The 57,671-nt window shown below is 63.8% G+C and carries 47 protein-coding genes and 1 tRNA gene (2 of these 48 cut by a window edge); 37 read left to right on the top strand and 11 right to left on the bottom strand.

Going from position 1 to position 57,671, the window contains the following annotated elements; translation table 11 throughout:
- The 6 genes from NG898_RS20230 to NG898_RS20255 all read left to right on the top strand — a co-directional run.
- Nucleotides 1-51, top strand: the end of a protein-coding gene (locus NG898_RS20230) for an ATP-binding protein (protein WP_252694091.1). It extends 1,338 nt beyond the left edge of the window; only the last 51 of its 1,389 coding nucleotides appear in the window; its start codon lies beyond the left edge, outside the window; it ends in the stop codon at nucleotides 49-51.
- A gap of 38 nt (nucleotides 52-89) precedes the next feature.
- Complete coding sequence (locus tag NG898_RS20235) at nucleotides 90-458, top strand: response regulator (protein ID WP_092970777.1); 369 nt, start codon at nucleotides 90-92, stop codon at nucleotides 456-458.
- The gene (locus NG898_RS20240; protein ID WP_252694092.1) at nucleotides 451-1,062 is read left to right on the top strand and encodes a chemotaxis protein CheC; all 612 of its coding nucleotides are present in this window, start codon (nucleotides 451-453) and stop codon (nucleotides 1,060-1,062) included. The genes NG898_RS20235 and NG898_RS20240 overlap by 8 nt, the downstream gene beginning before the upstream one ends.
- A 38-nt stretch (nucleotides 1,063-1,100) precedes the next feature.
- The gene (gene nosR, locus NG898_RS20245; RefSeq protein WP_252694093.1) at nucleotides 1,101-2,522 is read left to right on the top strand and encodes a response regulator c-di-GMP phosphodiesterase, NosR family; all 1,422 of its coding nucleotides are present in this window, start codon (nucleotides 1,101-1,103) and stop codon (nucleotides 2,520-2,522) included.
- Between the two features lie 23 nt (nucleotides 2,523-2,545).
- The gene (locus tag NG898_RS20250) at nucleotides 2,546-3,664 is read left to right on the top strand and encodes a substrate-binding domain-containing protein (protein WP_420803709.1); all 1,119 of its coding nucleotides are present in this window, start codon (nucleotides 2,546-2,548) and stop codon (nucleotides 3,662-3,664) included.
- An 81-nt stretch (nucleotides 3,665-3,745) separates the two neighbouring features.
- A complete protein-coding gene (locus NG898_RS20255; protein WP_252694094.1) occupies nucleotides 3,746-5,395 on the top strand; it encodes an ATP-binding protein in 1,650 nt (549 codons plus the stop codon).
- Between the two features lie 178 nt (nucleotides 5,396-5,573).
- Here NG898_RS20255 and NG898_RS20260 read toward each other — a convergent pair.
- Nucleotides 5,574-5,658: transfer RNA gene (locus NG898_RS20260), tRNA-Leu, on the bottom strand.
- A 179-nt stretch (nucleotides 5,659-5,837) separates the two neighbouring features.
- On the opposite strand from NG898_RS20260, the gene blaOXA reads away from it, so the two are divergent.
- Nucleotides 5,838-6,665 carry an OXA-22 family class D beta-lactamase gene (blaOXA, locus tag NG898_RS20265; protein ID WP_252694095.1) on the top strand — a complete coding sequence of 276 codons (828 nt, stop codon included), beginning with the start codon at nucleotides 5,838-5,840 and terminating at the stop codon, nucleotides 6,663-6,665.
- A gap of 9 nt (nucleotides 6,666-6,674) precedes the next feature.
- Here blaOXA and NG898_RS20270 read toward each other — a convergent pair whose 3' ends face one another.
- Nucleotides 6,675-7,400: an ArsR/SmtB family transcription factor gene (locus NG898_RS20270; RefSeq protein WP_252694096.1), complete on the bottom strand. Its 726-nt coding sequence runs from the start codon at nucleotides 7,398-7,400 to the stop codon at nucleotides 6,675-6,677.
- 135 nt (nucleotides 7,401-7,535) lie between these two features.
- Between NG898_RS20270 and NG898_RS20275 the strand changes: the two genes are divergently transcribed.
- From NG898_RS20275 to mctP, 4 genes are all read left to right on the top strand, one after another.
- Complete coding sequence (locus tag NG898_RS20275; RefSeq protein WP_420803710.1) at nucleotides 7,536-8,912, top strand: MFS transporter; 1,377 nt, start codon at nucleotides 7,536-7,538, stop codon at nucleotides 8,910-8,912.
- Between the two features lie 833 nt (nucleotides 8,913-9,745).
- Nucleotides 9,746-12,847 carry an autotransporter family protein gene (locus tag NG898_RS20280; protein ID WP_252694098.1) on the top strand — a complete coding sequence of 1,034 codons (3,102 nt, stop codon included), beginning with the start codon at nucleotides 9,746-9,748 and terminating at the stop codon, nucleotides 12,845-12,847.
- Nucleotides 12,848-13,285: 438 nt separating this feature from the next.
- On the top strand, nucleotides 13,286-13,465 hold the full coding sequence (locus NG898_RS20285) for a DUF3311 domain-containing protein (protein ID WP_024978098.1): 180 nt from the start codon (nucleotides 13,286-13,288) through the stop codon (nucleotides 13,463-13,465).
- Nucleotides 13,465-14,973: a monocarboxylate uptake permease MctP gene (gene mctP / locus NG898_RS20290; protein WP_252694099.1), complete on the top strand. Its 1,509-nt coding sequence runs from the start codon at nucleotides 13,465-13,467 to the stop codon at nucleotides 14,971-14,973. Before NG898_RS20285 ends, mctP begins: the two co-directional genes overlap by 1 nt.
- A gap of 103 nt (nucleotides 14,974-15,076) precedes the next feature.
- Here the strand turns inward: mctP and NG898_RS20295 are convergent, their stop codons facing one another.
- A complete protein-coding gene (locus NG898_RS20295; RefSeq protein ID WP_252694100.1) occupies nucleotides 15,077-16,198 on the bottom strand; it encodes a sensor histidine kinase in 1,122 nt (373 codons plus the stop codon).
- Nucleotides 16,199-16,465: 267 nt separating this feature from the next.
- On the opposite strand from NG898_RS20295, the gene NG898_RS20300 reads away from it, so the two are divergent.
- A complete protein-coding gene (locus NG898_RS20300) occupies nucleotides 16,466-18,856 on the top strand; it encodes a hybrid sensor histidine kinase/response regulator (RefSeq protein WP_252694101.1) in 2,391 nt (796 codons plus the stop codon).
- Between the two features lie 697 nt (nucleotides 18,857-19,553).
- Complete coding sequence (locus NG898_RS20305) at nucleotides 19,554-19,907, top strand: hypothetical protein (RefSeq protein WP_252694102.1); 354 nt, start codon at nucleotides 19,554-19,556, stop codon at nucleotides 19,905-19,907.
- Nucleotides 19,908-20,001: 94 nt separating this feature from the next.
- Here NG898_RS20305 and NG898_RS20310 read toward each other — a convergent pair whose 3' ends face one another.
- Nucleotides 20,002-20,592 (bottom strand): flavodoxin family protein, encoded by a 591-nt coding sequence (locus tag NG898_RS20310; RefSeq protein WP_252694103.1) that lies wholly within the window; start codon nucleotides 20,590-20,592, stop codon nucleotides 20,002-20,004.
- A 118-nt stretch (nucleotides 20,593-20,710) separates the two neighbouring features.
- Between NG898_RS20310 and NG898_RS20315 the strand changes: the two genes are divergently transcribed.
- Entirely contained in the window at nucleotides 20,711-21,616 is a 906-nt protein-coding gene (locus NG898_RS20315) for a LysR family transcriptional regulator (RefSeq protein WP_252694104.1), read from the top strand.
- 109 nt (nucleotides 21,617-21,725) lie between these two features.
- Here NG898_RS20315 and NG898_RS20320 read toward each other — a convergent pair whose 3' ends face one another.
- Both NG898_RS20320 and NG898_RS20325 read right to left on the bottom strand, forming a co-directional pair.
- Complete coding sequence (locus NG898_RS20320) at nucleotides 21,726-22,415, bottom strand: DUF2076 domain-containing protein (protein WP_252694106.1); 690 nt, start codon at nucleotides 22,413-22,415, stop codon at nucleotides 21,726-21,728.
- Nucleotides 22,416-22,525: 110 nt separating this feature from the next.
- Nucleotides 22,526-23,497, bottom strand: a complete 972-nt coding sequence (locus tag NG898_RS20325) for a GlxA family transcriptional regulator (RefSeq protein WP_252694110.1) — start codon at nucleotides 23,495-23,497, stop codon at nucleotides 22,526-22,528.
- Between the two features lie 97 nt (nucleotides 23,498-23,594).
- Between NG898_RS20325 and NG898_RS20330 the strand changes: the two genes are divergently transcribed.
- From NG898_RS20330 to NG898_RS20380, 11 genes are all read left to right on the top strand, one after another.
- Nucleotides 23,595-24,047, top strand: coding sequence for a tautomerase family protein (locus tag NG898_RS20330; protein WP_252694111.1), 453 nt, complete (start codon nucleotides 23,595-23,597; stop codon nucleotides 24,045-24,047).
- A 27-nt stretch (nucleotides 24,048-24,074) separates the two neighbouring features.
- On the top strand, nucleotides 24,075-24,890 hold the full coding sequence (locus NG898_RS20335) for a dienelactone hydrolase family protein (RefSeq protein WP_252694112.1): 816 nt from the start codon (nucleotides 24,075-24,077) through the stop codon (nucleotides 24,888-24,890).
- 136 nt (nucleotides 24,891-25,026) lie between these two features.
- Complete coding sequence (locus NG898_RS20340; RefSeq protein WP_252694113.1) at nucleotides 25,027-27,390, top strand: bifunctional salicylyl-CoA 5-hydroxylase/oxidoreductase; 2,364 nt, start codon at nucleotides 25,027-25,029, stop codon at nucleotides 27,388-27,390.
- 1 nt (nucleotide 27,391) lies between these two features.
- The gene (locus tag NG898_RS20345) at nucleotides 27,392-28,174 is read left to right on the top strand and encodes an SDR family NAD(P)-dependent oxidoreductase (RefSeq protein WP_252694114.1); all 783 of its coding nucleotides are present in this window, start codon (nucleotides 27,392-27,394) and stop codon (nucleotides 28,172-28,174) included.
- A complete protein-coding gene (locus NG898_RS20350) occupies nucleotides 28,171-28,746 on the top strand; it encodes a MarR family winged helix-turn-helix transcriptional regulator (RefSeq protein ID WP_252694115.1) in 576 nt (191 codons plus the stop codon). The genes NG898_RS20345 and NG898_RS20350 overlap by 4 nt, the downstream gene beginning before the upstream one ends.
- Nucleotides 28,747-28,763: 17 nt before the next feature.
- The gene (locus NG898_RS20355; protein ID WP_252694116.1) at nucleotides 28,764-29,624 is read left to right on the top strand and encodes an enoyl-CoA hydratase family protein; all 861 of its coding nucleotides are present in this window, start codon (nucleotides 28,764-28,766) and stop codon (nucleotides 29,622-29,624) included.
- Nucleotide 29,625: 1 nt separating this feature from the next.
- Nucleotides 29,626-30,801 (top strand): acyl-CoA dehydrogenase family protein, encoded by a 1,176-nt coding sequence (locus tag NG898_RS20360; RefSeq protein WP_252694117.1) that lies wholly within the window; start codon nucleotides 29,626-29,628, stop codon nucleotides 30,799-30,801.
- Nucleotides 30,802-30,844: 43 nt separating this feature from the next.
- Nucleotides 30,845-32,461 (top strand): AMP-binding protein, encoded by a 1,617-nt coding sequence (locus NG898_RS20365; protein WP_252694118.1) that lies wholly within the window; start codon nucleotides 30,845-30,847, stop codon nucleotides 32,459-32,461.
- Nucleotides 32,458-32,883 carry an acyl-CoA thioesterase gene (locus NG898_RS20370; protein WP_252694119.1) on the top strand — a complete coding sequence of 142 codons (426 nt, stop codon included), beginning with the start codon at nucleotides 32,458-32,460 and terminating at the stop codon, nucleotides 32,881-32,883. The genes NG898_RS20365 and NG898_RS20370 overlap by 4 nt, the downstream gene beginning before the upstream one ends.
- Before the next feature lie 27 nt (nucleotides 32,884-32,910).
- Nucleotides 32,911-33,303, top strand: a complete 393-nt coding sequence (locus NG898_RS20375; protein ID WP_027679568.1) for a RidA family protein — start codon at nucleotides 32,911-32,913, stop codon at nucleotides 33,301-33,303.
- Between the two features lie 8 nt (nucleotides 33,304-33,311).
- The gene (locus NG898_RS20380) at nucleotides 33,312-33,497 is read left to right on the top strand and encodes a hypothetical protein (RefSeq protein ID WP_252694120.1); all 186 of its coding nucleotides are present in this window, start codon (nucleotides 33,312-33,314) and stop codon (nucleotides 33,495-33,497) included.
- Here NG898_RS20380 and NG898_RS20385 read toward each other — a convergent pair.
- Both NG898_RS20385 and NG898_RS20390 read right to left on the bottom strand, forming a co-directional pair.
- A complete protein-coding gene (locus tag NG898_RS20385) occupies nucleotides 33,486-35,291 on the bottom strand; it encodes a methyl-accepting chemotaxis protein (protein ID WP_252694121.1) in 1,806 nt (601 codons plus the stop codon). The two genes, NG898_RS20380 and NG898_RS20385, sit on opposite strands and share 12 nt — an antisense overlap.
- Nucleotides 35,292-35,444: 153 nt before the next feature.
- Entirely contained in the window at nucleotides 35,445-36,359 is a 915-nt protein-coding gene (locus tag NG898_RS20390; RefSeq protein ID WP_252694123.1) for an amino acid ABC transporter substrate-binding protein, read from the bottom strand.
- 434 nt (nucleotides 36,360-36,793) lie between these two features.
- On the opposite strand from NG898_RS20390, the gene NG898_RS20395 reads away from it, so the two are divergent.
- The 4 genes from NG898_RS20395 (at nucleotide 36,794) to NG898_RS20405 (ending at nucleotide 44,273) form a co-directional block, all read left to right on the top strand.
- A complete protein-coding gene (locus tag NG898_RS20395; RefSeq protein WP_252694124.1) occupies nucleotides 36,794-38,071 on the top strand; it encodes a dicarboxylate/amino acid:cation symporter in 1,278 nt (425 codons plus the stop codon).
- Between the two features lie 16 nt (nucleotides 38,072-38,087).
- Nucleotides 38,088-39,578 (top strand): cysteate racemase, encoded by a 1,491-nt coding sequence (gene cuyB, locus NG898_RS20400; protein ID WP_252694125.1) that lies wholly within the window; start codon nucleotides 38,088-38,090, stop codon nucleotides 39,576-39,578.
- A gap of 48 nt (nucleotides 39,579-39,626) precedes the next feature.
- A complete protein-coding gene (locus NG898_RS26255; RefSeq protein ID WP_392397901.1) occupies nucleotides 39,627-39,893 on the top strand; it encodes a LysR family transcriptional regulator in 267 nt (88 codons plus the stop codon).
- A gap of 144 nt (nucleotides 39,894-40,037) precedes the next feature.
- The gene (locus NG898_RS20405) at nucleotides 40,038-44,273 is read left to right on the top strand and encodes a hypothetical protein (protein ID WP_252694126.1); all 4,236 of its coding nucleotides are present in this window, start codon (nucleotides 40,038-40,040) and stop codon (nucleotides 44,271-44,273) included.
- A gap of 150 nt (nucleotides 44,274-44,423) precedes the next feature.
- On the opposite strand, the gene NG898_RS20410 is transcribed toward NG898_RS20405, so the two are convergent.
- Nucleotides 44,424-45,587: a GlxA family transcriptional regulator gene (locus tag NG898_RS20410; RefSeq protein WP_252694128.1), complete on the bottom strand. Its 1,164-nt coding sequence runs from the start codon at nucleotides 45,585-45,587 to the stop codon at nucleotides 44,424-44,426.
- Nucleotides 45,588-45,882: 295 nt separating this feature from the next.
- Between NG898_RS20410 and NG898_RS20415 the strand changes: the two genes are divergently transcribed.
- The 7 genes from NG898_RS20415 (at nucleotide 45,883) to NG898_RS20445 (ending at nucleotide 54,343) form a co-directional block, all read left to right on the top strand.
- Nucleotides 45,883-47,268: an L-serine ammonia-lyase gene (locus tag NG898_RS20415; RefSeq protein ID WP_252694130.1), complete on the top strand. Its 1,386-nt coding sequence runs from the start codon at nucleotides 45,883-45,885 to the stop codon at nucleotides 47,266-47,268.
- Nucleotides 47,269-47,286: 18 nt separating this feature from the next.
- Nucleotides 47,287-48,531: a sarcosine oxidase subunit beta family protein gene (locus NG898_RS20420; RefSeq protein WP_092976916.1), complete on the top strand. Its 1,245-nt coding sequence runs from the start codon at nucleotides 47,287-47,289 to the stop codon at nucleotides 48,529-48,531.
- Nucleotides 48,532-48,555: 24 nt separating this feature from the next.
- Complete coding sequence (locus NG898_RS20425; RefSeq protein ID WP_092976919.1) at nucleotides 48,556-48,879, top strand: sarcosine oxidase subunit delta; 324 nt, start codon at nucleotides 48,556-48,558, stop codon at nucleotides 48,877-48,879.
- Nucleotides 48,876-51,962, top strand: coding sequence for a 2Fe-2S iron-sulfur cluster-binding protein (locus tag NG898_RS20430; protein ID WP_252694131.1), 3,087 nt, complete (start codon nucleotides 48,876-48,878; stop codon nucleotides 51,960-51,962). The genes NG898_RS20425 and NG898_RS20430 overlap by 4 nt, the downstream gene beginning before the upstream one ends.
- Nucleotides 51,952-52,584: a sarcosine oxidase subunit gamma gene (locus NG898_RS20435; protein ID WP_252694132.1), complete on the top strand. Its 633-nt coding sequence runs from the start codon at nucleotides 51,952-51,954 to the stop codon at nucleotides 52,582-52,584. Before NG898_RS20430 ends, NG898_RS20435 begins: the two co-directional genes overlap by 11 nt.
- The gene (locus NG898_RS20440) at nucleotides 52,581-53,027 is read left to right on the top strand and encodes a dihydroneopterin aldolase (protein ID WP_252694134.1); all 447 of its coding nucleotides are present in this window, start codon (nucleotides 52,581-52,583) and stop codon (nucleotides 53,025-53,027) included. Before NG898_RS20435 ends, NG898_RS20440 begins: the two co-directional genes overlap by 4 nt.
- A gap of 155 nt (nucleotides 53,028-53,182) precedes the next feature.
- Nucleotides 53,183-54,343 carry a porin gene (locus tag NG898_RS20445; RefSeq protein ID WP_289813070.1) on the top strand — a complete coding sequence of 387 codons (1,161 nt, stop codon included), beginning with the start codon at nucleotides 53,183-53,185 and terminating at the stop codon, nucleotides 54,341-54,343.
- A 59-nt stretch (nucleotides 54,344-54,402) separates the two neighbouring features.
- Here NG898_RS20445 and NG898_RS20450 read toward each other — a convergent pair whose 3' ends face one another.
- Entirely contained in the window at nucleotides 54,403-55,833 is a 1,431-nt protein-coding gene (locus NG898_RS20450) for an MFS transporter (RefSeq protein ID WP_252694135.1), read from the bottom strand.
- A 281-nt stretch (nucleotides 55,834-56,114) separates the two neighbouring features.
- Here NG898_RS20450 and fdhA point away from each other — a divergent pair, with 281 nt between their 5' ends.
- The gene (gene fdhA / locus NG898_RS20455; RefSeq protein ID WP_252694136.1) at nucleotides 56,115-57,311 is read left to right on the top strand and encodes a formaldehyde dehydrogenase, glutathione-independent; all 1,197 of its coding nucleotides are present in this window, start codon (nucleotides 56,115-56,117) and stop codon (nucleotides 57,309-57,311) included.
- Nucleotides 57,312-57,399: 88 nt separating this feature from the next.
- Here the strand turns inward: fdhA and NG898_RS20460 are convergent, their stop codons facing one another.
- Nucleotides 57,400-57,671 carry the 3' portion of a GlxA family transcriptional regulator gene (locus NG898_RS20460; protein ID WP_092976939.1) on the bottom strand. Its footprint extends 760 nt past the window's final position, so the window shows 272 of its 1,032 coding nt (coding positions 761-1,032); its start codon lies beyond the right edge, outside the window; its stop codon occupies nucleotides 57,400-57,402.

The raw sequence follows: 57,671 nt of genomic DNA on the forward strand, positions 1-57,671 counted from the left end.
GCTCCGCCCGTCGAACAACAACCGCTGGCCGCTACCGCGCTGGCTATATAACGCAAGCCTCACGCTTTACGCCTGAAGGGGGAAACATCATGGCGCTACCCGTGCTCGTTGCCGACGATTCATCGTTGGCGCGCAAGCTTCTGATCAATGCATTGCCTGATGACTGGGACGTCGAGGTTACACAGGCATCCAACGGTGCGCAGGCGCTGGAGCTGTTTCGTGCCGGTAAGGGCACGGTGGTTTTTCTTGATCTGACCATGCCGGACATGGACGGCTTCCAGGTGCTCGAACACATTCGCAAGGCCGGCGACGACGCCTTCGTCATCGTGGTGTCCGCCGACATTCAGTCTGGCGCCGTCGAGCGCGTCAAGGATCTCGGCGCCATCGGCTTCATTCCAAAGCCCGTATCGGCCGAGCGCATTGTTCCGATCCTGCGGGGGTACGGGCTCTATGAATGACCTGACACTGAACGAAGACCAGCGCGACGCTCTGCAGGAAATCGCCAATATCGGGATGGGCAAGGCGGGCGCGGCGCTGGCGGAGCTGCTGGGCGCGTTTGTGACGCTCTCGGTGCCGGGCATCAAGCTCGTCAACGCGGCCCAATTGAAGGCAGAGCTGCTAAGCCGCGACATGGCGGGCGACGCACCGTCACCGGTGCGGCAGGCGTTTCAGTCCGACATTTCGGGCGAGGCGATCGTGCTGTTCGGCAAGGACGGCCGCGAAGAACTCGAAGAGCTGATGGGCTACGGCGATGCGGACGTAAACAGCGAAAGCGAAGCCCTGTCCGACATCGCCAACTTGCTCGTGGGTGCTTGTGTACGCAGCGTCTTCGAGCAGCTCGGCCGCAATCTGTCGTTCTCGCGGCCAAGCTTCGTTCCGGCTGCGGTGCTGCAGCAAGCCTTGTCGGGCGAACAGTTCAATCGTTGGGATGTGGCGCTGTTCCTGGAAGTGCGCTTCACCCTCGAGCGCGGCGGCTTTGTGGCCCAGTTGGTGATGCTGCTACCTGAAACCGCTATCCGAAAAATGAAGCACGCGCTGGAGCAATTCCTGCAGGCGCTCTGAGACGCGCCCCGCCAGCCACCGAACCGAGACGACCAGCCATGCTTGTTTACGACGAAGACACCGCGCGAGCGAGCGCACCCGACACCGAGGCCGCCGCGCAGCCTGAGAGCGCACCGGCTTCCGCAACGCCTATGGAAGCCACGCCGTTGATCTTGCTGGTCGACGATGAACCAGGCGTGCTCTCGTCGCTGCGCAGGCTACTGAGGCCCACGGGCTACCGCGTGATCACCGCCGAGGGCGGTGCGGCCGCGCTCGACATGCTGTCGGTATATCCGGTGGATCTGGTCATTTCCGACATGCGCATGCCCGGCATGAACGGCGCCGAATTCCTGGCACGTGCTCGTGAGCGTTATCCGGACATCATGCGGATCCTGCTGACCGGCTACTCCGAAGTCGATTCGGCTGTGCGTGCCATCAACGAGGGCGGCGTCTATCGCTACCTCAACAAGCCGTGGGATGACCAGGACCTGTTGCTCACCGTCAAGCACGCGCTCGAGCAGCGCACGCTCGCATGCGAGGCGCGCCGCCTGAGCGAGTTGACGCAGCGGCAGAACGAAACGCTGCAGCAATTGAATGCCGGGCTGGAAACCCAGGTGCTGGCGCGCACCGAAGAAATTCGCCAGACCGTGATGTTCCTGGAAGGAGCTCAGCGGGACCAGAAAGCGAACTTCACGAATATGGTCAAGGTATGCGCCAGCATGATCGAGATGCGCTGTGGTGCCATGGCGCGCCAGTCGCTGCGCGTGGCCGATCTGGCGCGCCGCATTGCCATTGAATGCGGGTTGACGGGGCTGCAGGTGCAGGACATCTTCCACGCCGGCCTGCTGCACGGCATTGGCAAGTTGTCGCTGCCCGATGCCCTGCTGAATACGTCGCTCGACAGGCTTTCGGCTGAACAGGCACAGCAGTTCTATCAGCATCCGCTGCGTGCTCAGATGGTGCTCACACCCGTGCCGCAGCTGGAGAACGTCGCGCAAATCATCCGGCACCAGTACGAACGCTTCAATGGCCGTGGTACGCCCGACCGATTGGCCGGAGCCTCCATCCCGATCGGTGCACGCATCGTGGCGGTCGCGCGCGATTTCGAGGGGCTTCTGGCAGGCGAGATCATCAAGGACCACGTATCGGGCGATCAAGCCCTGGAGATGGTCAAGGCGCAATCGGGCCTGCGCTATGACCCCGATGTGGTCGTGCGCTTCGTGGCCGTGCTCAGACAGCAGGGCGAGGTGATGCCTGTGCGGCAGATCTCTGCAGCCGAGCTGCGCGAGGGTATGCGGTTGGCCGACGATCTGCTGACACGGCGCGGTGTGTTGCTCATTACACGGGACAGCATTGTCAGTGCGCACCAGGTCTTGCAGATCAGACGCTTCGAAACCCATGAGGATGTGCCGTTCGCAATTCTTGTCTACGCGCCCGTGCCCGAAGTGACGAATGCGGCAGAGACGCCGCCAACAGCGTGAAGCATGACCTTCGGGAGGCGGCGATGGTTGCAGGCACTGGCAAGCGAATGCTGGCGTACCTGCTGTGCGCAATCGGGTTGGGAGCGTCGCCAGGTCAGGCGGTGGCCTCCGGGGGCCCCGCTGACGACGCGCGCATGCAGCAGATCGTCGCGCGCGCCAGCGAACACGGGGCCCCGTGGGATGGTCCCCAGGCAGGTCCTCGTGCGCAGGTCGGCATCACGCTGGCCGTCGTAAGTGAAGACTTGCGCAACGGCGGCATTCTTGGTGTTGCAAAAGGCATCAAGGAGGCCACTGGCGCCATCGGCTGGAAAATCCGCGTCTATGACGCCGGCGGGACGCCCGAGGGCCGCAAGCGTGCGATGGCATCGGCCTTGGCGCTGCAACCGGACGGCGTCGTGCTCGTTGGCGGCGATGCGCGCGAGATGCAGGCAGCGCTGTTGCCCTTCGTGCGGCAGGGCAGGCCCGTGGTCGGCTGGCACGTTGCGGCTACGGCCGGCACCATCGCGGACAGCCCGATCGCCATCAATGTTTCCACCGACCCGATGGCCGTCGCCCGCCTCACGGCCATGGCGGCTGTCGTGGAATCTGCCGGCCACGCCAACGTGGTCATCTTTACCGACTCCAATTTCCAGATCGCCAGCGCAAAGGCTGCGGCGATGGCTGAGGTGATCAGCGCGTGCAAGGGCTGCCGCTTGCTGGCTGTCGAGGACGTACCTATCTCGGGCAGTGCGCAGGCCATGCCCGCCGTCATGCGACGTCTGCTGGAGCGGTATGGCCGCGTGTGGACGCATGCGCTGGCCATCAACGACATCTACTTCGATTACGCCGCCGCCGAGCTGACCCGCGCCGGCAAGCCCGACGGCATCCACATGCTGTCTGCCGGCGACGGCAGCGCCGCGGCGTTCCTGCGCATCCAGGCTGGAGCGTTTCAGACGAGCACGGTGGCCGAGCCGTTGAACCTGCAAGGCTGGCAACTGGTGGACGAGGTAAATCGGCTGCTGGCCCATCATGTGGTCACCGGGTATGTGGCCCCCGTGCACCTTGTGACGGTCAAGAACGTCGCTTTCGATGGCGGACCACTCGGGCAATACGACCCGGACAACGGCTACCGGGCCGTGTATCGCCGGATATGGGGCCGTTGAATGTTCAGCGCAGCCGCTGCTATCCGCTGTGCGCGCACGCCGCGGTACGGTCTGTGGCCCAGATCGCTCGGGCGTCAATTCATGTTGGCCGTCGCCATGCTGGCGCTGCTGATCTCGGCAGGCGGCATCACTGCGGTCTATGCGCTGCGCACCTCGGCGGAAGCCACGCGCAGGCTCGCCAGCGAGCAGCTCATGCAATTGCGCGAGGCGCAGGAACTCGTTCAGCGCACGTTGTTGATTGAGCGCGAATCGGCGCAGTTGGAAAAGACCTCGTCGGTGGAAGCCCTGCGCCGGCACTATGCCGAGATCTTGCGCAACCTGGAGGCGTTCGAGCAGTTGTCCGAGCGGCTTGCTGCAACCGACGACGACATTGAAGTGCTCGATCTGCATCAGTCGACCCAGCTGTTTCGCAACGTCGTCAATATCGTCGCCCAGTGGTGGGAAAGCGAGCTGCAACATGCCGGAACTGCCGGTGCGGCTGCACAGGCGCCGGCATCCGAACGCAGCCTTGCCGGGCGCCGGTCCTTGGATGCGCTTTACATGCAGGCCGGCGCCATGGTGGTTTCGGCACAGCAGGTGTCGGAGCAGCACACGCGGGCGTTTCAGCAGGCAATGCAGGCGTTGGCGGTTGTTTCCGAGCGCAATCAGCGCTGGGTGACAGCGCTGCTCGCCGCCAGCGTGGTATTTGCCTGCCTGGCGGCTTACGGGCTGCTCGGGCGCCACGTGCTTCAGCGCTTGCTGCAGGTCAGCCGCAGCTTGCGCGAAGGACGTTCGGACGGGGCGCCCAGTGCGGTACCCGTCGATGGCGACGACGAGATCGGCCAGATGGCGCGCGCGGTCGAACAATTCCAGCGTGACCGATGGCAGCTTGCCTTGGCCCACGAGGCACTGCAGGCCGAGCGTGCGCGCCAGGAGCAATTGCTGCACGAACTGGCCCAGACGCAGGGACAGCTGCTGCAATCGGAAAAGATGGCGTCGATCGGCCAGCTCGCTGCCGGCGTGGCCCATGAGATCAACAATCCCGTCTCGTTTGTCAAAGCCAATCTGGGCAGTTTGCAGCGCTACGTTGGAGGATTGCTCGACGCGCTGTCAGCCTACGAATCCCACGAGGCAGAGTTGGCGCCCGCCACGCGGGCTGCGCTTGCGCAGGTCAAGCTGGCGGCTGATCTCGAGTACGTGCGCGAAGATGTGCCGGGGCTGTTGGCGGAATCCCAGGAGGGGCTGCAGCGGGTCAAGACAATCGTGCAGGGTCTCAAGGATTTCTCCCATGTGGAAGAAGCGCAGCCGCAACCTGCCAATCTTGAAACGTGTCTGGAAACAACAATCAAGATCGTCTGGAATGAGCTGAAGTACAAGGTGGAGCTGGTGCGCGAATATGGCGGAATCCCAGACATCGAGTGCAGGCCCACCCAACTGAGCCAGGTGTTCATGAACCTGCTGGTCAATGCCGGACAAGCCATTCAGGACCACGGACGCATCACGCTGCGAACCGGCCACGACGCGGACAACGTCTGGGTGGAGGTGGAAGATACCGGGGGCGGTATCCGGCCCGAGCATCTCAGCCGCATCTTCGACCCGTTCTTCACCACCAAGCCCGTTGGCCTGGGGACGGGGCTCGGCCTGTCCGTCTCTTACGGCATCGTGCGCAAGCATGGTGGCCAGATCGACGTGCGTAGCGAAGTTGGCCGCGGCACGTGTTTTCGGCTCGTCTTGCCGCTGCAAAGCCGTTGATCCAGCGGGCGCATTCGTGCTCTGCCTTGCATGGAATTGGTGGCGCCGGGCGTCACCAGAGCAACGTGGGGCGAGCCAGGGCGGTTTGAATCTCGTCTCCATCCGGACAAACAAAAAACCCGCGAGGCTCATCGCCACGCGGGTTTTTTGTCGCCCCTGAACTGCTTGGGACTGTGTTTGGTGCCCAGGAGAGGACTCGAACCTCCACGGAGTTACCCGCTAGTACCTGAAACTAGTGCGTCTACCAATTCCGCCACCTGGGCTAGGTGAGCGGCGCATTTTACCGACCGCCAAAAAATTTGCAAGCCCTTCTTTTCTGCTCGGCTATTCCACCGGCGCGCCAGCGTTACAGCCGTTACGCGTGTGGTGGTCAGCAGGACGGCAACCTCGCTGCTACGCTGCCACGCAGCTATTTGCATTCCCCCCAACATGAGGTTGATCGATGATGAAACTCCGCCGCGCCGCCACCGGCGCCATGCTGGCTGCGCTTGCCACCTTTGCCCACGCCGAGCACCCGATCTGCACGATCGTGGCCGACGCCGCCACCGGCAAGGCCGTCTTGCACGAAGGCAAGTGCGACGAGCGCGTGACCCCCGCTTCCACCTTCAAGCTCGCACTCGCGGTCATGGGTTTTGACCACGGCTTCCTCAAAGACGAGCACACCCCGGTCGAGCACTTCAGGCGCGGCGATCCCGACTGGGGCGGTGAAGCCTGGCACCAGCCCATCGACCCGGCGCTGTGGCTCAAGTATTCGGTGGTCTGGTATTCGCAGCGCATTACGCAGGCGATGGGCGCGCAGACCTTCCAGGCATACGTGCGCAAGCTGGGCTACGGCAACATGGACGTGAGCGGTGACCCGGGCAAGAACAACGGCATGGACCGCTCGTGGATCACCTCTTCGCTGAAGATCTCGCCGGAGGAGCAGGTCGGCTTTATGCGCAGGATCGTCAACCGGCAGTTGCCGGTGTCGGCGCGCACCTACGAGATGGTCGACCGTACCGTGCAGACCTGGCAGGTGCCGGGCGGCTGGGCCGTGCAGGGCAAGACGGGCACCGCGGGCCCGGCGCCGGGCAACACGTCACCTGATGGCACGTGGGATCAGGCGCACGCTTATGGCTGGTTTGTCGGCTGGGCCAAGAAGGGCGACAAGACTTACGTATTTGCCAACCTGATCCAGGACGACAAGGTGGAGCCGACCTCGGGCGGCATCCGCTCGCGCGATGCGCTGCTTGCCCGCCTGCCGGAAGTGCTCGCCTTTGCAGGGCACTGATCGACGGCGTTATGCATGACGGTGTTCGGCCTCGCTGCGCACCGTCGCTTCATCCACGCCCAGGCGCTGATGCAATTCCTGCCAGCCCTTGGGCGTGACCAGCACGGCGCGCGAATCGCGTGCGCGCAGCATCCAGCCGACATCGCATAGGCGACGCAGGAACTGCACCCCCAGCGGCCCCGCCAGGTGATGCGTGCGCTCCGTCCAGTCCAGGCATTGCCGCGCCAGCCCGCGCCGCGTCGGGCGAATGGCGCGAACATCGAGCCCTACGTCGCCAAACCAGGTGATGCCGGCGGGCGTGATCTCGTATTGCTTGTCCGGCATCGGCAGCAGATAGCCGCGTGATTGCAGCGCGTGCGTGACGGCCACGCCCACCTGTCCGGCAAGGTGGTCATAGCAGCAGCGGCAGAAGCCAAGCTCTCGCGCCTTTGGGCTGGGCGTGGTGCGCCGCACAGCTGCTGCGGGCGTGATGGCCGCCAGGTGTTCCAGCGCTTGCGCCACATGGGCCCCGGCCAGCCGAAAGTACTTGTGCCGTCCCTCCGTTTCCACCACCACCAAGCCACCGTCGAGCAACTTGGCCAGATGTGTGCTGGCCGTCTGCGCGGTGACGCCCGCAGCATGCGCTAACTCGCCCGCGGGCAGCGCGCGCCCATCAAGCAACGCCGTCAGCATGGCCGCCCGTGCCGGGTCTGCAATCAGGAAGGCCGTGCCGGAAAAGCTGTTCGGATGCGACATATCGGGCTCCTTGTCATGTGGCCATTCTAGGGAGCCGCGCGCCGCGATGCTTCGACACGCATCGAAGCGTTGCCAAGGGTGCCGGCACTACGCTGGGGCCATCGCTTGCTAAAGCCAAAAACCAGAGGCTCCAAGATGGATGGAATCACGATGCAACCCGCGCATGCCAACACCGCGACACATAAGCGTCTGGTGCTGTGCGTGCTGTCGATGGCCGTGTTGGTCGCGCAGATCGACACCGCCGTTGTCAACCTGGCGGTGCGCCCGATTGGCCAGTTCTTCCACGCACAGGTTGGCCCGCTGCAGTGGGTGATCGACGCTTACAACCTCGCCTATGCCGCGTTGCTGCTCAGCGGCGGCCTGCTGGCCGACTTGTATGGCCGGCGGCGGGCATTTGTGTCGGGTGCGGCGGTGTTCTCAGTGGCATCGGTGCTGTGCGCGCTGGCGCCGTCGATCGGATGGCTGATCGGGGCGCGTGCGATGGCAGGTGTGGGTGCGTCGTTGCTGCTGCCGGCGTCGCTAGCGATTCTGCGGGTGGTGTGGCGCGACCCGGGCGAACGTGCGCATGCACTGGGCGTCTGGGCCGCATGCAACGGCCTGGCCATGGCGATTGGGCCGACGGCTGGCGGCGTGCTGGTCACGCACTTCGGCTGGCGCGCCGTGTTCTGGGTGGTGGTGCCGGTGAGCGTGGCCATCATGGCGTTGGCCGTGCGCGTGGTGCCGGAATCGTCCGACGCCGCGCATCGCCGTTTCGATGCGCTGGCCCAGGTGTTGGGCGCCATCACGCTGGGCGGCCTGGCCTTTGCCGCTATCGAAGCGCATCAGGCGCCCGTTGTGGCGGCAACCGTGCTGGCCGTGACGATCATCGCGCTGGTGTGGTTCATCCGCGTAGAGGCGCGCCATGGCGGCGAGGCGCTGGTGCCGCTGGATCTCTTTCGCGTGCGGGAGTTTCGCGGCGCCATTGTCGCCACGGCGGGCATGACGTTCGGCATGTACGGCGCACTCTTTCTGCTGCCGCTCATGTGGCAGAGCACTGGGCGCTTCAACGTCATTGGCGCGGGCATTGCGCTGATGCCGATGGCGCTGGTCTTCATGGCGGTGTCGCCCATGTCGGGCACGGTGGCGCGCCGCCATGGCGTGCGGCTGGCCACGGCGGGCGGGGTGGGCATCATCGCGCTGGGACTGCTTACGTTGGGCGCCTTTGCCGGTGCGGCATCGGTGGTGCCGTCGGCCATCGGGCTGGCACTCACGGGGCTCGGCATGGGCTTTGCGACCGGGCCGCTGATGGGCGCGGCGGTAGGCGCCGTGGGGCCGGAGCGTTCCGGCACCGCATCGGCGCTCGTCAACGTGGCGCGCATGACCGGGGCGACGCTGGGCGTGGCAATCCTGGGGGCGGTGTACGCCGTGTGCGGCAGCGGCGCATCGGGGCTGCGCGTGGCCATGTTGTGCGGGGGCGTTGTACAGCTTGTGTGCGCCGCTGTGGCGTGGCGGCATGGCGCTGAGCGCCATTGAATGCCACTAAGCGCTTTCCAATGTCCTCGGTTCTTTAACAGTGCGTGACCGAAGGCGAGGCCATCGGATGCACTGCCAAAAAAATACCCGGCGAGGGGATTGCCGGGCTAAGTGGGATGTGAATTCGTGCGACAGGGCCACCTTACAAGTATTTCTTTTGTCAGATTGAAAACAAATTCAAAACACCACACGGTTTTGAGTGTTTGCTCTAAAGAAACGAGCGCTTGAATATGGCGCCGGTGTACGGGTTTTCCTTATAGCCAAGCCATCTTCTGGGTTCGGGCAAACGATTTCCTTTTGATGGGTTGAATTCAAAGCAGGTTGTTTTTCAAATAAAAAAACAAGGCGAAACATATCAATAGAAGCGCTTTGGTTTGATTGAATTGATCGGGATGGTGAATTAATCCATTCCGTCTTTAATTGTCGAATCCGGCCACGCATATTGGGCGTCAAAAGCCGTTCGGCACGCTGAGCCCTGCCTGAGCAGGCATTTGCATTTGTTGAATTTTGGTGCGCGTCCGCCGCCCAGAATTCACGCCAGCAACGAAGGCAATGTCGCCATGCACGTCCCAACGGGACAGTGCAGCTGAATCGTTTGCGGGGCCGGAGCCGCCGATAGAGCAGCCCGAAGCCCCACCGGACGCGCGCGCCTGCGGCCCGGTGAAAGGCGGCAACGAACGGGGAAGTTCGTTTTTTCCATCCATCCACCATTGTTTCTCGGAGCGGTGTCTGCTCCGCGGGCGGAGCTTTGTGTGTCGTGTCCAGCGCGGTAGGTCTAGCGTGATGCGGTGTGCGGAGATGTCGTCGGCGGCGTGCGGGCACGGGAAATCAATATGCCGACGACATCTCAACGCCGCCGCGAGCGGCAACGCATGCTTTCCATGGCGCTGGTCGCGTCGCCCCTGACGCTGTTCGCCCTGGCGGCCAAGGCTGCATGCGTTACCTCGGGCGCCACCACCCTGTGTGGCGCCACTGCCCCCAACCCGTGGTCACAAACAGTTGGCACCGGCAACAACGCCGCTGAAGACAACCGCACGGTCATGGTCCAGACCGGCAGCACGATCAACGTGGGCAGCGCCAACGCGATCAGCCTGCGCGACAACGCCAACATCCGCGTGCAGAACGGCGCCACCGTCAGCAACAACGCGACCAGCGGCCCGGGCCTGTTCGGCACCGGCAACAACACCATCGAGTTCCGCAGCAATGGCACGCTCACGGTGGACCGGGGCGGCAGTGTGCTGTCCAATGGCCGCCAGCAGAATGGCGAGGCCGTCAACGTGATGGGCGCGGGCAATACCGTCATCAACAACGGCACGATCCGATCAAGCACCGCCGCGGCCATCTGGTTTGACAACCTCAGCGGCAGCAACACGATCATCAACAACGAGACCGGCGTCATTCAGGCCAACGGCAACGTGATCGGCAGCGCGGGCAACGCGAGCGTGGATTTCACCAACAAGGGCCGGGTGGTCGGCAATCTTGTGTTTGCCGGGGGCAGCGACACGCTGCGCCTGTTCACGGGCTCGACCATCACGGGCAATTTCGACGGCGGTGGTGGCGCCAACACGATCTACCTGAGCGGCACGGGCGACAGCGCCTTGCCCGGCAACATCAGCAACTTCCAGACGCTCATCAAGAACGACACCGGCACCTGGACGCTGACGGGCACGGTAAGCGGCGTAAAGAACGCCACCGTGCAGCAGGGCACGCTCGTCCTGACCGGCGACAACGCCGCCTACACCGGCAACATCACCGTGGACGCGGCGGGCACGCTGCAGGGGCGCGCGCAGAGCCTGATGCCAACCATCGTCAACAACGGCCTCGTCCGCTTCGACCAGCCGGATGCCGGCACCTTCACGGGTTTGATCTCGGGTACGGGCGCGGTGGAAAAAACCGGCGCAGGCACGCTCACGCTGTCGCCCACGGCCCTGGGCGGCAACAACTATGCAGGCGGCACGCGCATCAACGGCGGCACGGTGGCCATTGGCGCCGACAACGCACTCGGCGCAGCCACCGGCGGTGTGTCGTTTGACGGCGGCACGCTGCAGCTCACGCAGAACCTGGATCTGGCGGCCACGCGCGCCGTCACGCTCAACGCGGGCGGTGGCACGATCGATACGCAAGGCTTTACGTCGACGCTGTCGCAAGGCATCACAGGCAGCGGTGCACTGACCAAGCTTGGCAGCGGTGTGCTGACCTTGAACGGCACCAACAGCGTTGGCGGCGGCACGACGGTTGCGGCCGGCACGCTGGTGGTGGGCGATGCCACGCACGCTGGTGCCTCGCTGGCGGGTTCGACGCTGGTCAATAGCGGCGCCACGCTGGGCGGTTTTGGCAACGTGCGCGGCAGCGTGCGCAACGATGGCACGCTGGCCGTGGCGGATGCCGTACCGGCACTCGCGGGCGCCGGGACGGGCACGTTCACCATCAACGGGGCGCTGTTCAACACGGGCGTCATGCAGGTGGGCGGTGCGGGGGTGGGCAACACGCTGGCAGTCAACGGCAGCTTGATGGGCGCGGGCGGCACGCTGGCCCTCAACACGCAACTGGGCGCCGACAACTCGCCGACCGACCGCCTCGTGCTCTCGGGCGGCGCCGCCGCAGGCAACACCGGCGTGCGTGTGACCAACGTGGGCGGCGCGGGGGCGCAGACCACGGGCAATGGCATCCAGGTCATCGCGGCTGTGAATGGCGCCACCACGCAGGCAGGTGCCTTTACGCTGGCCGCGCCGGTGGTGGCTGGCCCGTATGAGTACACGCTGTACCGTGGCGGCACGGGCTCGGCCGACAGCTGGTACTTGCGTTCGACTCGTCAGATGCCCGAGCCGGACCCCACGCCAAATCCGAATCCGAACCCCAATCCAGACCCGCGCACGCCCAACGAGAGCACCGACCCGAACAACAACACGGTCAATCCGGTGACGCCGCCCGCGCGCGAGGTGCCGAACTACCGCCCGGAGGTATCGCTGTACACCGCCGTGCCGTCGATGGCGCTCATGGTCAGCCGCGCAATGCTCGACACGTTGCACGAGCGCGTGGGCGACGAGACTCTGCTGCGCACCGGCGTGCCGAATGCCGGCAAAGACGGCAGCAAGGCGTTCAATGGCGCATGGGCACGCGTGATCGGCCAGAAGGGCAGCCGCATGTCGGACGGCGGCATCTATGGTGTCGACGGCCCGGCATTCGATTACCAGCTCGCGGCCGTGCAGCTCGGCGGCGACCTGTACCGCACGCAGAACGCCGACAACAGCCGCGACCACGCCGGCGTGATGTTCTCCACCGGCCGCATCACCGGAGATGTCACACACGCGGATGGCGCCAACGCCGGCAGCAACGGCATCAACGCCACGGCCGTCGGCGTGTATTGGACGCACTTCGGCCCGAACGACTGGTATGTCGATGCCGTCGCGCAGGGCACGCGCTACGACGTCAAGGCATCGTCCGCGCGCATGGCCGGGCTGACATCGCATGGCTTGGGCTATGCGCTGTCGCTGGAGACGGGCTACCCGATTGCGCTGGAAAACCGCTGGCGCGTCGAGCCGCAAGCGCAGTTGATCTACCAGAGCATTGGCCTGGCCGATGGCACCGACCCGGCCGCTCAGGTGCGCTTTGGCAATGCGCAATCGCTGCTGGGCCGCGTGGGCGTGCGCGTGGCGAAAGACTGGGGCGACATGCCCGAGCGTCCGCGCTCAACGTGGTTCCGCGCGAGCGTGTGGCAGGAGTTTCGCGGCGCGAGCACGACGTCGTTCTCGTCGGCCAACGGCTGGGTGCCGTTCACATCCAGCATGCCCGCCACCGTGCTCGACATGCAGGCCGGTGTGACGGCGCAGTTCACGCGCACGGCATCGTTCTATGCCAGCGTGGGTTACCAGATCAGCTCGGACGGCCGCCTGCACGGCTACGACGGCAAGCTCGGCATGCGCTGGAACTGGTAAGCCGGCCGCAACGCGGCAGTGCTGCACCGTGCAGAAACCCTGGGCACGCCAGGGCTTATGCTGCGTCACAACAATCAACGGGGAGCCACTGCGGCTCCCCGTTGTGCTTGGTGCCATGCGGCACCGTGGTGGCTTGCGAGTTTTGCTCACGCGTTTTTCGGTTGTCTGTCATGACAGGAATTCGTGAAAACCCTAGGAAACCCGCACCCACCTTAGCGATTGGTTATTTCATGCGAAAAGCCTACGCTTACTGCGTAGTACTACGTGTGGCTGCTGCGTACAGGTGCGGATGGTTTTCCGGAGAGCGCGCGATCAGAGTGCGCCGGATAACAACAAAGGCGGAAAGCATTCCCTCAGACATCCGTCTGGCCGCGCATCGGGCGTGGCACCTCACCTGTTCAAAACAACATCCGAAGTCCCCGAACTAGGAGACAACCCATGAAGTTCTTGCTCGCGCTGCCTTTCATCGGCCTGCTGTGGGTGCCGTTCTACAACCAGGAAATGCCGGCGCTCTTCGGCTTTCCGTTCTTCTACTGGTACCAGTTCCTCTGGGTGCCTATCACCTCGCTGCTGATCTGGATCGTCTTCAAGAACGGTCAGAGCAAAGGAGAAGAATGATGGACGGACAAATCAACTGGACTGCGCTGGCGGTCTTCATCTTCTTCTTCGCGCTCGTCACGGTGATGGGCTTCATCGCCTCGCGCTGGCAGCGCGGCAACTCCGACAAGGGCGCCCACATTGAAGAGTGGGGCCTGGGCGGCCGCAATTTCGGCACCTGGATCACGTGGTTCCTGGTGGGCGGGGATTTCTACACCGCCTACACCGTGATCGCCGTGCCGGCACTCGTGTATGCGGTGGGTGCGTATGGCTTCTTTGCGCTGCCGTACACGATCCTGGTGTACCCGATCGTCTTCCTGATCATGCCCAAGCTGTGGAAGGTGGCGCATGCCAACGGCCACGTCACGGCGGCCGATGCCGTGTATGGCCGCTACGGCTCGCGCTCGCTGGAGTTTGCGGTGGCGCTCACGGGCGTGGTGGCGACAATGCCCTACATCGCCCTGCAGCTCATCGGCATGGAAGTCGTGATCAAGGCCCTGGGCTTGACGGGTGAGCTGCCCCTGGCGGCCGCCTTCGTCATCCTGGCGCTGTACACGTACTCCGCCGGCCTGCGGGCGCCTGCGCTCATCGCCTTCGTCAAAGACATCATGATCTACATCGTGGTGCTGGTGGCGGTGGTGCTGGTGCCGGCCAAGCTGGGCGGCTACGGTGCGGTGTTTGCCACCGCGCATGATGCGTTTGCCTTGAAGGGCGGTGCCACGGGCCTGACGCTCAAGCCTGCGCAGTTCCTGCCGTTCGCCACGCTGGCGATTGGCTCGGCACTGGCGGCGTTCATGTATCCGCACACGCTCACGGGCATCTTTGCCGCGCGCAGTGCAGACACCATCCGCAAGAACGCTGTCTTCCTGCCGGCCTATACGGTGCTGCTGGGCCTGATTGCGCTGCTGGGCTTCATGGCTTATGCGGCAGGCATCAAGGTCACCAACAACAACGACGTCGTGCCCGCGCTGTTCAACGCGCTGTTCCCGAGCTGGTTCACGGGCTTTGCGTTCTCGGCCATCGCCATTGGTGCGCTGGTGCCGGCGGCCGTCATGTCGATTGGTGCGGCCAACCTGTTCACGCGCAACTTCTGGAAGCCCTACGTGGCCCCGGACCTCACGCATGCCGGTGAGGAAAAGGTTGCCAAGGTGATCTCGTTGATCGTCAAGGCGGGCGCCCTGGTGTTCATCCTGTTCCTGCCGACCAAGTTCGCGCTGGACCTGCAACTGCTGGGCGGCGTGTGGATCGTGCAGACGTTCCCGTCGGTCGTGTTCGGGTTGTTCAACATCTCGAACCGCTTCCGCGCGCCGGCACTGCTGGCCGGCTGGGCAGCGGGCATGATTGCCGGCAGCTGGCTGGCGTTCTCCGACGGCATCAAGCCCGTGCACACCTTTGTGATTGGCGCAGACAAGTACACCATCTATACGGGCCTGGCGGCACTGGCCTTCAACATCATCGTTGCGGTGGTGGTGCAGTTGCTGATGGGCAAGCGTGGGGAGGAAGCCGCTACGCTGCGTCAGGCAGGCTGATCGACGCTGCGATTCGCAAAACGAAGAGAAAAGGCCGGTACCTCAGGGTGCCGGCTTTTTTCTTTAGCGCTGGGCGACCGGCATGCCCGCGCAGCCGGCCGTGTCAAGCCGCCACCGAGCAGGGAATCCGCACCGTAAACGTCGTGCCGTGTTCCGACGATTGCACATCGATCGTTCCGCGATGCGCCTGCACAATGCAGCGGCAGATATACAGGCCAAGCCCAATGCCAGCGGCGCTCCCGCTGTGGTCGGGCTGATTGGCGCGGGTGAGCGGATCGAACAGTGTGGGGAAAGCGGAGGGCGGAATGGGGTTGCCCTCGTTTGAAACGGCAATCGTCATCTGCCCGTCGCGTCCGGCTGCTTCCAGGGCGACCCGCCCCGACCCGTATCGCACCGCGTTGGCCAATAGATTGACCAGCAACTGGCCAATCCGGCTGCCGTCCCAGGTGCCACGTAGTTCGCCCGCAAGGCGCAGATCGATCTGCGCATCGGGGTAAGACGCACACACTTCGTCGATGGCATCGCTGCACAGCCGCCCCATATCCTGAGGGCTGCACGTCGTGGGCAGAAAGTCGCCCAGCCGGGTGCGGGTGAAGACGAGCAGATCGTCGATCATCTGTTGCACGCGCATCGCACCGCGCTGTATGAATGCGACCGCGCGCACGCTGCGTGACGACAGCCCGTCGTCATGCAGCAGGGTTTCAGCAGAGGCCAGGATCGCGCTGAGGGGCGAACGCAGGTCATGCGCGAGCACGCCGGCAAACAGGTCGCGCATGCGCTCCGTGCGCTGCGCGTGCTGTCGCACCGACTCTGCGAGCATCTGGTCGATGGCTTCGTTGAACCGAGTCATCTCTTGCAGTGCGAGCGCGTGTGACTGTGGATCCTGCTGCCACCGGCGCAGCACGCTGGCGCGCAGGGCGCGGTATTCCGCCACCACATCGTTGATGTCGAACCCGTGCGAGAGGCGGTCGTCGGCATGTTCATGGGCCGCTTCATTGAAACCAGACTCCGAGGGCGCCCGGTCGCCCCGCGATTTGGCCTGCTGTTGCTCGGGCGTCTGCCGCTCGCGCATGTCGGCGGCAATCCGGACGAGAAGGTCTCGCGCTGAATTGCGCAACTGAGAATCAGAAAGGCGGGTACGGCCGCTGTTGATCGTGCGTGCGTATTCCGTCCAGTCATCGATGAGGGGCCCGAGGTTTGCCTCGATAAAGTCAGACAGCGTCATGGATTTCCTCGACGGTTGCGAAAGCCATGTTGAGACGGGATGTGGGGCGCCGGGGGGGGGGCATTGCCCACACCGTTGAAAGGGTCGATGCCCCGTATTACTGCATAGGGTATGCAAACTGCGTTCCAGTCGCTAGCGGGGTGCGGAGATTCCACTCCGATTCCCACTCTTGACCGCTGTGGTGCACGAGCGAGCCACCATGGGCACGCCAGTTGCTGTTCTTGGCTGGTACACGCTTGCGGCGCTTCGCGCATACCTACCCATTGAATGAACGACGCCGCTTCTCAGTCCCCTGAATTTGGCCCTACATGGCTCCGGCTGTGGGCTGAATCGACCTCCGATTATTCCATCTTTGCGCTGTCGATCCACGGCATTGTCTCCACGTGGAACCCCGGCGGAGAGCGCATGCAGGGCTATCGGCCGGACGAGATTATTGGCCAGCCGTTCGCACTTTTGTATCCGCCGGAGGGCCGAGCCTCGGGTGCGCCCGAGACCGCACTGCATGCCGCCGCTGAAACGGGGCGGCACGTCGAGGAAGGATGGCGCATGCGCAAGGACGGCACGCTCTTCTGGGCGAACGTCGCCATGACGGCACTCCGTGACAGCACCAACGCGTTGATCGGGTTCGGTACCGTGATTAGCGATGTGAGTGACAAGAAGGCCGCTCACGACGCCGTGCTGAAGAGCGAGCGCAACTTCCGCCTGCTCGTTCAGGGCGTGACGGACTACGCCATCTTCATGCTGTCGACCGACGGGCATATCAGCAGTTGGAATGCCGGGGCACGGCGCATCAAGGGCTACACCGAAGACGAAATCATCGGCTCGCATTTCTCGCGTTTCTATACGCCGGAGGATGTTGCGGCCGGCGTGCCGTTCCGCGGCCTGGAAACGGCCCGGCGCGACGGGCGTTTCGAGGCAGAAGGCTGGCGCGTACGGCGTGATGGAAGCCGTTTCTTCGCGCACGTCATCATCGATGCCATCTACGAAGAGGGTGAGCTGGTCGGCTTTGCGAAGATCACTCGCGACATTACGGAGCGGCGACGCGCCAGCGAGCAGCTCGAGCAAACGCAAAGGGCGCTGTTCCAGGCCCAGAAGATGGAAGCGCTGGGCAAACTCACCGGCGGCGTTGCGCATGACTTCAACAACGTGCTGCAGGTGCTGCGGGGCAATCTCGAACTGCTCGAAAGCCGGCACGGCCGTGATGGCTGGAGCGCCGAGCGGCTCAGTAACGCCATCGACGCCGTTGATCGTGGCGCCAAGCTCGCCGCCCAGTTGCTTGCCTTCGGCCGTCAGCAACCGCTCGCGCCTGTCGTGATCAACCCTGCCCGGCAACTGCGCGCCATGGACGACTTGTTGCGCCGGGCACTGGGCGAAGCGGTCGAGATCGAATCGGTGGTTGCGGGCGGCCTCTGGAATATTGCGGTCGATCCGCATCAGCTGGAAAACGTCATCCTGAATCTGGCGATCAACGCGCGGGATGCGATGCCGGACGGCGGCAAGCTCACGCTTGAACTCTCCAATGCCACGCTGGATGACGACTACGTGGTCGCGCTGCCCGACGTTCCGGCCGGGCAGTACGTCATGCTGGCGGTGACGGATACCGGTACGGGCATGGCCCCCGACGTCATGGAGCAGGCATTCGACCCGTTCTTCAGCACCAAGCCCGAGGGTGAGGGCACGGGGCTGGGGTTGAGCATGGCCTACGGTTTCGTCAAACAGAGCGGCGGCCATATCCGGCTCTACAGCGAGGTCGAGGAGGGCACGACAGTGCGTGTCTATCTGCCCCGTTCCACCGGCACGGCGGTCGAGCCCGCACGCGTCAAAGCTGGCGCGCTCAAGCATGGCCACGAAACGATCCTCGTCGTGGAAGACGACGCAAAGGTTCGCGAGACCGTGGTTGATCTGTTGAGCGGCCTCAGCTATGCCGTGCTCAAGGCCAACAATGCCGAGCAGGCGCTGGCCGTGGTCGAGAGCGGGGTGCATATCGACCTGCTCTTCACAGACGTGGTCATGCCCGGCGCCGTGCGCAGTACGGAGATGGTGCGCAGAGCGTTGCAGACCCTGCCCGCGCTGAAGGTGCTGTACACGTCCGGCTACACGCAGAACGCCATCGTGCACGGTGGCAGGCTCGATCCTGGCGTCGAGTTGCTGAGCAAGCCGTACAGCCGCCAGCAGCTGGCCTTCAAGATCCGTCAGGTGCTCGGAAGCGACGCGGTGCAAGCAACCGGACCCGATGAGGGCGACACGCCGCCCGGTCTCGACACGGGTGCGGTGTGGGAGCCCGCGCGCCTGCGCATCCTCGTGGTGGAGGACGACGCTTCATTGCGTGGCGCGGTGTGCGAGCTGCTGATGCTGATCGGGATCACGCCCCAGCAGGCGGCCAGCGGCGCGCAGGCGCTGGCAGCTCTGAAGGCGGGGTCTTTTGACGTGCTGTTTACTGACGTGGTCATGCCCGACATGTCCGGCATTGAACTCGCGCAGCGCGCGTCCACACTGCATCCGGAACTCCGCGTCGTCTTCGCCTCCGGCAACCCGATTCCTAACCACGACCGCTTTGCGTTCAGGTGGACTGCGCTACGCAAGCCATACACGCTCGATCAGTTGCAGCACGCACTGCAATCGATGATGGCGCGAGAGCGGCTGACCAACGATACATAGCCGAGTGCAGGGGTTTGAGGGCGGCGTTCGGCCCTCTGAGGCCCGTCTTCCACGGTGGGAGGGTCACGCACGGCACTCAGACCGTGGAAAGCCGCTGTTTTTGCTCGAAATTTTCGACCTCCGAGAGTCGTGCGTCAGGGTCAGACTGTGGAGCGCGAGCCTCCGACCGTCGCGATCGACTGTCCGAGGCTGGAACGCGACCCTCCGAGGTCGAAGATTTGAAGCTCGAAGAGCCGAGCGCGAGGCTCAGACTGTGGCGCGCGAGTGTCGGACGGTGATGCGCGACACTCGGAGGGTGGAGATCGAGTGTTTGAGGGTCGAGCGTGGGGCTTCGAGCTTGGCGCTCGAGTGTCTGAAGGTCAAGCTTGGGAGTCGGGGAGTGGACCGCGAGGGCTTGGAGGTGAGTCGTGGCGCATTTGGAGCGACGCCCCGCAAATCAGACCTGCGCTGCCAGCCCCGTCGCTATAATCCTTCCCGCTGCCGCACCAACGGTGGCCGGGCGTGGAAACCCGACATTGACCCAAGGCGGACAGCATGTTGTCCGAGACGCTCACGCACGCTTGTTTTATGGCGGGCCGGGCGGAGCAGCCTACGGGCTGGCTGGCTTCCTTGGGTGTCAGTTTTCCACCTCCGCTGTCGGGCCCGCCACCCTCACGTGGAAATGAGCGGCGGGTCTCCAACTACCCAAGGAGGCTCCATGCCAATCGCTTCATACCCTTCTCCACCGCCTTTCGCCCCTCGCGCCGAGGTCACGTCATCGGCCGCAGGCGCCCTTACCAAGAACCGCATTTACCTGAACGGCGCGCTCGCTGGGCAGGCCTACCTCAAACGCACGCGCACCGCGATGTGTTCCCATGGTCAATGCCGGCCCGGCATGCTGCGTGAGCAGCTTCAGCACTTCTCGGCGCACAGTCTTCCGCCTGCGTTCGTGAAGGGCTTTGTGGACGCGATCGATGTGTACGTGTCGATGTCGCTTGGAGGCCGGGACGTGGATCCGCAAGCATGGGATGTGCTCGCCGCCATTGAGCGGCGTGGCTATAGCGAGCAGTAACGATGGGCTGACGCATTCCGCATCAGTCGACGGCCGCCGGAAGCGTCACCGGCGGCCACTTTACCGTCGGTTCGCGTCCTCACGGGCGATCATTTCAACGCACCTGCGCCCGCCCCGCGCGAAGCTGCGCCGCAACTAGCGCCACCCGTGCGCCATAGCGGCGTGCGGTTTCAAGGTCTCCTGACGACATTTCTTCCGGCGACGCATCGGCGGGCGTCTGCGCCATCGGCGCGATGTACGATCCCATGCGGTTCAGGTCGTCGCGCTTGGAGGTCTTTACGTTCGCAGGCTTGATGTCCATGCTGACCCAGATGCCGCCGTGCTGCCCCGTGAGCAGAACGAAGTATTCGAGCGTGTTGAGCTTGTCGCCATTGATGCTGGCGCTGTTGGTAAAGCCGCCGAAGACCTTGTTTTGCCACGCGCCTTCGAACCAGGGCTTCGACGAAGCGTCTGCAAACTTCTTGAATTGCCAGCTCGGCCCGCCCATGTAGGTCGGCGAGCCGAACAGGATGGCGTCTGCTGCTGCGAGCGTGGCCCAGGCGTCTTCGGAGATATTGCCTTCAGCATCAATTGCGATGAGGTCTGCGCCGGCGCCTTCGGCAACAGCGCTTGCCAAGCGGGCGGTGTGCCCGTAGCCGGAGTGGTAGACGACGGCCGTTTTTGCTGGGGTGGTGGTTTCAGTCATGGTGGCTTCCTATTGTGAACGTGGTCCGCTGCGGACGACATGGGAGGCCACTGTACCGAGCTGTGGCGGCGCTATAAATGACGCCAATTTGAACGTTCTGTTCTTCACCGGATGAACAATGCAAAACCTCGACGCGCTGTTGATCTTTGCCCGTGTGGCCGAAATGACGAGCTTTACGCGCGCGGCGGAAAGCCTCGGCATTCAGAAGGGACGTGTCTCAACGGTGATCCGCACGCTGGAACGGGATGTGGGTGTCGCGCTCCTGCACCGGACCACGCGGAGCGTGCAGCTGACCGAAGACGGCCGCGAATTCTATGCACGCGCCCGCGACCTGCTGGCCGAAGCGCAGGAATTGCAATCGATGTTCCTGGCGAACGGCGGGCCGGTACGCGGGCGGTTGCGCGTTGATCTGCCGACCGAGCTGGCACGTAGCGTCGTGGTGCCTGCGTTGCCGCAATTGATGGCGGCGCACCCGGAGCTGCAACTGGAGCTTTCCAGCACGGATCGGCGCGTGGATATCGTCCAGGAAGGCTTCGACTGCGTGATCCGTTTCGGGCCCGTCACCGATGAAACGATGATTGCGCGGCCGCTCGGCAAGCTGCGCATGACGAATGCGGCAAGCCCCGCGTATCTGGAAAGGTATGGCGTCCCGCATACGCTGGAAGATCTGCTCAGCCAGGGGCATCAGATGGTGCATTACACGCTCACGCTTGGCGCCAGACACGCCGGGTGGCAATACCCCGACGGCGACGGTTATGCGTGGCTGCCGCTGCCAAGTGCCATGCAGGTCAACAGCGTGCAGACGTATCACGCCGCCGGGCTGGCGGGCATTGGATTGATCCAGGCGGGATACACCGCGCTCGCGCCGCATATCCAGAGCGGTGCGCTGGTGGAAGTGCTGCCCGACCTGCGCCCGGAGCCGCTGCCTGCGTCGTTCGTGGTGGCCCATCGGCGCAATTTGTCGCCGCGCGTTCGGGCTTTCATGGCCTGGATCGAAGGGCTGTTGAAGCCTTATCTTGAGTGAGTGTTGCGGGCGGTGGCCTGCTTACATCAACTTGGGTGACGGGCCTCCCGCCATCTCTGGAGGCCCCGAGCGGCGGTGGCACCGCCGGCCATAACGCCGGATGGCGCGATCAGCTCAACGTCGAATCGTCATCCGAGTAATCACTGCCGCCCAGGTCGCTGTCGTCGATCAGCCCAAGGCTGTCGTCGCGCGACGCGGTGTTGGTCGTGCCGCTGTCGTTGTCGTAGTAGTTGTTGATGACGGTTTCCGTGGCGCCGCCCATCACCGGCTGCTGGCCGAAGAAGCCGCCACCGCCACTGTTGTGGTGGAACATGTTCTCGATGCCCTGGAACAGCAGCGCGCCGCCGGCCACGCCGGCTGCGGTGGTCGCGACGCTGCCCAGCGTGCTGCCCAGGCCGCCACTGAAGAAGCCCGAGCGCGCCGGTTGCGCCGGCGCCGGTTGGGCTTGCGGCGGCATCTGCGGCATCTGCGCCGGGGCGGCCTGCTGCGGAGCGTATGCGGGCGTGGGCGTCGGGCTGCCGGCGTGGCTGCCCCAGTTGTTGGCCGAGTCCATGAACGACGCGCTGCGGCCGGCTTGCGCCGCCTGCAACTGGTTCTGCAGCGTGGCGATTTGCGCCTGCGCCGAGGTCAGCGCCTGGTCGAGCAGCATGGCGCGCTGCACGAGCAGATAGGCCGCGTCCGGCTGGCGGGCCACGGCGTCGAGGATGCGGGCTTCGGCCTGCGGGTCCTTGGCTGCGGCGCGGGCTTGCGTCAGTTGGGCCAGGAAGTTTTCCAGCGCTTGCTGTTCTTGCGGGGACATGGTGTGGGGTCCTGTCTGGGTGGGTGCGACGTGACCAAGGTAGGCGTCAAGTCTTAAACGAAAATTAAGGCCCGGCAGCTTCTTGTGTAACGGCCTGTAACCCCAGGCCCCTAGACGGCCGGGCGGTATTGGCTGGGGTTGGCGCCCGACACTTTGCGCATCAGGCGCCGCAGCGCGGTGGCGTCTTCGTAGCCTACGGCTTCGGCCACGCTGTCGATGGTCATGCGGCTGGATTCGATCAGCATGCGGGCGCGGTTCAAGCGCACGCTCTGCACCAGGGCCAGGGTGCTTCTGCCGGTGGCCTCGCGCACGTGCCGCGACAGCGTGCGTTGCGACATGGCCAGCTCGTCGGCCAGCGTCTGCACGCTGGGCGGGTCGGGCAGGGCGGCTTCAATGCGTGCCACCAGCTGGGCAATCAGCGCATTGCCGTTGGCCAGCATGGCGGGCACCACGAACGGCGCCTGCGCGTGGCGCCCGTCGATCAGCAGCACGCGCCCCACGGCATCGGCCAGCGCCACGCCAAAGCGCGTGCGCAGCAGGTGGAGCATCAGGTCGGTCTGCGCAAAGGCGGCGCCGGCGGTGGCGACCGGGCCGTCGGCGCACACCATGCGGTCTGCGTCGACGGTGCATGCGGGTTCCCACTGCCGCAACGTGGCGGCCAACCACCAGGATGTGGTGATACAGCGCCCAGGCAGCAACCCCGCCGCCTGCAACAGAAACACCGCCGAGCACGATGCCGCAACCTGACCGCCCGCCGCCACGTGCGCGGCAAGGGCGCGCGCTGCCCGCTGGGCATCGTCCTGCGCCAGGCGCGTGGCAATCATCTCGGCATGGTCCAGGCCCAGGCCGGGCACGATCCAGGTGCTGCCATCGGGGCGCGGGCGTTTTGGCAGCGCGGTGGCCTGCACTTGCATGCCGTTGCTGAGCTGCACGCTGGGCGCGTCGGCTGAGAGTACGCGCCACGTGGGGCGTGGGGCTTTGATGCGCGGGGCCAGTGTCGACGCGGCCTGCAAGATGTCCAGCGTGGCTGCCACGCTGGTGGCGTAGGCGCCCGAGAGTACGAGGATGGTGAAATCGGCCATGACCAAAGTTGCCCGAAAGATGTCGAAATCGACACTGCCAGTCTAGCGGCTGCGGGGGTTCAATGCAGGCATGTCAACAACGCTCACGAGTGCCCACATGCCGAACATCCTGGTCAAGATTCCTGCCAACACCTTTGACGGCGACGCACGCGCGACGCTCGCACGCCGCATCACCGAGGCTGCGGCGCAGGCCGAGCAGATCCCCGATGATCCGCGCCGGCGGGCGACAACCTGGGTGGTGATGGAAGACGTGCCGGCCGCCTCTTGGTGGTGCGGCGGGGTGGACGTGACAACGCAGGTGGTGCCGTGCCTGGCCATCGCCCACGTGCCGACGGGTGTGCTGGATGCCGATGCGCGTGCGCGCTTCGTTCAGCAGATGCACGAAGCGTTTGCGCAGGCGTTGCCGGCCGCTGATGCGCGGCGCGTGGTGACCTCCGTGATGCTGCATGACGTGGCCGACGGCACCTGGGGCGTAAACGGTGCGCTGTGGGCGTTGCCCGATTTCGCTAGGGCGGCGGGTTATGCACACCTGCAGCACCTCGTCGCCTGAGCCACGCCACTCCAACGGAGCCCACGCATGACAAGCCAGCCCCCGCAGCAGGATGACCGCCTGGAAGACTTCACGCGCCGCCAGATCACGCTGGATGGCATCACCAAGACCGTGTACGTGGCTGGCGCAGGCCCGGGCGTGATCGTCATGGCCGAGATGCCGGGCATCAGCCCGCATGTGGCGCGGTTTGCGCGCTGGGTGCGCGATGCGGGGCTGACGGTCTATATGCCGTCGTTGTTCGGGCGCGATGGCGCGGTGCCCGAGGCGGATGCGGGCGCGGAGGTCTTCCGCCATGCGTGCGTGAGCGCAGAATTCCGCGCCTTTGCGGCCAACCAGTCGAGCCCGGTCACGCAATGGCTGCGCGCGCTGGCGCGGCTGGCGCATGCGGAGTGCGGCGGCCCGGGCGTTGGCGCCATCGGCATGTGCTTCACGGGCAATTTTGCGCTGACGATGATGTTGGAGCCGGCCATGCTGGCGCCCGTGCTGTGCCAACCGTCGTTGCCGTTGAACGCGCCGGGCGGGATCGAGATTGCGCCGGAGGAAGCGGCCGCCGTGCGCCAGCGGCTGGAGCAGGAAGACCTGACCGTGCTGGCCTATCGGTTTGAGGGCGACCGCTTCTGCCGTGCCGAGCGCTTTGCTGCGTATGCGCAGGCGCTGGGCCCGCGCTTTGCGGCGCGCGTGCTGCCCGACAGCGCTGCGCACCCGAATCCGCCGCCGTTCTTTGCCCAGCATGTGCCTTGTCCGCACAGCGTGGTGACCGCCCACCTGATCGACGCCGCCGGCGAGCCCACGTTGGCGGCCCGCGACGAGATCCTGGCGTTCTTCCGGCAGCGCCTGAGCTGAGTGGGGGCTCACATGCGGGTGTGAGCCCGGCGCCGCCCGGTTCGGTGTAAACCCCGGGGCAACGTCTGAGCAAATTGCTTTACAACTAAACTATTCATGACTAAGGTAATACCGCATCAAATGCGGAGCCGTTGTCATGAAGATTGTCTGTATTGGTGGTGGGCCGGCCGGCCTGTACTTTGCCCTGCTGATGAAGCTGCAGGACCCGTCGCACGACATCACCGTGGTGGAGCGCAACCGCCCGTATGACACGTTCGGCTGGGGCGTGGTGTTCTCCGACCAGACGCTGGGCAACCTGCAGCGCGCCGACGCCAAGAGCGCCGCGCAGATCCTCGACGCTTTCAACCACTGGGACGACATTGAAGTCCACATCCGCGGGCAGGTCGTGCGCTCGGGCGGGCACGGCTTCTGCGGCATCGGCCGTAAACGGCTGCTGAACATCCTGCAGGCACGCTGCGAGGAAGAGGGCGTCAAGCTCGTCTTTGAAACCGATGTGCAAGATGACACCGCTTATGCCGATGCCGACCTCATCATTGCCAGCGACGGCCTGAACAGCCGCATCCGCACCAAGTACGCCGCCACGTATCAACCCGATATCGACACACGACGCTGCCGCTTTGTCTGGCTCGGCACGCACAAGCTGTTCGAGGCCTTCACGTTTGCGTTTGAAGAGACCGAGCACGGCTGGTTCCAGGCGCATGCGTACCGCTTTGACGACGAGACCTCCACCTTCATCGTCGAGGCACCCGAGGAGGTATGGCGCGCCGCGGGGTTGGAAACGATGGAGAAGGAAGATGCCATCGCGTATTGCGAGCGGCTCTTCGCCAAGTACCTCGACGGCAACAAGCTGATTTCCAACGCCACGCACCTGCGGGGCTCTGCGCAGTGGATCCGGTTTCCGCGCGTGGTTTGCCGGCACTGGGTGCATACCAATGTGCACAACACGCCGGTGGTGCTGATGGGCGACGCCGCCCACACGGCGCACTTCTCGATTGGCTCGGGCACCAAGCTGGCGCTGGAAGATTCGATTGAACTGGCGCGCAGCATCGGCCAGCACCCCGGCGATTTGCGTGCCGCGCTTGAGCACTACGAGGCGGTGCGCAGCGTGGAAGTGCTGCGTATCCAGAACGCGGCGCGCAACTCGACGGAGTGGTTTGAAAACGTAGACCGCTACGCCAACCTGCCGACCGAGCAGTTTGCGTATTCGTTGCTCACGCGCAGCCAGCGCATCAGCCACGAAAACCTGCGCCAGCGCGACAAGCGCTATCTCGAATCGTTTGAAGACTGGATTGCCGAGCAGGCAGGCGCACCGCGCGGCCCGCAGCACGGCCCGGTGCCGCCGATGTTCACGCCGTTCACGGTGCGTGGCGTCACGCTCAAGAACCGCGTGGTGGTGTCGCCCATGGCGCAGTACTCGTGCGAAGACGGCCAGCCGGCGGACTATCACCTCGTGCACCTGGGCGCCCGCGCCATGGGCGGTGCCGGCCTGGTGATGGCCGAGATGACGTGCGTATCGCCCGATGCGCGCATCACCCCGGGCTGCCCGGGTTTGTGGAACACCGACCAGCGCGACGGCTGGGCGCGCATCGTGCAGTTCGTGCATGCCAACAGCGATGCGAAGCTGGGCATCCAGCTCGGCCATGCCGGTGCCAAGGGCTCCACGCGCGTGGCGTGGGAGGGCATCGATCTGCCGCTGGAAGATGGGCAGAACTGGCCGCTGATCTCCGCATCGCCACAGCAGTATCTGGATGGCGTGAGCCAGTGGTCGCACGCCATGATGCGCGACGACATGGACCGCGTGCGTGATGACTTTGTCCATTCGGCGCGGCTGGCGGCGGAAGCCGGCTTCGACTGGCTGGAACTGCACTGCGCGCACGGCTACCTGCTGTCGTCGTTCATCTCGCCGCTGACGAATCAGCGCAATGACGAATATGGCGGCGTGCTGGAAAACCGGCTGCGTTTTCCGCTGGAAGTCTTCCACGCCGTGCGTGAGGTGTGGCCGAGCACGAAGCCGATGTCGGTGCGCATTTCCGCGCACGACTGGGTGGAAGGCGGCATCACGCCGGACGATGCGGTCGAGATCGCGCGCATCTTCAAGGCCGCAGGCGCCGACATGATCGATTGCTCGTCGGGCCAGGTCAGCAAGAAGGAACAGCCGGTGTACGGCCGCATGTTCCAGACGCCGTTTGCCGACCGCGTGCGCAACGAGGCGGGCATCGCCACCATCGCCGTGGGCGCCATCTCCGAGGCGGACCACGTCAACAGCATCATTGCTGCCGGTCGTGCCGACCTATGCGCCGTGGCGCGTCCGCACCTGGCCAATCCGGCCTGGACGCTGAACGAAGCCGCACGCATCGGCTATCTCGACATGCCGTGGCCCAAGCAGTACCGCGCGGGCAAGCTGCAGCTGGAGCGCAACCTGGAGCGCGAGCGCGCCATGGCGGCGCAGGCGGCGGGGCTGTCTCCGCTGGAGCAGGCCAACCGCATGCAGGGGGTTTGAGATGGCGACCCCTGCAATGCTCGCCGGGCACCACGCCGTCGTTACCGGCGCAGGGCGCGGGATTGGCGCTGCGATTGCCAAGCAACTCGCGGCGCAAGGCGCCACGCTCACGCTGATGGGCCGCAACGCCGACGTGCTGGAAGCCACCGCAAAGACGTTGCCCGACAGCGCCCGCGCGCAGGTCGTGACGTGCGATGTGACCGACGAGGCGAGTGTGGCAGCGGCATTCGAATCCGCACGCGCGGGGCTCGGCCCCATCTCCATCCTCGTCAACAACGCGGGACAGGCGGAGAGCGCACCGTTTGCGAAGACCACGCTTGCTCAATGGCAGCGCATGCTGGCCGTCAACCTGACGGGCACGTTCCTGTGCACGCAGGCGGCGCTGGCCGATGTGCAGGCGTCGGGCCGCGGCCGCATCGTCAACATTGCCAGCACGGCGGGGCAGCGCGGTTATGCGTATGTGTCGGCGTATGTGGCGGCCAAGCATGGGGTGATCGGCCTGACGCGCTCGTTGGCGTTGGAGTTGGCGACGCGCGGCGTCACCGTCAACGCAGTCTGCCCCGGCTATACGGAAACCGACATCGCGCGCGAGAGCATCGATCGCATCGTCGCTCGCACCGGCCGCAGCGCGGAAGAAGCGCGGGCCGAGCTGGTCAAGGGCAACCCGCAAGGCCGGCTGATCACGCCGGACGAAGTGGCGAATGCCGTGGTGTGGCTGTGCTCCGATGGCGCGTCTTCGATTACCGGTCAGGCCATCTCGGTATCCGGCGGGGAGGTGATGTGAGCAAACCACGCAAAACCGCGCTGGCCACGCGCGCCTCAGGCCACCACGCTGTCGTGCGCGCGCTGGGCGACGAACGTATCGGCCTGGAAGCCCGCGCGCATGTGGACGACCACGTGGACGTCAAGATCTGGCTGCGCCTCCTGGCGTGCAGCACGCAGATCGAACAGCAGATCCGCCAGCGCCTGCGCACGCGCTTCAACACCACGCTCCCGCGCTTCGACTATCTGGCGCAGCTCGACCGGCATCCGGACGGCCTGCGCATGAATGTGCTGTCGCGCTACTTGATGGTGACCGGCGGCAACGTCACCGGCCTGACCGACCAGCTGGAGAAGGAAGGGCTTGTCAAACGCGAGGCGGATCCGGATGATCGCCGGTCCTTTCGCGTGCTGCTGACGGACGCCGGCCGTCGGCACTTTGCCGAGATGGCCGCCGAGCACGAACGCTGGCTGATCGAGATGTTCGACGGCCTTGGCATGGCCAACAAAGACGCGCTGTATGCGCAGCTCGGCCACCTGCGCGTGCACCTTGCGCAGCGCGAGCAAGAGCTGGACGCCCGCGAAGATCAACCCTGAACGAACACGACCCAACCATGACGGACCTGAATCACCATGTGGACCCGGCCCTGCTGGCCGGCAACCGCCGGCCGCTGGCGGGCTATCAAGCCAAGCATTTCCTGTGGAGCGTGGAAGGCGGCGTGGCCACCATTACGCTCAACCGGCCCGAGCGCAAGAACCCGCTCACGTTCGATTCGTACGCCGAGCTGCGCGACCTGTTCCATCAGCTCAAGTGGGCGGACGACGTCAAGGCCATCGTGCTGGCCGGCGCGGGCGACAACTTCTGCTCGGGTGGCGACGTGCACGAGATCATCGGCCCGCTCGTGCAACTGAAGGCGCCCGAGCTGCTGATGTTCACGCGCATGACGGGCGAGCTGGTGAAGACCATGCGCGCGTGTCCGCAGCCGATCGTCGCTGCAGTTGACGGCGTGTGTGCCGGTGCGGGCGCCATCCTGGCAATGTCTTCCGACCTGCGCCTGGGCACGGCGCGTAGCAAGACGGCGTTCCTCTTCAACCGCGTCGGCCTGGCCGGCTGCGACATGGGCGCCTGCGCGATCCTGCCGCGCATCATCGGGCAGGGGCGTGCGAGCGAACTGCTCTACACCGGCCGCTCGATGAGCGGCGAAGAAGGTGAGCGCTGGGGCTTCTTCAACCGCCTGTGCGAACCGGCCGAGGTGCTGAGCCAAGCGCAAGCCCTGGCTGCCGACCTGGCCGCCGGCCCGACGTTCGCCAACGGCATCACCAAGACGATGCTGCACCAGGAATGGACGATGACGATCGAGCAGGCCATCGAGGCAGAAGCGCAGGCGCAGGCCATCTGCATGCTGACCGAAGACTTCTCGCGCGCGTATCACGCGTTTGTCGCCAAGCAGAAGCCGGTATTCGAGGGGAACTGAGATGAGCGACAAAGACTATCTGCAATGGCCCTTCTTTGAAGACAAGCACCGCCAGCTCGAAGCCGAACTCGACGCCTGGGCCACGAAAAACATCCCGCACGACCACGGCCCCGATGTGGATGCCGAGTGCCGTGCGCTGGTCAAGTCGCTCGGGCAGGCCGGCTGGCTGCGCCACGCCGTGGGCGGCACGGCGCACGGCGGCGCGGCCGAGAGCATCGACACGCGCGCCATCTGCCTGATCCGCGAGACGCTGGCACGCCATTCCGGCCTGGCCGACTTTGCTTTTGCGATGCAGGGGCTGGGGTCGGGCGCGATTTCGTTGCACGGCACGCCTGAGCAGCGCGAGCGCTATCTGACGAAGGTCGCGCGTGGTGAGGCCATCTCTGCGTTTGCGCTGTCCGAACCCGATGCCGGCTCCGATGTCGCGGCCATGGCTTGCGCCGCGCGTGAGGACGGCACGGATTACGTGCTCGACGGCGAGAAGACGTGGATTTCCAACGGCGGCATCGCCGACTTCTACGTCGTGTTTGCCCGCACCGGCGAGGCGCCGGGCTCGCGCGGCATCAGCGCGTTCATCGTCGAAGCCGGTACGCCGGGCTTTGAGATTGCGGAGCGCATCGACGTGATTGCGCCGCACCCGCTGGCGCGCCTGCGCTTTACCAACTGCCGCATCCCGGCCAGCCAGCGTGTGGGCGCAGCAGGCGAGGGCTTCAAGGTGGCGATGCGAACGCTCGATGTGTTCCGCACGTCGGTGGCGGCAGCCGCGCTGGGGTTTGCACGCCGGGCGCTGGACGAAGCGCTGGCGCGCGCCACCAGCCGCAAGATGTTCGGCGGCGTGCTGGCGGATTTCCAACTGACGCAGGCCAAGCTCGCGCAAATGGCGACCGCCATCGACAGCGCCGCGCTGCTGACATACCGCGCCGCGTGGCAGCGCGACCAGGGCCGCAACGTGACGCGCGAGGCCGCCATGGCCAAGTTGACCGCCACCGAGAACGCGCAGCAGGTGATCGACGCCGCCGTGCAGATGTGGGGCGGCCTGGGCGTGGTGAGCGAACAGCCGGTCGAACGCCTGTACCGCGAGATCCGCTCGCTGCGAATCTACGAAGGCGCGACGGAAGTGCAGCAACTCATCATCGCGCGCGAACTGCTGCGTGCGGCGGCGCCCGCCAAGTCCTGAACACGCCTACGCCCACGTCCACGCTAGAGACGGAGAGTCTTCCATGCCCAGCGCCCATATCGACACCTTCGCCCGCGACCGGCTGCCGCCGGCGGAGCTGCAACCGGTGTACCGCTTCGACCTGCCGGCGTTGCAGTTTCCGCCGCAGCTCAACTGCGCAACCGAACTGCTAGACCGCCGTGTTGCTGCAGGCGAGGGCGGCCGCCTCTGCATCCAGGCGCCCGGCATCCGCTGGACGTACGCCGATCTGCAGGAACACGCCAACCGCATCGCCAACGTGCTGGTCAATGAGATGGGCGTGGTGCCGGGCAACCGCGTGCTGCTGCGCTCGCCGAACAGCCCGATGCTGGCGGCCTGCTGGTTTGCCGTGATGAAGGTGGGCGGCATTGCGGTGACGACCATGCCGTTGCTGCGCGCCAAAGAGCTTGGGCAGATCCTGGGCAAGGGCGAGATCGGCTTCGCGCTGTGCGATGCGCAGCTCGTCGACGAGTTGCGCGATGCCGTGGCGCAAGCCGCCAAGCCGGTGCAGATGCTGTGTTTTCACGATGACACGCCGGAAGGGCTGGAGGCCGCCATGGCACGCCAGCCGGCCACCTTCACCAACGTGGATACGGCGGCAGATGACACGTGCTTGCTCGCCTTCACGTCGGGCACGACGGGCGTGCCGAAAGCGACGATGCATTTTCATCGGGACATCCTCGCCATTTGCGCGTGCTGGCCGCCGCATGTGTTGCAACCGCGCGCGGACGACATCTTCATCGGCAGCCCGCCGATGGCGTTTACGTTCGGGCTCGGCGGCCTGCTGCTGTTTCCGATGAGCATGGGTGCATCAACGGTGCTGCTGGAGAAGGCATCGCCGAACGATCTGGTCGATGGCATCCGCACGTTTGGCGCGACGGTGCTGTTCACGGCCCCCACCACGTACCGCAACATCGCGGCGCGCGGAGACGAGCTGCGTGCCACGCCGCTGCGCCGCTGTGTGTCGGCAGGCGAGGCGCTGCCGGTTGCCACACGCACGCTCTGGAAGAACGCCACCGGCATCGAGCTGATCGACGGCATTGGCGCGACCGAGATGCTGCATATCTTCATCTCCGCCGCCGATGCCGACGTGCGCCCCGGCGCCACCGGCAAGGCCGTCCCCGGCTATGTCGCACAGGTGGTGGACGACGCCGGCAACCCCGTGCCGCCGGGCACGGTGGGCCGCTTGGCTGTGCAAGGCCCGACCGGCTGCCGCTACCTGGCCGACGACCGCCAGCGCGCCTACGTGCGCAACGGCTGGAACCTCACGGGGGATGCCTACGTGATGGACGAGGAAGGCTACTTCCATTACCACTCGCGCACCGACGACATGATCATCTCGTCGGGCTACAACATTGCCGCGCCCGAGGTGGAAGACGCGCTGATGCAACACCCGGCCGTGGCCGAGTGCGGGGTGATCGGCGAGCCCGACGAAGAGCGCGGGCAGATCGTCAAAGCCTTCGTTGTATTGCACGCTGGCCACACGGCGGGGCCGGAGATGGTCAAGACACTGCAGGACTTCGTGAAGCAGACCGTCGCGCCGTACAAGTACCCGCGCGCCATCGAGTTCCGCACGAACCTGCCGCGCAGTGAAGTCGGCAAGCTGCTGCGCTACCGCCTGCGCGAACACGAAAAATCATGAGCAGCTACCACTTCGAGCGTGCCGCGCGCATCCGCTTTGCGCATTGCGACCCGGCCGGCATCGTCTACTTTCCGCAATACCTCGTGCTGTTCAATGGCCTGGTCGAAGACTGGTTTACCGACGGCCTGGGTGTTTCGTATGCGCAGATGCTGGGCCCGCGCCGCATCGGCCTGCCCATCGTCAAGCTGCATTGCGAGTTCAGTGCCATCAGCCGCATGGGCGACGACGTGCAGTTCAAGCTGAAGCTGGAGCGGCTCGGCAATGCGTCGCTCACGTTAGGCCTGGATTGCTGGGCGGGCGACGAGCGGCGCGTGCGCTCTCAGCAGGTGCTGGTATTTACCGATCTCAATACGCATCGCGCGATGCCGATGCCGCCCGATGTGCGGCAGGCGATCGAGGCGAGCGTTCAACAGTCGCAATAGAACTAGAGAACTAGAAGGAATCGCATCATGGAAGTACTCCTCCCCCCTAACTGGCCGCGCCCCAAGGGCTATGCCAACGGTGTATCCGCGCGCGGGCGCATGGTGTTCGTGGCAGGCATGATCGGCTGGGATGCGCAGGGCGTGTTCCATACCGATGACCTGGCCGGTCAGGTCCGTCAGGCATTGCAGAACATCGTCGAGGTACTTGCCGCCGGCGACGCCAAGCCCGAGCACATCGTGCGCATGACGTGGTACGTGACCGACAAGAAGGCTTACGTGGCGGCCTACCCCGAGATCGGCAAGGCGTTCCGCGAGCTGATCGGCAGCTTCAGCATTGCGATGACGGCAGTGGAGGTGGCAGCGCTGGTTGAGGACCGGGCCAAGGTGGAGATCGAGGTGACGGCCGTGGTGCCGGATTAGTCGTATTCGTGAAATACGACGCCGCCAAAGCGCGATCCTTCCGGGCAAGGTGGAATCTGTTTGAAGCAATTTGGGAAATTGCGGTCAGCCTTCTTGGCCATATCGAACCGGCACTTGGAATCGAGCCCGACCGCGAATACCGACGCCGCACCGATCAACATGCAGTACGCCGCACCCGCTGCTCATTGACGTGAGAGTCGGAACATCCCTACCGCTTCGTTGAGGCTATGGGCCTGTTCCTCCAGCGACTCCGCAGCGGCCGCCGCCTGCTCCACCAGCGCGGCGTTCTGCTGCGTCACCTGGTCCATCTGATTGACGGCCTGGTTGACCTGCTCGATGCCGCTGCTCTGCTCTTCCGACGCCGACGAAATTTCGCCCATGATGTCGGTCACGCGCTTCACCGCATCGACGATCTCCGCCATCGTCACACCGGCCTGATCCACCAGCGCCGTGCCGTTGGAAACGCGGTCCACCGAGTCGTGAATCAGCGCCTTGATTTCCTTCGCCGCGCCCGCCGAGCGCTGCGCCAGGCTGCGCACTTCGCTGGCCACCACCGCAAAGCCGCGGCCTTGCTCACCAGCACGCGCGGCTTCCACCGCAGCGTTCAGCGCCAGGATGTTGGTCTGGAACGCGATGCTTTCGATCACGCCGATGATGTCAGCGATCTTCTTGCTGCTCTCGTTGATGCCGCCCATGGTCTGCACCACCTGGCCGACCACGTTGCCGCCGCGCGTGGCAACGTCCGACGCCGTCACGGCAAGCTGGCTGGCCTGACGTGCGTTGTCGGCGTTCTGCTTCACGATGCTCGTGAGCTCTTCCATGCTCGACGCCGTTTCTTCCAGCGAGCTGGCCTGCTCTTCCGTGCGCTGCGAGAGGTCTGCGTTGCCGGCGGCAATTTCCTGCGCGGCCGAGCGCACCGAGTCGCTGCCCAGGCGGATCTGCTGCATCACCGCGGTGAGCTTGTCGGCAAACGTATTGAACGAGCGGGCGATCTGTGCGACTTCGTCTTCGCCATCTGAGGGCAGACGCTTGGTGAGGTCACCGCTGCCTGAGCCAATGTCGTCCATGGCATCGCGGATCATCGACAGGCGGCGGAATGCGCGCGAGGTCATCGCACCGACGATAAGTGCCGCAACGATGGCCACGCCCACCAGCGCGCCGATCGACGTCATCACCAGCGAGCGCATGCCGGCCGTGGCATCAGACTTGTCCAGCGCCACCACCAGGCCCCAGTCGGTGCCTTTTACGCCCTGGCGGTAGAGCAGTTTGGATGCGCCATCCACCGACACTTCCACCGGCTTCTCCGCCTGCGCCAGCGATGTCAGCGTGGCTTCGTTCAGCCCTGCCGACAGATCGGTTGCGGGCTTGAGCGTGAGCTTGTCATTCGGGTGCGCGACGATCTTGCCCGCCGCGTTGACGATAAAGCCGAAGCTGGCTGGCGTCGGGTGAATGGCCTTCACGTTGGCGATCACGCTGTCCATCGCCACGTCACCGCCGATCACGCCCTTGAGACTACCGCCCTGTATGACGGGCACGGCAAATGTCACCACCAGCTTGCCCGTGCTCGCGCTCACGTACGGCGGCGTCACCACAGGCTTGCCCGCCTCCACGGCCTGCTTGTACCAGGGGCGCGCGGTTGGGTCATACGTTGGCGGAATGCCTTCGGGGTTCGAGAACTTGTACGACTTGTCGGGATAACCGACATACACCTTGATCAGTCCACCCGCCTTGGCTACGGTCTGGAACATGGGAACCGGATCGTCTGACAGCGCCGCATCCTGAAGCGCGACGATCAGTTGCAGTTTGCTGGCAATCCAGTCGTCGATACCCGTTGCGTGTCCGTTTGCGACAGATTGCAGATTCGATTGGATAGCCTGTTCATTGTGAGCCTGTGCGACCAGATAGTTGAGACCGCCCGCCAGGACCAGCGCGCAGACCACGATGGTCACACACGCCAGTTGAATCTTCGTTCGAATGGAAGCAAACATGAACAGCCTCTTGAAGTATCGGTGAGGTGCCGCCGGCAGAGAGGCCCGGCTGGTTACACGCTAATCGATCCAAGGCCCCTCCGGCTTTAGCGCTATGCAAAGAATGCATCGGTGGCACCAAAGGGGGGCCATGGGAAGTGTTCGATTCAGCACTCAATCGGCGGTCTTGTCGCTTGGATACTTGAACGAGTCGCGCAGCAGGAAGTTCATCGGGATGTCCAGCCTCACCCCGTTGGGCGGAATCGGTTGCAGGAACCACTTTCTGTAGAGCTTCTCGGCGTCGTAGTCGAGGATGATGTTGGTCATCGCGCGATCAACCAGGTGCTTGAACTCAGCGTCGTCTTTGCTGAGCATGATTGCGTAGGGCTCGACCGTCAGCATGTCTCCGACGACGGCGTACTCGCCCGGGCTCCTGGCGTTGGCGCGGAACCCGTAAAGCAGCACGTCGTCCATTGCAAAGGCATCGGCCTTGCCGCTCTCAACCATGGCAAAGGCTTCGGCATGGTCTTTCGCTTCGAGAATCTTCATGCCCAGCACGCGTGCATCGTTCACCTTGCGCAGTTCGGTGATGTTAGTGGTGCCTTTGGTGGACACCGCAGTCTTGCCGCGCAGATCGTCCCACTTCAGGATGCCCGACGATGTTTTCACGATCATCCGGCTGCCCGCGATGTAATGCGGGATGGTGAACGCCACTTTCTCCCGTCGTTCACGTGTGTTGGTGGTCGAGCCGCATTCGAGGTCGGCCTTGCCCTCGGCAATGGTCGGGATGCGAGAGGAGGGCGTCACCATCACGTACTGCACCTTCAGGTCCGGCCGCTTGAGGTCGATGCGCAGTTTGTCGACCACGCGCAGACAGAGGTCCATGGCATAGCCGACGGGCTTTTTGTCGGTGTCGTAGAACGAGAACGGCACGGAGCTCTCGCGGTATGCGAGGCGGATGGTGCCCGTATCGCGGATGCGGTCAAGGACCGGCGTGGAAGAGGCCAGAGCGAGGCCCGGCGCAAAGATAGACAGCAAAACGACGATTGGCGCTGCGATTGGTCGCGCCCGTGAGAACAACAGTGGCATAGCTAGTTTCCTCCCCCAAAAGAGTCGGTTGCCTTTGCCATGTCGCCAGCAAGACTCCGACGAATGCGACAGCGCAACTTCGGCATGATGTGTTTTGGGTGCCGAAAATTGTGCTCTGAGCGCCCTTAGACGGACGTCATCTGTTTTCTGTCCCGCTCCGGATTGCCTAGCTCAGCTACATTTTTTCGAGCGTTGCTCATTAGGGTCGTGGCCGGCTGAGCAACCATCCGATATCGCCTCCTGCATGCCCTAGATGATGGATCGCATCAGCGCGAAAAGTATTCCGAATGCGCATGGGCCCAGTCCATATCCTCATAACCAGTAGGCCCTGTTTGCCTAACATGGGCAGCATCGGGATGGCGACTTACGAGAAGAAAGCCACAGAGACAGCGCACTGAGCCGGAGCGACCGGCCGTACACAAAAAGGGGGAAACATGAATACCAAACGCTTGACCACCCATATCAGTCTGGCAATGCTGCTAGGCGTTGCCGTCGGGTGGGGCTGCCACGAATACGCCAAGGACGCTGCGGCGGCCAAGGATATCGCTTCGTACTTCGGCATCATCACCGACATCTTCCTGCGCATGATCAAAATGATCATCGCGCCGCTGGTGTTCTCGACGCTGGTGACGGGCCTGGCAAGCATGAGCGGCGGCCGGTCGGTCGGACGCGTGGGTCTGCGTGCAATGCTGTGGTTCGTGTGTGCATCGGCCACGTCGCTGGCGCTGGGCATGCTGCTCGTCAACTTCTTCCAGCCGGGCGTGTACATGAACCTGCCGCTGCCAGAAGCTACTGCCACGGCAGCCTTGAAGACCGGCGACTTCACGCTCAAGGCCTTCATCACGCACGTGTTCCCGCGCAGCATCGTGGAGGCCATGGCCACCAACGAGATCCTGCAGATCCTGGTGTTCTCGCTGTTCTTCGGCGCTGCGCTGTCGACCATGAAGAACCCGATGGACAGCGTGATCGGCCGTGGCCTGGAAGAGCTGACCAAGCTGATGTTCCGCATTACCGATTACGTGATGCGCTTTGCGCCGCTGGGCGTGTTTGCTGCCATGGCCGCCGCCATCACGGTGGAAGGCGTGGGCGTGCTCGTCACGTACGGCAAGCTGATCGGCGAGTTCTATCTGGGCCTGGCGCTGCTTTGGGCCATCTTTTTCTTCGTCGGCTATGTGCTGCTGGGCCGCTCGCTGGGCCGCTTGTTGGGGCTGATTCGCGAGCCGACGATGCTGGCGTTTGCCACGGCAAGCAGCGAATCCGCCTATCCGAAGACGATCGAGGCGCTGGACCGTTTTGGCGTGCCCAAGCGTATCTCCAGCTTCGTGCTGCCGCTGGGGTATTCGTTCAACCTGGATGGCTCGATGATGTATCAGGCGTTTGCGGTGCTGTTCATCGCGCAGGCCTACAATATTCAGATGAGTTTCACCCAGCAACTGACGCTGCTGTTGGTGCTGATGCTCACGAGCAAGGGCATGGCCGGCGTGGCGCGTGCCTCGCTGGTGGTGGTGGCGGCCACGCTGCCGATGTTCCACCTGCCCGAAGCGGGTCTGCTGCTGATCATCGGCATCGACCAGTTCTTCGACATGGGCCGTACGGCCACCAACGTGATCGGCAATAGCCTGGCCACTGCCGTGGTGGCGAAGTACGAACAGGCGGAGCAGCCGAGCGAGCTGGAGACCAGCGGCGCAACCTCGGCCACGCCTTCGGTGTGACGGTTGGGGGACAACCATGAAACAGCACACATTCGGCGTGATTGGTGGGCTCGGGTCGCTGGCCGGCGCCGATCTGTTCTTCAAACTGGTACGTAGCGAGCCCGTGCTGGCGGAGCAGGATGCCTTCCACTTCCTATTCGAGCAGCATCCATTTCGGGATGTACGTGCACCGCTGAATGTGACGTGCAGCATGACGGCACGCAAGCTGTATGTGTTCCAGATGTGCCAGTCGCTTGCGCAGCGAGAAGTGAACTCCATCCTGCTGCCATGCTTCGCCAGCCACACCTTTCGAGAGGAACTGCAGAGCGAGCTGACTGTACCCATTGTCGACATGATGGCGGCGTTGCGGCGGCACGTGGACCGCATCGCCACCAAAGGCGCCGTGCTGGGTGTGGTCGCGTCGGATTTTGTGCGGCGATCCGGCTTGTTCGAGCGGTACTTTGCAGATCGCTACGACATCGTCTATCCCGGCGGCCTCGACCAAGCCTTCGTCATGAACGCCATCTACGGCGAGGACGGTGTCAAGGCAGGCAAGCTGGAAGGTCACGCCGTCGAGCACCTGGCGCATGCGTGCGAAAGCCTGCAGCGACAGGGCGTGGAGTGGATCCTTCCGGGGGTGACTGAGCTGTCGCTGGTTTGCCAGGTGCTGCAGCGCCGCGGCTACCCAGTGCTCGACGGCAACGCCATCTATGCCGAGCACGCGGTGTCATTCACTGCATCGGGGCCACGCCGTGTATTCAAGCTGGGTATCGTCGGCGGTGTCGGCCCGGCAGCCACGGTTGATTTCATGGACAAAGTTGTACGCAGCACGCCAGCGAGCCGAGACCAAGACCACATCAAGATGGTCGTGGAGCAGAACCCTCAGATTCCAGACCGCACCGCACACTTGCTGCATCAGGAGGCTGACCCGACAGTCAGCCTCTACGCGACGTGCAAGCGGCTCGAATCTGAGGGCGCCAGCGCAATCGCTATCCCATGCAATACGGCACACGCGTTCGTCCAGGACATTCAGCCTTACCTGGCGATCCCTATCGTGAATATGCTCACGGAGACGATTGCGTTCATACGCGCACAGTACGGCACCGTTCGGCCCGTGGGACTGCTGGCAACCGCCGGGACGATCGCAAGCCGGGTCTACCACGACGCAGCCCAGGCAGCCGGCATTACGCTGATGACGCCTACAGAGGCGTTCCAGCAGCAAGTCACATCCGCGATCTACGGAGAGCAAGGCGTAAAAGCAGGTTACGTCGATGGGGCTTGCCGTGATTCTCTGCGTGCGGCAATCGAGCATCTGGCACTGTCCGGTGCCAAGGTGATCATCCTGGGCTGCACCGAGCTGCCGCTCATCTACGGAGAAACGACGGCGTTTGCGCTGGCCAACGGCAAATCCGTTGTGCTGGTGGATCCCACCGCCGTGCTGGCGCGACATTGTGTGGGCCTGGCCCAGCCCGAGAAGCTGGCTTTGGCCAGTGAGACGCCGTCGGAATGCGTTTCCGTTTCTGCTTGAGACCCCATTCCCTGATCATCACTGGCGCAGTTTGTTTCGACGATGCAAATGAAATGGCTGGAGGCACTTATTGCGCTTGAGGGAACACGAAGCTTTTCCCACGCCGCACGCAAGCGCTGTCTTTCACAACCGGCCCTGTCCAGGCAAATACAGTCGTTGGAGAAGTGGGCGAGCGTTCCGTTGGTGAATCGTGACGTGCAGCCAATCCAGATGACAGCGGCTGGTCATGAACTGTGCATACATGCCCGATGCATCCTGACGATGCTGTCAGTGGTACAGCGTGATTTCAGATCGAAGCATTCAAACGGAGACTGAATACCGCTGGGTTGCTCGTCCAACCTCGGTGGCCCGACAAGCTTCGCTTTGGATGCCACGCATTCGGATGGTGTACGCCAGCCTCACTGTGGGGCAAGCAGACTTGAACGCGTTCCAACCTGGTTCAATGCGCTCTGCTGACCCATGCCATTCAAACTGCCCCGCATCTCGTCCGGTGCCTCTGTCTCTACACCTTCGTCGTCACAGGCGGTGACCGGCGAGACGAATACGCCATCCACGCCTGCCAGACAGGCGTCTCGCCAGCGTGGCGAACTTGCCGGCTTGAAGAAGGCACCCCCGGCGCCGCCTGCACTGCCGGGCACACCGCAGACCAACGTCGGTGTAGTGAAGCGGGTGGGCAAGGCATTGCGTGCGCAAGTCAAAAGCACATTCAGCTGCGTAACGAAGGACGGCGCGAGCCGACTCGACTGGAACACGCCGTTTAGCGCGCACTCGCGGGCCGGCAGACCGACCACGTTGCGTGATTTCGCGCACGTCAAGCAATCTGCGGCGCGGATGGCCGCCGCGCGCGGTGACGCGCCGCAACCCGGTAGTCCTTCTGGTTCGGCACGCAGAACGGAGCAGGCGCTCAATCAGGCAATGACGGGGCTGCGCACCCAGATTTCAGCGATCACCAATGCCAGCGCCAGTCTCCACGGCGGTCAGCCGCAACCGGCGCAGGCGCTGCAACACGTCGATGATGTCATTGCCTACTGGGAGTCGACGCAAGGGCAAGCGCTGGCTGCGAAAGTCAGCAGCGAACCTGAGACATTCGTTGCGGGAGTCCGGGAGATGGCCGCGGTACATTCGCCAGCCGTTGCCATGGCGGTATCGCTGGCGCTCGTGTCGGCCAAGGAGCGTCTCGATCCGGGCAACGCCACAACGCTCATTGGCGACGTCTTTTCTTATCTGAAGCATGCGGACTTGGGTGCCGAAATCGGTAACGCGAAAACGCATTCCGAGACATCGCGCGACTCTCATATCCTTGCCCTGCGTGGCGCGCTGGAGCAGACGCGCGAGGCCTTGATGGCAAACCGGTGCACCACGGGCGCCGGTTCGGGCGGTGAGTCGTCGTCGGCACCATCCCACGCAATCGATGTCAAGGCGCTCCAGGCCTTCATCCAGACGGTGCGCGATTTCCCCATCGCCATGCGCGGGGCGGCACGACATGCGCCGCAGGCCCTCGCCGATTGGCCGGGTGTGCGCGACAGCCACGGGCAGTTTGATGCGCGCAACGCCGAGGCGGCCGCCGCATGCCTGGCCACGCTCGAAGCGGTGGCCGATGAAATCGGATCGCAACCGGCTGCGCACGCGCAAAAGGGTGCGGCTGAGGTTTCCGCCCATACCGTCGAGAAAATACGCGAGGCGCAGGAGGCGATGATTGCGGTTGTCTCGACGCCGGCGCATCTGCACGCACACGACCAGCAGCTCAAGCATGCCGAATCGGGGCGGGCAGTTGCGTGGGGCGCTTTACAGCATGCCGCGACCACAGGCAATTTCGAGGCCATGCTCGCGGCCACGGGCAACCGTAATCTTGACGCAACTGATCAAGGCAATCTGCGTGTCCATCTGCAGGCCGGCGCCGCGATTGCCACGGCACTGAAGGCCCAGCCGACCCCGGAGGCGCTGATTGCAGCGCGGCTCGCTCCACACGAGGCCGTGTCGAGCGCGACGAACTTCGCCCAGCGCGTGAGCGATGCAAGCGCAAAGCTCATCCACGGTGTCGGTCCGGCAACCTTGAGCGCCGCTGAAAAGAGTGATCTGGTCGCGTGGCGCAACGGCTTCACTGACGATGCACCGGGTTCCGAATTGAGCCAGTTCAAGGCTCGCTTATTCAAGTCACTTGCGTGGGTCGATCGGATGGACGACGACCGGCGCGCGACATTGCCAAGCAACCACAAATCGCCGCTCTCCGCCGCGCGCAATGGCATGGCGCAGGGCGATCGCGCGGTGTTGGCGAACGAGCAGAAAGCGTTGATAGCTGAGCTCGCGAAACCGGCGGTCGACGAGGTGGTGCAGGCCGTCGCTGTTGAGATGGAGCACCTTTGCGGTAGCTCCCCGCCCGCAGCGACTGAAGCCGGAGAAGGGGCTTCCCATCGCCCCAATGCGTTGAGCGACACCCATTGCCAGTGGATCGCCCTGCGCGTCGCGCTTGAAGACTGGATGCCCGAGCACAAGGCCGCCCGCCAGGGGCATCAACTCGTGCTGGGCCGCGAACTCTCGCCCGCAGCATTGCCGGAAGACGTTGAGCAGCGTATTCGCAAGTTCACGGAAGACGCTGCACACAAGGTGACATCGGGCTCTCCGGAGGCTCTTGAGCAGGCGATTGCAGGCGTCAGGCAGCATCTCGGCAATGTCCGTCTTGGCTTTGAAGACCTGCATGCGCTTGCAAACTTCCTCAATGTCGAACGGGCCGAGCCTTTCCAAAAGGCAATGGAAGCCGCCCGGAAAATTGCCACAGCGCCGCCGCTGGCCCCGCCTGACCGATCGCAGCAGAGCGTGCGTGCCATGCTGGTGGATTACCTGAAGACGATTCCGGGTGGCAACACGGTGCGGTTCAGTCGCGGCACCACCGGCGGGTTCAGTACCAAGGGCATTACCAAGGCGCTCGTCAACGCCAAGAAGCGGCTGCTGGGCGTGCCGGTGGCCGGCAATGCCCGTGTCGATCTACGTTATGAGAAAGGGCGCGAAGCGGCGGTCTCCATGTCGTACCCCGTGCACGCCGCCGAGTTGTTCATCGGCACCGAAAAGCGCCACCGTGGGCGCATCGGCGCGGGCTGTTTCTTTGGCGCCAAGCTGTTCAAATGCTGCCGCACTGGCGCCAACGTTGATGTGAATCCGTACGAGCACGAGCGCACGGACGCCACTGGCATCATGGTCCGCATCCCGCGCCGGACGGCGGCTAAAGATGCGGAAGTCCGCGCGCTGTTCTCGCGCGTTACCGACTTCATGTTCTCGGCCGCGGATGCCCGGCGCCGCTCGCCCGCAGGCATGCCCGATGCCGATGCGCTTTTCCACGCCTTTGCCAGCGAGTTCTACGCCGAGCACGATCTTTCGATCAGCTGGATCAACCAGAAGACGCGCGCGCATCGCAGCGAGATGTCGGCGGGAATCGGCATATCCGTCAGCAAGCTGCTGAATCCCAGCCAACACCGCGCGAGCAGGCAGGAGACAGGTGCGCTCGGCACCAGCCTCGGCTACTCGTTCGAGAAGCAATGGCTATCGACATTCAAGCAGCTCGACGCGACCGGCACGTACCGGATTGCCAACCTGCGCGAGCAGAAGCTCAGCCGACACAAGATCAACCTTGGGCTCACTACGTCGGCAGTGACGGGCACGATCGGCAATACGTCGGCCGATCTGTTTGGGGGTGGCGCGGTGGTCAAAGAGCGCGGCACAAACGTAAAGCTGCGCCTGGCGATCGATCGGGACAATGTGCTGCCGACAAAGTCGGTGGCCGATTTCGAATTCGACAGCTTCCACGACTACGCGCGGTATGTCGAAGCGACCAAGCAGGAGTGGGTGAAGTTCTTCGCCTATCCCCACCGGAACGATCCGGATGGCGGCCTGGCGAAGGGGCTCAAGGCCGTCAACGACAATCTCGATACTGCGCGTCTGCTGGACAGCCCATACAACGCGTTCTTTGTGCGGCGCGCCCTCACCGCGGATGCTGCGAAAACGCTCAACGATCTGCAGCAGCTTTCGCTGGTGACGCCGCAAAGCGAGACCAAGCTGCACGAGCAGCTCGCTGCGTCCTACACGAAGACCATCAACGCCCCCAATTCCTGGATGCCGATCGGCTTGCGTGCTTACGAAAAATACAGCGAGGCCGACGGGTTCAACGTCAACGCGGGTTTGCGGTTGACGCAGAACACCGGGCTCAAGGTTGAGCGGCAGATCGTGTTCGATACGATCGACGCCAAGCTGCTGAAAGAGTACGAAGCGCAGTTGAAAGAAGGTCAGAACACGCCGCCACATTCAGCGGCAACACAAGACCCGCCCCGCGTGCCGCTATCGACTCGCCCGCTGCAGCGCCAAGGGTCATCTGACATCCCGCTGTATCAGAGCGTGCAAGGCGCGCGTTCCGAAATCGAACCGGCGCACGAAGAGTCCGACCGCGAGCCGGTTTCCGTCCCGCCGCGCGGGCAGCGATCCCCTTCGCTTGCCGACATGTTGGCGATGTCTCCGCCGCGTTCGCGGCCCGACGACACGCGCGCGCATCTGGGGCGTCTGAAACAGCAAATGGACGCGAAGGCAGGCATTGCTTCCGCTCCCAAAAAGTCCGGCACCCTGTCCAGCAAGCTGTTTGGGCAGCGCAAGGCCCAGCCGAAGCCCGCCACACCTGCTCAGTCCAGCGATAAATCCAGCGGCAACAGGTAGCGTCCGAGGGCCCGTGCGTGACGGAGCAGCCAGTCACCCCGCGCTCTGGTTCGAGGCGTCCACAGGCCGTCGTGCCGCCAGGCGGCCGCGGTAACGGGCGATCCTTGGTACAGAGTTTTTGTCTGCCCGCAGCGTAAATACGCCCCAGGGCTAGCGCATCTCCGGGACTCGATGGGTGGCGAGCAATAGCGCACTGGCAGCGGGAGACGGGCCTGGCATGACATGTTGCGCCAGCGAGATCAGATCGCCCTCCGACTCCGGCGTTGCAGCAACGTCGCCATCATGGCGCGCGGGGTCGTCTGGATTTGCGCCCTTGTCTCGGTAGGCTGCCGGCGGCATACCGAACTGCTTACGGAACTCGCGGCCCAGATGCGAGGCGTCAGCGAAGCCGCAACTGAACGCGATGTCTGCAACCCCGCGGTCTGAACTTGTCAGTAGCCAGGCGGCTGTGCGTAGCCTGATCTGCTTGGCAAATGTCTGCGGGCTCTTGCCTGTTTCGGCTTTGAACAGTCGTTCAAGCTGCCGAGCTGACAGGTCAAGCTTGCGGGCGAGTTCCTCCAATGGCAATGCGCGGCCAATGTGCTGTTCCATCAGAAGGATGGCGCGCTTGACCTTTGGATGTGTTGCGGGTTCGAGGCCTGTCGGTTGCGGCTGTGGCGCATTGCCCTTTTGCATTTCGCCCACAAGCAGTATCCGCAGGGCCTTTTGCACGGTCGCGTGATCGAAGTGGCGCAGCAGGATTGCCGCGGCGACGTCGATCGACGCCCGTCCACCGGAACATGTGATCCGCCGTCTGTCGATCACGAATAGCCGGTCCGCAATCAGAAGATTCGGGTCGGCCGATGGAAATCGGTCGATGAAATCCCAGTAATGGAACCAGCTTACGCACGTGCGATGTCCGTCGAGCACGCCCGCGCGCATCAGCGAAAACACGCCGGTGCAGATACCGACGAGTGTTGCGCCGGAGCCGGCCGCATGCTGGATGAACTCCAGCGTTTTCTGACTGGCCTGCGGTCCTGAGTGCAGCAGCCCTCCCACGACGACGATGTAGTCGAAAGGCTCGGCCTCGTCGAAGGTTTCCCACGGCGTGACCTGGATCCCGCAACTCGCCCGCACGGGGGAAAGCGTTTCCCCGATCACACTCCACGCGCAACGCACTGGTTTGCTGTAGTCGCCGTCATCTGCGGACAGGCGCAGCATGTCGACGAACCCTGAGAACGCGGTCAGCGTGAAGTTCGGCAGCAGCACGATGCCAAACCGGATGCGTTTGGGTGCCGGTTCGGAGAGGGGCGAAGCCTGCACGTCAGAGTTCATCACCGCAAGTCAAGTTGGCGACTCCCGGCACGGCGGTCGTTGGTGCAGCGCACACCACAACCGCAGGAGGAAGCAGCGTTGTGAAGCTTCAATGGGCTCAGCGTCGCTCATTTGCCGCACGCGGACTTGTCGATTTCCGCCACAAATCATCGTCAAAGCGCCCGCTGCCGACATGCCGGATGCAGTTGGCGGCGGCATCCCATGCCAATGCCGTTTTTGTTCTATCGATCCACTTCGACCTTTGCTGTACTGACGTCCAACGTCATTCAACGCGACTACCCGCAAAGGCGACCAGATGAACGTCAGCGTCTTCGATTTATTCAAGATCGGCATCGGGCCGTCAAGCTCGCATACGGTCGGGCCCATGATTGCCGCGTGCCGCTTCGCCTCGCATATTGAAGACACCAACCTGCTGGCGTTCGTCAAGCACGTGCGGGTGGAACTGTACGGGTCGCTTGGTGCGACCGGCAAGGGTCACGGCACCGACAAGGCCGTGCTGCTGGGGTTGGAGGGCAACCTGCCGGACCTGATTGACCCTGACCTGATCGAGTCGCGCCTTGCCGCAATCCGGGCGGCCAAGTCGCTGTCGCTGCTTGGCAGGCACGCCATCCGTTTCGACGAGAAAGAGCACATCGGCTTCTATCGAAAGTTGATGAGCGGCACCAGCATCGTGCACCCGAACGGCATGCGCTTTCAGGCGTTCGACGACAACGGCCAGCTGCTGGTCGAGAAGGAGTATTACTCGGTCGGCGGCGGCTTTGTCGTGAACCGCGATGGCGATCGCGTGAACGGTGTGCGTGCGACGGCCGAGATGCCATATCCATTCCGCACTGGCGACGACCTGATGCGGCAGTGCCGCCTGCACGGTCTGTCAATTGCTGAACTGATGTTCCGCAATGAATGCACGTTGCGCTCTCCTGACGAGGTTCGTGCCGGCCTGCTGACCATCTGGCGCACGATGGCAGCGTGCGTGGAGCGCGGTTGCGGGGCCAAAGGCGAGCTTCCCGGCCCGATGCGCGTGAAGCGCCGTGCGGCTGAGCTGAATACACGTCTGCGCTCGCGATCGGAAGAGTCGCTGCGCGACCCGCTCTCGATGCTCGACTGGGTCAACCTGTACGCGATGGCCGTCAACGAGGAGAACGCAGCGGGCGGGCGCGTCGTCACCGCGCCGACCAATGGCGCCGCCGGCGTCATCCCCGCCGTCCTCCACTACTACGTGAAGTTCGTGCCGGGCTCGAACGACAACGGCATCGTCGAATTCCTGCTGACCGCTGCGGCGATCGGAATCATCTACAAAGAGACCGCGTCGATCTCCGGCGCAGAAGTCGGCTGCCAGGGCGAGGTGGGCGTGGCCTGCTCGATGGCGGCGGCCGCGCTTGCTGCGGTGATGGGCGGTACACGCGATCAGGTTGAGAACGCTGCCGAAATCGGCATGGAACACAACCTCGGTATGACCTGTGACCCGGTCGGAGGGTTGGTGCAGATCCCGTGTATCGAGCGTAATGCGATGGGCGCGATCAAGGCTCTCAACGCCTCTCGCATGGCGCTCAAGGGCGACGGCCAGCATTACGTGTCACTCGACTCCGTCATCAAGACGATGCGTGAGACCGGTGCCGATATGAAAACGAAATACAAAGAAACGTCGCGCGGCGGTTTGGCTGTGAACGTTATCGAATGCTAACGAAGAGGTCTATTCAAAATGAGCCGCTACTCGATATTCAGCCTGTTCCGAAATGGCCTCTCGTATCACGAGAACTGGGAGCGGCAGTGGAAGAGTCCGGAACCGAAGCGCGAGTACGACGTTGTGATCGTCGGCGGCGGTGGACATGGTCTTGCCACTGCCTACTACCTAGCCAAGGAGCACGGTATTACCAATGTCGCGGTGCTGGAAAAAGGCTGGATCGGTGGCGGCAACACAGCCCGCAACACGACCATCGTGCGCTCGAACTACCTGTGGGACGAATCGGCCGCGCTCTATGAAAAGGCGATGAAGCTGTGGGAAGGGCTGTCGCAAGACCTGAACTACAACGTGATGTTCAGCCAGCGAGGCGTGATGAACCTCGCCCACACGCTGCAGGACGTGCGCGATACCGAGCGTCGCGTCAATGCAAACCGGCTCAACGGCGTTGACGCCGAGTTTCTGACACCCGCCCAGATCAAGGAAATCGAGCCGACGATCAATCTGAACGCGCGCTACCCGGTGCTGGGTGCCTCGTTCCAGCGCCGTGGCGGTGTCGCGCGGCATGACGCGGTGGCGTGGGGTTTTGCGCGTGGCGCAGATCGGGCCGGCATCGACATCATCCAGAACTGCCAGGTGACGGGCATTCGGCGTGAAGGCGGTGCGGTGGTTGGCGTGGAGACCGTGAAGGGCTTTATCAAGGCCAAAAAGGTGGCCGTGGTTGCCGCTGGTAACACGACCACGCTGGCCGACATGGCCGGCATCCGCCTGCCGCTGGAGAGCCATCCGCTGCAGGCGCTGGTGTCGGAGCCGATCAAGCCGGTGGTCAATACGGTCGTGATGTCGAATGCCGTGCATGCCTACATCAGCCAGTCCGACAAGGGCGATCTCGTGATCGGCGCCGGTATCGACCAATACACCGGCTTTGGGCAGCGTGGCAGCTTCCATGTCATCGAGAGTACGTTGCAGGCCATTGTCGAGATGTTCCCGGTGTTCTCGCGCGTGCGCATGAACCGTCAGTGGGGCGGCATTGTCGATGTGTCCCCTGACGCCTGCCCAATCATCGGCAAGACCGATGTGAAGGGCCTGTACTTCAACTGCGGGTGGGGCACGGGCGGCTTCAAGGCGACACCGGGTTCAGGCTGGGTATTCGCACACACCATCGCGCGCGATGAGCCGCACCCATTGAACGCTCCGTTTGCGCTCGATCGCTTTTACACGGGCCACCTGATCGACGAGCATGGCGCTGCCGCCGTCGCCCATTGATTGCCATCACGACGAGAAAAAACCATGCTGCTGATCGAATGTCCGTGGTGCGGGCCGCGCGCCGAATCCGAGTTCTCGTGCGGGGGCGAGGCTGATATCGCACGTCCACTCGAACCCGAAAATTTGACTGACCGCGAATGGGGCGACTACCTGTTCATGCGTGAGAACCCGCGTGGCGTTGCGCGCGAACAATGGCTGCACACCCAGGGCTGCCGCCGCTGGTTCAAGGTCGCTCGCGATACCGTCTCATACGACATCAAGGGCTACGAAAAATTTGTGGGTGCCCAGCCTGGCCAGGCTGGCAGTCAACCCGATGTCAACGCAAAGCAAGAAGGGGCGAGCAAATGAGCCAGAAAGACCGTCTCGGTACGGGGGGCCGTATCAACCGTGCGATTCCGCTGACATTCACGTTCAACGGCCGTACGTATCAGGGGTTCCAGGGCGACACGCTCGCGTCGGCGCTGCTGGCGAATGGCGTGCATTTTGTGGCGCGCAGCTTCAAGTACCACCGCCCGCGCGGGATCATGACCGCAGGCGTGGAAGAGCCGAACGCAGTGGTGCAGCTTGAGTCCGGCCCCTACAGCGTGCCGAACGCGCGCGCGACGGAGGTCGAGCTGTATCAAGGACTCATTGCCAGCAGCGTCAACGCGGAGCCCTCGCTGGAAAACGACCGCTATGCGATCAATCAGAAGTTTTCGCGCTTTCTGCCGGCCGGGTTCTACTACAAGACGTTCATGTGGCCGCGCAAGATGTGGCCGAAGTACGAAGAGAAGATTCGCGGGGCGGCTGGTCTGGGTAAGGCGCCTGATATGCGCGATGCCGATCGCTATGACAAGTGCTATGCGCATTGCGACGTGCTGGTGGTGGGCGGCGGCCCAAGCGGCCTGGCTGCTGCATATGCAGCGGCCACGGCCGGCGCGCGCGTAATGCTCGTGGACGATCAGCGCGAGCTGGGCGGGAGCCTGCTCTCGTGTCGCGCAGAGATCGACGGCAAGCCCGCTCTGCAATGGGTGGAGAAGATCGAGGCCGAGCTGCGCAAACTGCCCGATGTGACCATCCTGAAACGCAGCACGGCGTTCGGGTATCAGGACCACAATCTCCTGACGGTGACGCAGCGCCTGACCGATCACCTGCCGATTTCGATGCGCAAGGGCACGCGCGAGCTGCTGTGGAAGGTTCGCGCCAAGCGCGTCATCCTGGCGACCGGCACGCACGAGCGTCCGCTCGTGTTCGGTAACAACGATCTTCCAGGCGTGATGATCGCCGGGGCTGTTTCCTCATACATCCATCGCTATGGTGTGTTGCCCGGTCGGGAAGCCGTTGTGTTCACAAACAACGATCGCGCATATCAAACCGCGCTGGATCTGAAGGCGTGCGGCGCGAAGGTCACGGTGGTGGATTCGCGAGCATCTTCGGAGGGGGCACTGCCGGCCGCAGCGAAACGGCAAGGCGTGGTTGTGATGAACGGCGCTGTCGTCACCACGGCCTCCGGCAAGTGGCGCGTATCGTCGGTCGATGTTGTCTCGTACTCAAACACGAGCGGTGGCGTTGTCATGGCTGCCCCGGCGCAGATGCGCGTGTCGGCGGCCGACGTGGCGGCTTACAACGGCGGCAAAGTCGGCGAGAAGATCAAAACGCTGCCCTGCGATATTGTCGCGACGTCGGGTGGCTTCAGTCCTGTATTGCACCTCTTCGCCCAATCGGGCGGAAAGGCGCAGTGGGACGATGGGAAGGCGTGTTTCGTACCCGGCAAGCCCATGCAAGCCGAAGTGAGCGTGGGCGCTGCGGCTGGAAAGTTCACGCTTGCAGAGGCCCTGAAGCTTGCCGTGGACGCAGGCGCCGAGGCGGCAAAGATTGCCGGGTTCACGGCTGCGCAGCGCCCTGTTGCACCCAAGGTGACCGACGTGAAGGAGAGCCCGCTCCAACCACTGTGGCTCATCGGGGATACCAACTCTGCAACACGTGGGCCGAAGCAGTTCGTCGATTTCCAGAACGACGTTGCGGTGACCGACATCCTGCTTGCCGCGCGCGAGGGCTTCGAATCGGTCGAGCACGTCAAACGCTATACAGCCATGGGCTTCGGCACCGATCAGGGCAAGCTCGGCAACATCAACGGGATGGCGATTCTCGCGCAGGCGCTGGGTAAGACGATCCCGGAAACCGGCACGACCACGTTCCGGCCCAACTACACACCGGTGTCGTTTGGCACGTTCGCCGGGCGCGAGTTGGGTAACTTTCTCGACCCCGTCCGCAAGACCTGCATTCACGAATGGCATACCGAGCACGGTGCGCTGTTTGAAGACGTCGGCAACTGGAAGCGCCCCTGGTACTTCCCGAAGAAGGGCGAAGACCTGCACGCGGCTGTCAAGCGGGAATGCCTCGCGGTGCGCAACAGCGTTGGCATTCTGGATGCGTCCACCCTTGGCAAGATCGACATCCAGGGGCCGGATGCTGTGAAGCTTCTCAACTGGATGTACACCAACCCGTGGGGCAAGCTCGAAGTGGGGAAGTGCCGCTATGGGTTGATGCTCGACGAGAACGGCATGGTGTTCGACGACGGTGTGACCGTACGCCTGGCCGATCAGCATTTCATGATGACCACCACCACCGGTGGCGCGGCTCGCGTACTCACCTGGCTTGAGCGCTGGCTTCAAACGGAATGGCCCGACATGCGGGTGCGGCTCGCGTCCGTCACCGATCACTGGGCGACGTTCGCGGTGGTTGGCCCGAACAGCCGCAAGGTGGTGCAAAAGGTCTGCCAGGACATCGACTTCGGCAACGAGGCATTCCCGTTCATGAGCTACCGGAACGGCACCGTGGCGGGCGCCCGGGCGCGCGTGATGCGGATCAGCTTCTCGGGCGAACTGGCCTACGAAGTGAACGTGCCGGCCAATGCGGGCCGCGCTGTGTGGGAAGCACTGATGGCGGCGGGTGCCGAGTTCGACATCACGCCATACGGCACCGAAACCATGCACGTGCTGCGCGCCGAGAAGGGCTACATCATCGTCGGCCAGGACACGGATGGATCCATCACGCCGTACGACTTGGGCATGGGCGGTATGGTCGCCAAGACGAAGGACTGCCTCGGCAAGCGGTCGCTTGCGCGCGCCGATACCGCCAAGGAGGGCCGCAAGCAGTTTGTCGGCCTGCTGACCGACGACGCTCAGTTTGTGCTGCCCGAAGGGGCGCAGATTGTCGCCAACGGCACGCAGGTGTCTGCGCTGGAACCGACACCGATGATCGGCCACGTGACTTCGAGCTACTACAGCCCGATCCTGAACCGTTCGATTGCGCTGGCGGTGGTCAAGGGTGGCCTGAACAAGATGGGCGAAAGCGTGGTGATTCCGCTGGCCAATGGCAAGCGCGTCACCGCGAAGGTTTCCAGCCCGGTTTTCTACGATACGGAAGGGGTGCGCCAACATGTGGAATGAATCCAGAACTGAAGCGCAGATGAGCAACATGGCGAGCGCACGACTTGAATCGCCGTTTATTGGCGCGGCCGACCTGCTGAAGACCCGCCAAAACCGTGCACCCGAAAAGTTTGCGTTCCGCGAGCGGCCCTTTCTCGATCTGGTCAACGTGCGCGGCGATCTGAACGATCCGGCGTTCGTTGCCGCGTTCCAGGGGGTGGTGGGTTGCCGGCCCCCGGCCGACCCCAATACGGTGGCGCGCAGCACGGAGTACGACGTGCTATGGCTTGGCCCCGACGAATGGCTTGTGCGCTCGATCGGGCCGGTACAGGCGGGGGTGCTGGAGGCAAAGCTGGCCGAGGCCGTGCGGGGCTCGTACGCTGCGGCCGTGGATGTCGGCAGCGGCTACACCGTGGTCGAGATCAGCGGCCTGTGCGTGCGGGATGTCCTGGCCCGCGGTTGCCCGCTCGACCTGCATCCGCGCGTATTCAAGCCCGGGCAGTGTGCACAGTCGCATTACTTCAAGGCGTCGATCGTGCTGGTTCCGACCGGCAATGATGTGTATGAGATCGTCGTCCGGCGTAGTTTTGCCGACTACTTCGTGCGCATCATGCTCGACGCGGCCGCGCCATTGACGTCATGAAGCCCATCGACACCGCCTTTAGCGAATCGCTTGCCGCGGTCGATGTACCGCTCCTGCCTGGCCGGGGCTGGAGCGTGTTTGTCGATGCATTGACCGTGCCCGTCAGGATCGGGATTCATCCACACGAACACGAGGCCCCGCAGCCTGTCGTGATCGACGCGCGTCTTGGCTACGGTTGCGAGCCGAGCGAAGAGAGCGACTGGATCAACTACGAAAGCTACTGCGCACGCGTAACGGCGTACCTCTCGAGCAAGCCGCACACACGGCTTCTAGAGACGCTAGCGGCCGAGCTTGCCGACCTCTCTTTCCGTGAGTGGCCGGCGCTCGGTACGCTGACCCTTGCAGTGCATAAGCCGAAGATCCGGCCGGGTACGCAACGCGTTGGCGTGGCGCTCGAATGGACACGCGCCGACTATCTGCGGCGCGGCGGACGGGCCGTCTGATCCCCTGCGTGGTGCAGATGGCGGCGGCGTTCAAGCCCATGTCGCGTTTAGCATCAAGCGTTCCCGCCCCGGAGACTACTCTCGTAAACAGCCGCTGCTGTCTTTGCTGATGGGCATGGCTGCGGCGCGATTCCACAATACGAGGAGGAAATCCAATGAAAAAAATCGCACTGGGCTCAGCGCTGGGTTCCGGTATTGCATTGATGTTTTCCGCGCCGGTCTTCGCACAAAGCAGCGTGACGCTCTACGGCGTGATCGACGAAGGCATCAACTACACCAACAATGTTGGTGGAAAGAATCTGGTTGAAATGGCCAGCGGCTTTGCGCAAGGCAGCCGCTGGGGGCTGAAGGGTTCCGAGGATCTTGGTGGTGGCACCAAGGCACTGTTCCAGCTTGAAGGCGGGTTCAACGTGGATACCGGCCGAGCCGGGCAAGGCGGATTGCTCTTCGGGCGCCAGGCATACGTTGGGCTCTCCGACAATCGGTTCGGCACCGTCACGCTTGGGCGGCAGTATGACTCGGTGATCGACTATCTGTCGCCCACCACGGCCGCCGGGAACTGGGGTGGCACCATGTTCGGCCACCCGTACGACAACGACAACTTCATCTATTCGTTCCGCGTCAACAACACCGTGAAATACACGAGCCCGGTCCTGTCCGGGTTCCAGTTTGGTGGCACCTACAGCTTTAGCGACGATACGAGCTTCGCGAAGAATCGCCAGTACAGCGCCGGGATGCAATACACAAACGGCGGGTTGCTGCTGGCGGCCGCGTACCTGCAGGCTGACAACCCGTCATCCACGGCAGGCGGTGCCATCAACAACGGCGGCGATCAGAACTTCCTCGCCAACCGTCTGCGCATCTTCGGTGCCGGTATCAACTACACGTTTGGCGCAGCGACGGCGGGCTTGGCCTATTCCAATTCGAATCTGAGCCAGCCGCAATCGACCGAGTACATTTCCGGGTCGATCCTGCCGGCGAGCGGGACGTTGAGTTCGCTGCGCTTCCAGAACATCGAGGCGAACTTCAAATACCAGTTCACGCCCGCGTTCTATGCCGGTGCGCTGTATACGCTCACCTTGGAGAACTTCCATGCCTCGTCCGGCGATGCCAAGCCGAAGGTGCATGCCTTCGGGGTGATGGCCGACTACAACTTCTCCAAGCGCACGGACATCTACTTCCAGGCTGCTTATGCGCGTGTTGCCGGCGGCAAGACCGGGACGGCACTGGATCTGGCGGATCTGCCTGGGGCAGCAAACGCCTCGTCCACGGCAAATCAATTCCAGGCCCGCATCGCGCTTCGCCACAAGTTCTGATACCGCGCAGCAGGCAGGTCGCCCGGCCCTTGCGTATGACGCAGGGGCCGGGTTTTTATTTATGAGATGTTGTCTGCCGCGGTGGAGTACGTTGCAGTTTCAGCAGCTGTTCCCTCTGAGGCCAAGGTTTCCAGCGCCACGCCACGGGTCTCGATACCAAGTGCCCACACCGCCAGCGCCGCAGCTGCAAACGACAGCGCGCCCAGCGTAAACACCCCGGCTTGGCCGAACACGGGCAGCACAACCCCGACCGCGTAAGGTCCGATCAAGGAGCCGACCCGGCCGATGGCCGATGCGAAGCCGGAGCCCGTTGCACGCGCGCCCGTTCCGTATTGTTCGGGCGTGTAGGTGTACAGCACTGCCCACATGCCGAACAGGAAGAACTGCATGGCCAGGCCAGTGCAGACGAGCAGCGTGACGCTGTTACCGTACAGCGCGCTTTGGCCGTACAGATAGGCCATGGCACCACCACCCAGCAGCGACGCAATGCAGGTCGGCTTACGTCCCCAGCGTTCAACCAACCAGGCGGCACATAGAAACCCGGGCACACCGCCCAGGGAGATCAGCACCGTGTAGTACACCGATTGCGTGACCGCAAAACCCGCCTGCTGCAGTAACGCACCCAGCCACGACGTCAAACCGTAGAAGCCCAGGAGCGCGAAGAACCACAAGAGCCAGACCATCGTCGTGCGGCGGCGGTATGCGGCGCTCCAGATTTCTCGCAATGAGCTGTGCTGGCGCACCGGCTGAGCCGCGGGACGCTGAACGATCGGGGGCAGCGTGGTGATGTTCATCGAGCGCATCACCTTGGCTTCGATGCCACGCATGACCGTGTCGGCTTGCGCGTTGCGGCCCACGTGTTCCAGCCAGCGCGGCGACTCCGGCACCGCGCGGCGCACGATCAGCACGAAGACGGCCGGAACCGCGAGCAGCGCAAACACGGCCCGCCAACCGAACTGCGGCAGCACGAAGTACGACACGATGCCCGCGGTGATGAACCCCAGCGGCCAGAAGCCGTCCATCAGCGCGATCAGGCGCCCGCGGTTTGCTGCGGGCACGAACTCGGAGAGCAGCGTCTGCGCCACGGGAAACTCCATGCCCATGCCGATGCCCAGCAGCACGCGCCAAGCGATCAACGCCTCAACGCTCTGCGCGGTCGAGCACAGATATGACGCGACGCCCCACAACACCATGCTCCACTGGAACACCGGCCGGCGCCCGAATCGATCTGCCAGCAGCCCGGCAACCGCCGCGCCGATCACCATCCCAAAGAAGCTTGAGCTGGCGACCAGGCCCGCCGTGGCGGTCGATAGCCCGAACTCCTTTTTGATGGAGCCGAGCACGAAGGTCATCGTGGCCAGATCGACGGAATCAAAGAAGAATGCAATCGCGATGATGATGAAGATCCGCTTGTGATAGCCGGAGAACGGCAGGCGTTCGAGCCGCGCTGCGGCGTTCGCCTGTGGAAATACGGGGAAAGTGGTTGGCATGGCGTCCTCATAAAGAACGAGCCCTGTTGGAGGTTGTTGGAGGGCCCGGATCTTCAGTAGACGCGGTTATCCATGACCGCTCTGGCAGGAAAACGTCGCCAGCCTGCGCAAATCCGCCATGGCAGCTGTGGCATTGCGTTGCGATGTCGGCGTGAGCCAAGCACGCGTCGTGTTTTGCACATCGATACCCGGGTCCGCGCCGCTACTCTCGAAGACGCTACCGCGCTGGTCGCACGGGTCAGCGAGGCAGCCACGAATCAACAGGACATGGAGACAAGGCGATGAGCAACAACCGAGGTGTCGTATATCTTGGCCCGGGCAAGGTCGAGGTGCAGAACATCGACTATCCGAAGATGGTCGACCCGAGTGGTCGCGCGATTGGTCACGGGGTGATCCTCAAGGTCGTGAGCACGAATATCTGCGGATCGGATCAGCACATGGTGCGCGGCCGCACAACGGCTCCCGTGGGGCTCGTGCTCGGTCATGAGATCACCGGCGAGGTGGTCGAAATCGGCCGCGACGTCGAGACATTGCAGATTGGCGACCTCGTATCGGTACCGTTCAACGTGGCATGCGGGCGTTGCGCAATGTGCAAGGAGCAACACACCGGCGTCTGCCTCAGCGTCAATCCGGCACGTGCAGGTGGAGCGTACGGCTACGTCGACATGGGCGGATGGATCGGCGGCCAAGCCGAATACGTGCTCGTGCCATATGCGGATTTCAACCTGCTGAAGTTTCCTGATCGCGACCAGGCCATGGCGAAGATCCGCGATCTCACGTGCCTGTCGGACATCTTGCCGACTGGCTACCACGGTGCCGTCACGGCGGGGGTGAAGCCGGGCTCGACGGTCTATATCGCCGGTGCGGGCCCCGTCGGTATGGCTGCTGCTGCGTCGGCGCGTCTGCTTGGCGCAGCATGCACCATCGTTGGCGATATGAATCCGGCACGCCTTGCCCACGCGAAGGCAATGGGCTTTGAAGTGGTCGACCTGTCGAAGGACGCGACGCTTGGCGAGCAGATTGCAGAGATTCTCGGTACGCCCGAAGTCGACTGCGCAGTCGATTGCGTTGGCTTCGAAGCGCACGGTCACGGCTCTGGCCACACGGAGGAAGCGCCGGCAGCGGTGCTGAATTCATTGATGGAAATTACGCGGCCCGCCGGTGCGATCGGAATTCCAGGCCTGTACGTCACCGATGATCCGGGTGCGAAGGATGTGGCTGCCAAGCATGGGGGCCTGAGCATCCGCTTCGGTCTTGGGTGGGCGAAGTCACACTCCTTCCATACCGGCCAGACGCCTGTGCTCAAGTACAACCGCAACTTGATGCAGGCGATTCTGCACAACCGTCTGCCGATCGCAGAGATCGTCAACGTGTCGGTTATCTCACTGGACCAGGCGCCCGAAGGCTACAAGCAATTTGATGGCGGTGCGCCGCGCAAATTTGTCATTGACCCCCATGGGCTGCTTGCGGCTGCGTGATCGATTCTGGGCAAAGAAAAAAGGCGGCCACTTGTGGGCCGCCTTTTTTTTCTGGCGCGAGAGTGCTCTGGTTTTGGCCGCCCCTGCCTTAAGCGGCGTACATCGGGGACGAGGAAAACGCAGACGCTCCAATGGGCGTGGTGGGTCGGGCCAGTGGAGCCGCTTGAGCCCTGCGCTCGCGCGTAGGTGCAACGCCAAACGCGTCGCGGTAGCTCTTGCTGAAATGGCAGGCCGACTGAAAGCCGCACGCCATCGTGATATGCATGATCGACATGTCCGTCTGCAGCAGGAGTTCACGCGCGCGGCGCAGACGCAGTGTGAGGTAGTAGTGTGTCGGGGTCATCCCGAGATGGTCGCGAA

Origin of the sequence: Ralstonia mojiangensis (genome assembly GCF_023955645.1) — a bacterium.
Lineage (GTDB): Bacteria > Pseudomonadota > Gammaproteobacteria > Burkholderiales > Burkholderiaceae > Ralstonia > Ralstonia mojiangensis.

Excerpts from the sequence above, each read along its gene's own strand:
- NG898_RS20250 (WP_420803709.1), top strand. The coding sequence starts at position 2,546 with ATGGTTGCAGGCACTGGCAAGCGAATGCTGGCGTACCTGCTGTGCGCA.
- nosR (WP_252694093.1), top strand. The coding sequence starts at position 1,101 with ATGCTTGTTTACGACGAAGACACCGCGCGAGCGAGCGCACCCGACACC.
- NG898_RS20355 (WP_252694116.1), top strand. The coding sequence starts at position 28,764 with ATGACGGACCTGAATCACCATGTGGACCCGGCCCTGCTGGCCGGCAAC.
- NG898_RS20310 (WP_252694103.1), bottom strand. The coding sequence starts at position 20,592 with ATGACTGAAACCACCACCCCAGCAAAAACGGCCGTCGTCTACCACTCC.
- NG898_RS20315 (WP_252694104.1), top strand. The coding sequence starts at position 20,711 with ATGCAAAACCTCGACGCGCTGTTGATCTTTGCCCGTGTGGCCGAAATG.
- NG898_RS20390 (WP_252694123.1), bottom strand. The coding sequence starts at position 36,359 with ATGCCACTGTTGTTCTCACGGGCGCGACCAATCGCAGCGCCAATCGTC.
- NG898_RS20405 (WP_252694126.1), top strand. The coding sequence starts at position 40,038 with ATGCCATTCAAACTGCCCCGCATCTCGTCCGGTGCCTCTGTCTCTACA.
- NG898_RS20450 (WP_252694135.1), bottom strand. The coding sequence starts at position 55,833 with ATGCCAACCACTTTCCCCGTATTTCCACAGGCGAACGCCGCAGCGCGG.
- blaOXA (WP_252694095.1), top strand. The coding sequence starts at position 5,838 with ATGATGAAACTCCGCCGCGCCGCCACCGGCGCCATGCTGGCTGCGCTT.
- NG898_RS20375 (WP_027679568.1), top strand. The coding sequence starts at position 32,911 with ATGGAAGTACTCCTCCCCCCTAACTGGCCGCGCCCCAAGGGCTATGCC.
- NG898_RS20285 (WP_024978098.1), top strand. The coding sequence starts at position 13,286 with ATGAAGTTCTTGCTCGCGCTGCCTTTCATCGGCCTGCTGTGGGTGCCG.
- NG898_RS20415 (WP_252694130.1), top strand. The coding sequence starts at position 45,883 with ATGAACGTCAGCGTCTTCGATTTATTCAAGATCGGCATCGGGCCGTCA.
- NG898_RS20240 (WP_252694092.1), top strand. The coding sequence starts at position 451 with ATGAATGACCTGACACTGAACGAAGACCAGCGCGACGCTCTGCAGGAA.
- NG898_RS20280 (WP_252694098.1), top strand. The coding sequence starts at position 9,746 with ATGCCGACGACATCTCAACGCCGCCGCGAGCGGCAACGCATGCTTTCC.
- NG898_RS20360 (WP_252694117.1), top strand. The coding sequence starts at position 29,626 with ATGAGCGACAAAGACTATCTGCAATGGCCCTTCTTTGAAGACAAGCAC.
- NG898_RS20410 (WP_252694128.1), bottom strand. The coding sequence starts at position 45,587 with ATGAACTCTGACGTGCAGGCTTCGCCCCTCTCCGAACCGGCACCCAAA.
- NG898_RS20305 (WP_252694102.1), top strand. The coding sequence starts at position 19,554 with ATGCCAATCGCTTCATACCCTTCTCCACCGCCTTTCGCCCCTCGCGCC.
- NG898_RS20320 (WP_252694106.1), bottom strand. The coding sequence starts at position 22,415 with ATGTCCCCGCAAGAACAGCAAGCGCTGGAAAACTTCCTGGCCCAACTG.
- NG898_RS20325 (WP_252694110.1), bottom strand. The coding sequence starts at position 23,497 with ATGGCCGATTTCACCATCCTCGTACTCTCGGGCGCCTACGCCACCAGC.
- NG898_RS20385 (WP_252694121.1), bottom strand. The coding sequence starts at position 35,291 with ATGTTTGCTTCCATTCGAACGAAGATTCAACTGGCGTGTGTGACCATC.
- NG898_RS20425 (WP_092976919.1), top strand. The coding sequence starts at position 48,556 with ATGCTGCTGATCGAATGTCCGTGGTGCGGGCCGCGCGCCGAATCCGAG.
- NG898_RS20365 (WP_252694118.1), top strand. The coding sequence starts at position 30,845 with ATGCCCAGCGCCCATATCGACACCTTCGCCCGCGACCGGCTGCCGCCG.
- NG898_RS20370 (WP_252694119.1), top strand. The coding sequence starts at position 32,458 with ATGAGCAGCTACCACTTCGAGCGTGCCGCGCGCATCCGCTTTGCGCAT.
- NG898_RS20255 (WP_252694094.1), top strand. The coding sequence starts at position 3,746 with ATGTTGGCCGTCGCCATGCTGGCGCTGCTGATCTCGGCAGGCGGCATC.
- NG898_RS26255 (WP_392397901.1), top strand. The coding sequence starts at position 39,627 with ATGAAATGGCTGGAGGCACTTATTGCGCTTGAGGGAACACGAAGCTTT.
- NG898_RS20295 (WP_252694100.1), bottom strand. The coding sequence starts at position 16,198 with ATGACGCTGTCTGACTTTATCGAGGCAAACCTCGGGCCCCTCATCGAT.
- NG898_RS20275 (WP_420803710.1), top strand. The coding sequence starts at position 7,536 with ATGGATGGAATCACGATGCAACCCGCGCATGCCAACACCGCGACACAT.
- NG898_RS20345 (WP_252694114.1), top strand. The coding sequence starts at position 27,392 with ATGGCGACCCCTGCAATGCTCGCCGGGCACCACGCCGTCGTTACCGGC.
- NG898_RS20435 (WP_252694132.1), top strand. The coding sequence starts at position 51,952 with ATGTGGAATGAATCCAGAACTGAAGCGCAGATGAGCAACATGGCGAGC.
- NG898_RS20270 (WP_252694096.1), bottom strand. The coding sequence starts at position 7,400 with ATGTCGCATCCGAACAGCTTTTCCGGCACGGCCTTCCTGATTGCAGAC.
- fdhA (WP_252694136.1), top strand. The coding sequence starts at position 56,115 with ATGAGCAACAACCGAGGTGTCGTATATCTTGGCCCGGGCAAGGTCGAG.
- NG898_RS20395 (WP_252694124.1), top strand. The coding sequence starts at position 36,794 with ATGAATACCAAACGCTTGACCACCCATATCAGTCTGGCAATGCTGCTA.
- NG898_RS20445 (WP_289813070.1), top strand. The coding sequence starts at position 53,183 with ATGAAAAAAATCGCACTGGGCTCAGCGCTGGGTTCCGGTATTGCATTG.
- NG898_RS20420 (WP_092976916.1), top strand. The coding sequence starts at position 47,287 with ATGAGCCGCTACTCGATATTCAGCCTGTTCCGAAATGGCCTCTCGTAT.
- NG898_RS20235 (WP_092970777.1), top strand. The coding sequence starts at position 90 with ATGGCGCTACCCGTGCTCGTTGCCGACGATTCATCGTTGGCGCGCAAG.
- NG898_RS20430 (WP_252694131.1), top strand. The coding sequence starts at position 48,876 with ATGAGCCAGAAAGACCGTCTCGGTACGGGGGGCCGTATCAACCGTGCG.
- NG898_RS20330 (WP_252694111.1), top strand. The coding sequence starts at position 23,595 with ATGCCGAACATCCTGGTCAAGATTCCTGCCAACACCTTTGACGGCGAC.
- mctP (WP_252694099.1), top strand. The coding sequence starts at position 13,465 with ATGGACGGACAAATCAACTGGACTGCGCTGGCGGTCTTCATCTTCTTC.
- cuyB (WP_252694125.1), top strand. The coding sequence starts at position 38,088 with ATGAAACAGCACACATTCGGCGTGATTGGTGGGCTCGGGTCGCTGGCC.
- NG898_RS20335 (WP_252694112.1), top strand. The coding sequence starts at position 24,075 with ATGACAAGCCAGCCCCCGCAGCAGGATGACCGCCTGGAAGACTTCACG.
- NG898_RS20340 (WP_252694113.1), top strand. The coding sequence starts at position 25,027 with ATGAAGATTGTCTGTATTGGTGGTGGGCCGGCCGGCCTGTACTTTGCC.
- NG898_RS20440 (WP_252694134.1), top strand. The coding sequence starts at position 52,581 with ATGAAGCCCATCGACACCGCCTTTAGCGAATCGCTTGCCGCGGTCGAT.
- NG898_RS20300 (WP_252694101.1), top strand. The coding sequence starts at position 16,466 with ATGAACGACGCCGCTTCTCAGTCCCCTGAATTTGGCCCTACATGGCTC.